This window comes from Listeria rocourtiae subsp. hofi (assembly GCF_963575615.1).
GTDB lineage: Bacteria > Bacillota > Bacilli > Lactobacillales > Listeriaceae > Listeria_A > Listeria_A hofi.
On record NZ_CAUYTL010000006.1, the window covers coordinates 1 to 57,671 of the forward strand.

The following is a 57,671-nucleotide window of genomic DNA, read 5'->3' on the forward strand; positions in this document are numbered from 1 at the left end:
CTATTGAACCGCCGTATACCGAACGGTACGTACGGTGGTGTGAGAGGTCGGAGCCTAACGGCTCCTCCTACTCGATTGGGGATTTCGGACTCTTTTTCTAGCACGAATGAGCTCAGGTAAGGCACCAGATCCTAGTATGACACCAATGATAATTAGAATAAAGCCAAGAATTTGCATTAAACGGATTTGTTCATTTAGAAATAAGGCCGCGCCGATGAGCGAGAAAAATGGATTGAGATTCATAAAAATAGCTGTTTGGGATGGGCCGATTTGTCCGACTGCAAAGTTATAAATTAAGTTTCCAAATGCTGTTGCAAGTAAAGCTGAGGTGAGGAATAGTAGCCACATAGATGGTGAATGACCGCTCATTTGGGCGAGGCCGCCTGGTTCTTCAATAAGACTTGTGAAAAATAGTAAAATGGAGCCGATTAGTAGCATATACGCGGTCATTAGACGTGGGTCGAGCGAGCCGGAGATGCGTTTGATTATGATGAAGCTAAAACATTGGGATAGGATTGCGATGAAGACGTAGATGTCTCCTAATGAGGCACCTGAGAGTCCTTGCCCACCAGTCAGCACGATGAGCGAAACGCCGAAAAGTCCAGATACAAGGCCGATTAGTTGTGGCATAGAAATGGCTTCACGTAAAAAAATAACGGCTAATATAGCGGTTAGAATTGGACCGATTCCTAAGATAAGGCCGCCATTTGTCCCTGTAGTCATGGTTAGACCTGATGCTAGGAAGTAGTGATGTAGAAAAATATTGAACAGACTTCCTGCAAATATGTATAAAAATTCGCGATGTGTCGGGAGTCTGAATTTTCCGATGGCCAATAAAAAAAGGAAGACAGCGATTGCGGCTGTAAATATTCGAAAGGATGTCATTGTGATAGGCGGGAAATGGGAGACTAGAATTTTAGTTGCGGTTACGTTTAGTCCCCAGCTTGCCATGACGAGAACTAGTAGTAGGTAGAGGGTTGTTTGTTTTTTTCCGCTTTGCATGTTGGTATGAGCCTTCTTTCTTGGTTACTGTATAACAGGTAGTATAGCATAATAAAACCAAGCAGAGAATACCTACCTACTTGGTTTTATTGGTTATTCGACTTTTTTGCGGTCGCGCCAGTTTTTTCCTCGGACGATGATAACGTCACATGGTGCATGAGAGGCGATATAGGATGATACGCTACCCATGATAAACTCTTCGGTTGGCGTTAATCCGGTAGATCCGACAAGTACTAAATCGGGTTCGAATTTGCTGATAAATTTTTTCACAAAAGTTGTTTTTGGCGTTCCAAATTTGACGAATGTTTCTACATTTTCGACGCCGAGTTTTTCTGCTTCGGTTTTATAGATTTCGACAAGACCTTTGCCGTATTCTTTGGCTTTTTTTGCGTATGTTTGCTCGTAATCGATAAGTGGCGCGATTCGACGAACATCTGCGACAAAGCCGATTCCGAGTACTGCTCCGTCTCTTTTTGCAATTTGAATACCTCGTTTTAGAGCTTCTTCCGCTTCATTGGAGCCGTCCACACCTACTAAAATCCTATGATAGATTGTCATTTGACTTCCCATCCTCTCTACGTTGGTTTCCCCTTAGTACCTCCATACCCATTTTTTCGGTGGATAACGCGTATTTTTTGGAGAATCGGATTTATTTATGGTACACTTGTGGTGAAAAACGAATAGTTGGAGACTGGGGTGCGACACAAGATAGAGCGATATTTTGTCCTTTTTAGTTGGATGAAAATTATGCTTTGTAAATCGAGCGAAAGCGAACGCTTGCCGCCGATTTACCCTGTGTAGCAACCAATCTCTTATACTGGGGGAGTCTTACTTAAGACCGAGATATGAATATTAATTCATGGACCCTTTGAACCTGTTGAGTTAGCACTCGCGTAGGGAAGTATTGGGAACTTGATGTAAATATCATGACGCCTTTTCTTGCGCTATTGCTAGTGCCGGGGAAGGCGTTTTTTTGTATGAAAAAAGGAGGAGATGGAATGATGCGGTTTTCGGAAGTATTGCGTGCGGAGAATCAGGAAGTATGGCAAAAGAGTAAGGATCATCCATTTGTGAGGCAGTTGGTGGATGGGAGTTTGGATAAGGCGGCGTTTCGTTACTATTTATTGCAGGATCATTATTATTTGACGCATTATGTGAAGGTGATTGCGCTGGGGGTTGCTTATGCGGATGATTACGTAGCGATGATGGAGCTTAGCAAGTCGCTTGCGTCTTTGGAGAAGTCGGAGCTTGTGATGCGGGAAAAATTTTATCCTTATGTGGGTATTGGGACGGCGGATTTGATTGAGGTTGTGGCGAGCCCGGCGGCTTATCATTATACATCACATATGTATCGGTTGGCAGGATCGCACTCATTGGGCCGTATTTTAGCGGGAATTTTGCCGTGTTATTGGTTGTACTGGGAAATTGGTGAGCAGTACGCGGATTACGTTAGCCCGGAGCCGTTGTATCAGTCTTGGATGGAGATTTATCAGGATGCGGGCTATGCGGAAGGCTTGCAGCGACAGATGGATTTGCTGGACAGGATTGCGACTGGGTTGACGGATGATGATTTGGTGGAGTTGCGGGAGGCTTTTCGGATTAGTAGTTACGCGGAATTGGCGTTTTGGGATATGGCATACAAGCAGAAAACGTGGGATGGGAGAGGTGATTTGGATGGCGAATTGGCATCTTATTGAGGAGGTACGGACGCGAAATCCGTTGGTGCATACGATTACGAATTTTGTGGTGGCGAATGACTCAGCGAATGGTTTGCTGGCGATAGGGGCGTCTCCGATTATGGCGGTGGCTATTGAAGAAATGGCTGAACTTGGCGGAATGGCAGATGCAGTCGTAATTAATATTGGCACGCTGGATAGAGGATTGGTGGCGTCGATGTTGGCTGTTGGAAAAGCGGCAAATCTGGCTGGAAAACCGGTTGTTCTGGACCCAGTAGGTGTTGGTGCGACTTCATTTAGGCAAGAGACGGCGCAGTTATTATTAAAGGAGATACAGTTTGCTGTGATTCGTGGGAATTTGGGAGAGCTGGCGAGTATTGCTGGTATTTCGTGGCAGGCGAAAGGTGTTGATGCGGGGTTTGGAGATGCTTCGCAAGCGGCGGAGATTGCTTTAAAAGTGGCACGCGAATACCGGGCTATTGTGGCGATTAGTGGCGCTGTGGATACTATTTCGGATGGCAAGCGTGTGATAACGATTGAAAATGGAGATGAACTTTTACCGAAAATTACGGGTTCGGGTTGTTTATTGAGTTGTGTGATTGGTGCTTTTGTTGGTGTCACAGATGATTATTTGGATGCGGTTGTTGTGGCATCAGCGAGTTATGCTATTGCTTCGGAGTATGCTGTGAAAAGATTAGAGCGGAGATTGCCAGCTTCTTTCCGCGTTGCATTTATCGATGAGTTGGCAGTATGGGACGGACATAATCAGGAAAAAGTGGCACAGATAGAGGAGGTTCCGCAATGATATTTCCACAAGCAGTTACGATTGCAGGGTCTGATAGTGGCGGTGGGGCTGGGATTCAAGCGGATATTAAGACATTTCAGGAGCGCCGTGTCTTTGGGATGTCGGCAATTACGGCGATTACTGCACAAAACACGCTAGGCGTTCGTGCGATTCATCCAATTCCAGTTGATATTCTGGCGTCACAGATGGAGGCGCTAAATGATGATTTCTCGATTACAGCTGTCAAAACGGGCATGTTGGTGGATGAGGCGACGATTGATACTGTTGTTTCTAGATTACGGCGCTTCAATTGGGGTCCGCTAATCGTTGACCCTGTTATGATAGCTAAAGGGGGCGCATCGCTCGTGAATGATGATGCGATTAAGTCTATTCGCCAAAATTTGCTGCCACTCGCATCGATTGTAACGCCGAACATTCCCGAAGCAGAAGCGCTGACAGGTATGAGGATAAGAAGTATAGAACAAATCGAAAAAGCCGCGAAACAAATTCAAAAATTAGGCGTTGAGACGGTTATCATCAAAGGTGGGCATAGTGAGAATAAGCAAGAATCACGAGATTATGTTTTAGATGAGAATGCAGCATTTTGGCTAGAGGCGAAAAGAATAGACACGGAGCACACACATGGAACGGGCTGTACTTTTTCAGCATGTATAACGGCTGAACTTGCAAAAGGTGCAACGACGGAATACGCGGTTCGTACAGCAAAAGCATTTATCACGCGTGCTATTTCGGATCCGATTTATATTGGCCATGGACATGGGCCGACTAATCATTGGGCGCATCGGAAGGAGAATACGTGACATGTTAAAAATCTATTTTATCGCTGGGACGCAAGATGTTCCTAGGGACAAGCTACTACCAATTTTGGAAACATCGCTGCAATCAGGTATTACCTGCTATCAATTTCGTGAAAAAGAGCTTGCGAATCCTGATGAAATCGAACTGCTTGCTAAATCATGTCAGAAACTTTGTCGCAAGTATAGCGTTCCTTTTTTTATCAATGATGATGTGTCGCTGGCACTAAAGATTGGAGCGGATGGTATTCATGTGGGGCAGGATGATATGGCGATTTCGGATGTAATTGCAAGCTGTGCTGGAAAAATGAAAATTGGGCTTTCTGTCAATACGCTAGAACAAGCAAAGAACGCAACAAAGTATGAGCAATTGGACTACATTGGTGTTGGACCAATTTTTGAGACGAGTTCGAAAGTTGATGCAAAACCGACGACTGGTTTGGAATTGCTACGCGATATTCGCCAGTCTGGAATTACTTTGCCAATGGTTGCAATCGGCGGAATTACATCAGGACAAATGAAAGAGATTAGGAAGGCTGGAGCACAAGGCGTGGCAGTTATCTCGGCAATTACTCGTTCGGAAAATATAGCGCAAACAGTTGCCAATTTTAAATGAGAATAAGCGACTTTTCTTGAAAACGGAGAAAAGTCGCTCATGTTTATTCTACTGATTTTAAAGCTTCAATCATGTCTACACGTTTTAATTTGATGTGCATAACAATCATGACGAGCGTTGAGAATAGCAGCGTTAATATCGCGGCGTAAACGTAACTCATCGCGTGAATAGTCGGGCTGAACATCAGGATGTCAACTTCTGCTGTTGAGGTGACGAAACGATGCAGGAAAGTACCAAGAACAAAGCCGACGACAATGCCCATCATGGTTAAAATGAGATTTTCACGATAGACGTACATCGTGACTTCTTTTGGATAAAAACCGAGTACTTTGATGGTTGAAAGTTCGCGAATTCGCTCGGAAACATTAATGTTAGTCAGGTTGTAAAGAACGATAAAGGCGAGCGCTGCGGCTGAAATAATTAGGACAACAATCACGACGTCAAGGCTATCCATTGTACTTCCAAATGCGTTGCTTGCAGTATTTGTATATGTGACAGCGAGCACGGCTGGATTTTTAAGTAGCTTCTCTGCAAAGTTATCCTGCCACTTTTGATTTGTATTGTTAAGCAGAAGAAGCTGTGTGTTATATTCCGGCTGGCTATTGAAAATTTGGTTGTAATACGTCGGCGTCATGTAGATATAGTGCATGGCGTAGGTTTCTGTGATGCCCGTGACCTTGATTTTGTAACTATTATTGTCGCCGTCTTTGATAGTTAGTGAGTCGCCTGGTTTGACGCCATACAACTTAGCGAGTTTTTCTGATAAAACTGCACCATCATTGGTTAGTGGAACGGTTTTATGTGTTTTACGATCGCGTAGCACGACATAGTTGCTAAAATTGTCTAGTGTTTTTGGTGTAATGAGCGTGGCGCCTTGATTTGCCACGCCTTTTTCGATTGCCGTCATATTTTTTTGAGAAACATCAAGTGCACTTTTGATATTTGGTGTGTTATCGATAATCGTGTTGTAATCCTGAAGAGGCGTTTTTGTTGCATTACTATCTAATACGACAACCGCGTCATACTTCATAATTTGGTCGTATTGTAGTGGAACGATATCACCAATTGAGTTTTTGAGACCGAATCCAGTGAGCAGAAGCGCTGTACAGCCAGCCACACCAAGAATTGTCATCAGCATCCGTTGCTTATAGCGGAAAATATTTCGGGCCGTCACTTTACTCGTAAAATTCATTCGTTTCCAAATGAAAGGTACCCGTTCCAGCAAAATTCGTTTCCCGTTTTTCGGCGCTTTTGGACGCATCAGGGAAGCCGCGTTTTCTCGTAATTCGGCGCGACATGATACGAAAGCCGTCAAAGTGGTGCAAAACAGCGCCACGGCAAGTGAAATCAGGCTGTAACTCCAATACCAAGAAATATCAAGCGCCGGTAAATTATAAAGTGAGCCGTAAGCCACAAAGATGATTTGTGGAAATACTTGAAACCCAATTATGAGCCCAATCATAGTTCCCGTAAGGCTGGCAAGCGACCCGTATACGAGGAATTTAGCGATAATATCAACGTTGCTATAACCAAGCGCTTTTAACGTACCAGTCTGTGTTCGTTGCTCTTCAATCATTCGCGTCATCGTTGTCAAACAAACAAGTGCTGCAATCAAAAAGAAGAAAACAGGAAAGGCGGTGGAAAGCGATGCAATCCGATCTGCATTATCTTTATATTCCGTATAACCTGGATTATCCGTCCTGTCACTAATAAAATACTTCGGTAAGTCTAGCGCGTCCAGTTTTTCCTGCGCAATTTGGAGGTCTTTTTTCGATGTAGCAATTTCCGAAAGAGCCTTCTTTTTCCCTGCTGCAAAAGTTGCTAAATTTGCCGCATAGGTCGCTTCCCCAGCGTCTAGTTCGGCTTTTGCGTCCGCAAGTTTAGCGTCACCAGCTACTTTTGCATTGGCAAGCTTCTGTTTCCCAACATTTAGTTGTGCCATACCATCTGCGTAATCCTTTTTGCCTTGAGCTAATCTATCCTTCGCTTCATTAAGTTCGCGTTTTTTAATAGCTAGTTCCCGTTGTTTGTCAGCGAGTAGCTGGCGATTTTGGTTAATTTCTTTTTGTGCATCTGCGACTTCTTTATTAGCCATCGCAAGTTGATTCGAGGCCTCATTTTTCAGGCGATTTAGTTGTGCTTCTGAAAGTGTGCCATCAAAATAGGATTGGATATATCCACCAAGTTCGGGATCAAACGCGTTCGCATTATCAATAATTTCCTGTTGTGTTTCCTTATCTAAATCAGCAATCGGAATATCGCCAATGGTGTAGTCTTTCACTACATCATATAAGCGTTGAACCATTGCGAGTTGTTCCTTGTTTTCATCAAGTGTCATTTGCCCATCTTCAAGTTCTGATTGCGCCTCGTTCAACTGCAATTCTGCGTCTTCAATCTGCGCCTCACCATCTGCAATTTTGCGTTCCGCTGTTGCAATATCTTTCTTAGCCTGCGCGAGTTTGGCGGTATTTCTATCAATTTCTGCTTGAGCGTCTGCAAGTTTGGATTCAAGCTCACGCTTTCCGTTGTAATACTCCGCCCAGCCCTGATCTAACTTCGCGCGCGCCTCATTTAATTTCTGCTGGTTCTTCTCGATTTCAGCAAGGCCATCCGCGATTTTTTGACGTCCCTCATCGATTTTCACCTGACCATCTTCTTGAATCGCGTTTAAGCGCGCGGCTGGCTGTCCTGCAAGTGCCTTTTTTACGAGTGACTTATTCTTTTCAATCGTCGAGTCATATTCATCGCTATAAGCTTCTGACTTCGCCGTATTATCGAACGTCATAAGTGCGGTCGAGTAATATTTTGAATCGAAATCCACCTCAGGAACAACTGCAAAAATATCCGCGCGTCCATTTCCAATCTTGGAAGTACCGCGAGTTCCTTCCTCGATATAAGCCGCCGAAGAAACCATCCCAACAACTGTAAATGTAGTTTTATGGAACTGGCCCTTCATAGCGCTGCCATCACTATTCACAAACGTAACCTTATCACCAATTTTATAGTAATCGTTGGCTTTCTTGATGGAATCAATCGCAATTTCACCACTTTTTCGCGGTAACCGGCCTTTCTCGACCGTATACTTATTAATCAGATTATTTTGCGATAAAGAATACACCTTCGTAATAAGTAGCGAATCTTGCAACATCACATCTGCTGTATAACCAGGCTGGACCTGTCGAACGCCAGGGATTCCATTTAAGATAGCGATGTCATCTTGATTTATGCCGTACGTGGACTGTACTTGTAAATCCATCAAATTCTGTGAGTCATAATATTTATCAGCTGTGTGAATCATATCAGGACCAGTTGCTTTCAGGCCTACAAAAAAGGCAACACCGAGCGCGATTAGTAGGAAAATCGAGATAAATCTGCCTTTAGATTTTGCGATTTCTCGCCATATGTCTTTCCATAATGCTTTTTTCATCGGATTCTCCTTACCATTCAATGCTGTCAATCGAAACTGGATTTGCCTGAATTTTGACATCACGAACTTTGGCGTTATTAATCTCAATAATACGGTCAGCAATGGGTGTAATAGCGGTATTATGCGTTATAACAATCACTGTCGTACCAGTATTTCGACACGTATCTTGTAACAATTTTAAAACTGATTTCCCGGTGTTATAATCAAGCGCACCAGTTGGCTCATCACAAAGCAATAATTTCGGTTGTTTAGCAAGGGCACGCGCAATGGCAACTCGTTGCTGCTCCCCGCCTGAGAGCTGGGCAGGGAAATTATCCATGCGTTCTTCCAAGCCAACCTGCTTCAAAACAACCTCGGCGTCTATCGCGTTCGGCGAAATTTGCGTCGCGAGTTCTACATTTTCCTTCGCAGTCAAACTTGGCACTAAATTATAAAATTGGAACACAAACCCAACATCTTTTCTTCGATATCCTGTCAATTGTTTGGCATTAAAAGCTGCAATGTCTGTCCCGTCAATATAAACATGCCCCTCATCGCTCATATCCATTCCACCCAAAATATTGAGCACAGTGGACTTTCCAGCGCCAGAAGGACCAACAATAATCACAAATTCACCTTGTTCAATTTGAAATGTAATACCATCATTTGCCGTTACTATTTTCTCGCCTAGTTGATAGCGCTTATATATCTGATCTATTTCGACAAAAGCCATTTTAGCATCCCCATCCACGTGTTAATTTTCGAACATTAATATTTTCATTATAGCACAAAATTTTCAAAAAAACTCCCAAATTTAAAAATAATAAACCGCTTCATTCCAGCTATACAGCCAAATTGAAAACACATCTAGAACAAGTGTTCGTTTTTTCCTTGACTTCGGATTCAGCGGGGTTTATAGTAAGGTTACTCCTTAAAAAATGGGACAAGGGAGAGATAAACATGAACAAAAAAAGGCAGAGAGAAATCAACGTTCTATTCTCGCGGCTGGTTGATTTTCACAACGAACAAGACGTTTCATTTTACCAATGTAAAGGCACATGTTTTGTATGTCGTAAAATCAGAAATCTGAGAAAAGAACAGAAGAAATTAGAGAATAATGATGAGGAAGCAAGTGAAATCCGCACACAAGTATCTCTCATCAGCTACTTTTCAACTTACTCGAAGAAGCAATTAGCAACTTGGGACGATAAGGAAAGGCGGCACCTATATGAATCAATTTTAACCAAAATAAAGCAGTCTTAGGGGGAACATAATGAATGAGCAAATGCAAAGAAGCCGAGCGATTATTGTTCAAGTACAACACATTACTACTAAGCCTACCAAAACGAAGCATGCCAAGACGAACGGAACAAAACGAATTGAGACTAACCAAAAAAATCTCCGAAGAACCAGCATATATCGAAATTAAGCGAATAGCAGAAGCGATAAATAAGCTAAACAGTGATCAACGGGAAGTCCTTTTAGCGAAATACATGTCGCGACGCAAGCTGACTAATATTGAGGTGTACATGAGTATAGGGTGGAGTGAGTCTCATTACTATCGATTAAAGAAAGCAGCATTAGAAGGATTTTTAATGGCATATGAAGCCGAGCAATTAGTATTTATATAAGTTAAGGAGAATCATACTTGAAGGGGAGGTATGATGGAGATGGAGAAGAAAAACTACTATAGTTTGGAAGTGATTATTACGGGACTAGAGAATTTAGTGGCGAACGCAACCGAAATCACATTTGGTATCCTTTTTATAGCCTTGTTAGTATGGATGATGCGCAAAAATGACGAACGGGAAGAGCGTTACCAAAGGACAATTGATAATTTGAGTGAATTAGCTAGCGAGATTAAAATCATCGAACAAGCAGTCAACGAGATGCGAGCAGATGTAATAGAGCTGAAAGTAAAATAGATACGAACAGCCTCGATGCTTCATCATGAGCACCAAGGCTGTACATATAGTTTATTTATGAATGTCTCGTGGTTCTAAGCCTCTGCGGAAGACATCGCCAAGAACATTAAATGACAAGATAGTTAGTAAAATCAAGGCACCAGGGAATAACGCTAAATAAGTAGCGTCACCGATGTAGCCTTGCGCGTTGTTCAACATGCTGCCCCAAGAGGAATTAGGTTGTTGAACACCTAATCCTAAGAAGCTTAGCGCTGATTCGGTAAGGATGGCGGCGGCAATATTCAAAGAAGCCGCTACAACAATCGAAGGCATTGCGTTAGGGATAATATGGCGAACAATGATATGCCAAACTCCTGCGCCACTCGATTTGGAGTATAGTATGAATTCGCGCTCCTTTAGTGACAGAGTTTCTGCACGGACAATTCGGGCGACATCCATCCAAGATAGCAGCCCGATAATCAAGATAATATTTCCGATGCCCGGTTTTAAATAAGCATTCAAAATCATTAACAAGAAGAATGATGGAATAGACATGAAAATATCTAAGAACCGCATTAACAGACTGTCGACAATACCACCGAAGAAACCACTGATTGTTCCAGCTATCGTTCCCACAACAAGGGCAATTAACATAGCAAGGAAGCCAACAGTTAATGATACACGACCTCCATAGAGCACACGCGTGAAGTAATCGCGACCATGATCATCTGTTCCAAACCAATGCGAGCTGCTTGGTGGAAGTAGCTTGTCTTGAATAGATAGAGCATTTGGATCATATGGTGATAAGAATGCTAGACTACAAGCAAGCGCTAAAAAGACTAGTATTCCAATTGATATAAGTCCGCGTTTTTCACTTAATAAGAAATGCCAAAATGTACGTTCACGCGGTAGCTGTGCTTTTTCAGGAGGTCGGGCATTTTTAGGTTTTGTGAATTTACTTAAATCTGCTTTCATCATGTTAGCTAACCTCCCTTATACGTGGGTCAATGATAGTATAGGCCACATCGGCAAGTAAGTTACCAATAATTAGTAACAAGGCAGAGAACATTGTGATGGCCATAATCATTGGATAATCGAGTTGGAAAATAGCGTTGATTCCAAGAGACCCCATACCGGGCCAAGAAAAAACGCTTTCTGTGATAAAGGCTCCAGTGATGATTTGTGGCAAGTACATACCGAGAAGCGTGATAACTGGAAGCAATGAATTTTTAAGGACATGATCACGCATAATTTGTGCTTTAGAAAGTCCTTTTGCATAGCCAAACAAAACATATTCTTCTTTCAACTGATTGATCGTGTTGGATCTGACGTAGCGGTAATAGGATGCGCAACCTTGGAAAGTAAGCGCGGTGACTGGCAGGATTGCATGCTTTGCTATATCCCAGAATGATTCAACGCCAATTGTTCGCATTCCTAAACTTGGAAGCCAATGAAGGCGAATTGCAAAGACATCAATTAAAATCATAGCAAACCAAAAAATAGGAATCGAGATACCCACATAAGAAATAGCATTTAAAACTCGATCTAGTTTTGTATCTTCATAGGCTGCAGCTAGAAGACCAAGTGGAATGGATAAAAGCAACGTAAAAAACAGAGCAGTTCCCATCAAGCCAATTGTTGCAGGGAGGCGCTCGATAATTTGGCCGAGAACGGGTTGGTTATTGATTAAAGAGTAACCAAAATTTCCTTGAAGCACATTTCCTAGCCATTTGAAGTACTGTACGTAAATCGGTTGATCGAGACCTAGGCTTTGCCGTATCCGTTCGACATCTTCAGGATTCATATTTGGCGTGACAAAAGAGGAGATTGGATCTCCAGGCGCCAATTGAACTAATGCGAAGGATACTAGCGAGATAACGAATAGCATCGGTATAATTTGTAATACACGTTTGAAGATAGTTTGTATCATGAAGAAAAGCCCCTTACCCAAAAAATATAGTGAAACAACGTAAAGCCCTCACTGAACGGGAAAATTGGAGCTTAGCTTTCCCGTCAGTTTGGGGCTTCATTATACACATTTAGTTATTATAGCATGCAAGAGGCTACTTTTACTTAATATAAAGCTTGGATAGATCGCGGAACATTGTTACAGGTTGCGGTGTTGCTTCTTTTGTGCCTTGATATTTTTTGTCAATTGCAAGTACGGCATTATCATAGGAGATTGGATAAATCACAGCATCATCGGCAATTGTCGTTTGAATTTGTTCGTAGATGTTCTGGCGTTTTGTTTCGTCAGCCGTTACAGCGCCTTCGTTCCATAGTTTATCTACCGCAGGATTACTGTAATTCGAGTAGTTGTATGGTTCGCCTGTCATGTATAGTGTTTTATACGGATCAGGGTCATTACCCATGATGTAGCCACCAAGCATTAAGGAGTAAGCATCACTTTTACGGTCAAGTGTGATGTTATTCATCGCTGTTGGATCGGTTGGTTTTAGTTCTAGGGAAACACCGATGGATTTCAATTGTTCTTGGATGTAGAGCGCGATACTTTCTTGTGCTTTGCTGTTGTTTAGATAAATGATGTTGAGTTTATCAGAAGATTTATAGCCACTCTTCGCTAAAAGTTCTTTAGCTTTAGCTATATCTTGGCTATATGTTTCTACTTTATCGGTGAAGAATTTCGTGTTTTCAGTTAAGAAAGAGCTTGCAGGTTGTGCATATTCTTGTGAACCATAAGCTGCATCAATTAAATCTTTACGATCTAATGTAAGTGAAATAGCTTGGCGTAAGTCTTTGGATTTGAGAGCTGTGACATTTTGGTTAAATGCAACATAACTTAAGCGATTTTCTGGATAAGTTATAATATTGACGTCACTAGCTTTTTCAACTTTATTGCGTTCAGCAGGTTGAATAGATTTCAAGTTGATTTCGCCATTTTGTAAAGCAAGGTTAGCTGCATTTTGATCTTTAGTAATGCGATATGTTACTTTATCAAGTTTTGGTTTACCGTCAAAGTAATCGTCGAACTTCTCTAACGAGTAATATTCACCTGATTTATAGTTTACGAATTTATACGGACCAGATCCGACGGGCTTATTGTTTTTATCACTCTTACCGATATCGGCAACACCTTCAAAAATGTGTTTTGGAATCGGGAAGAATGTATTTAGTGTGTTTTCAAAGGCTGGTGCTACTTGAGGGAGTGTGAATTTAACAGTTGTTGCGTTCTCAGCGACTGCTTTCACAGGTTTATTATCAAATACCCAGCTTCCACGGAAAGGGCTGTTCTGTTTTTCATCAAGGATAGCGTTGACACTAAATACTACGTCATCGGCAGTGAGTGGTTTCCCATCATGCCATTTAAGACCGTCTTTTAGCGTGACTGTATACGTCAAATTATCAGCAGAAACATCTAGTTTATCCGCGAGTGCAGGTTTGCCGTCGTACTCCCAAAATAGTGGTGCGTAAAGAGCCTGTTGGATAGTAAGTGTAACCCGGTCGCTTGAATAAAGTGGATTAACAACTTCAGGGTCGCCTGGAACCCCAATAATGATAGAATTATTGTCTTTGGAGCCACTAGCACTGTCAGAAGAACTACCAGATCCTCCGCAAGCTGCTAATACCAATATTAAAGTTAATGTGAAAACGAATAAAATACCTTTTTTCATACTTTCTCCCCTTTTCTTAAGCGTTGACTTTTTAATTCTTACTCTATAAGTAGGAATTGGTTATACTTAAAATACCTTGATTCGGATTTAAAGTCAAGCTATTGTGACTAGATGATAAAACTATTTTTGGTGGCGTTGTTTTTGATATAATGATGGAGATATAGAAATGGGAGTAGTGATGCGAGTGATGGATTATAAAGCTGCTGTGGAAACACCTGCATATGATTTTCTAAGGAAGAATAAAGATTTGAATGGGATTGCTTATTTGGTGGCCAGTGGATCTCATGGTTATGGGACGAATACTAAAGCGAGTGATTTGGATTTGCGCGGTTTTTTAATAGAGGATGAGCGATATTTATACGGACTGCATAAGTTTGAGCAGTTTGAGGAGAAAGAGACGGACACAGTTATTTTCGGTGCGCAGAAGTTTATTAAACTATGTGCACAGGGGAATCCTAATATGCTGGAATTGCTAGGTGTTGAGGATGAGGAAATAGTTGTGTGTTCAAAGATTGGTAGAATGGTCAGGAATCATGCAGATTTATTTTTAACAAAGCGGGTTGAGCAGACGTTTGGAAATTACGCGAATGCACAGTTGAAACGCTTGCAAAATGCTTTAGTCCGTAATGAGGCATCAGAGGCAATACAAGAGCAACATATTTTAGAGACGTTACAGAGGCAGATAGGACATTTTGATAAGAAGTATGCGAAATTGGAGGAAGGTGGATTAGAGTTAAGGATCGAGAATGGGCAAATTGTTATGGATGCATCTTTACGTGGGTACCCGTTGCGTGATTTTGCAGGTATTTATGGTGAGATGCAAGGGACGATACGAACGTATAACAAATTAGGAAGAACGCCTCATCTAAAAGATTCACCACGACTTTATAAACACGCGATGCATTTGGTGCGAATGTTAGTTACTGGGAGGGATATTTTAGAGGGAAAAGGAATTATTACGAAACGGCGAGCGGAGAACGGTTTATTGATGATGATTCGGAATGAGGAATTGTCTTTTGAGGAAATTTTTGAGAAGGTTTCAGTTTTGCAAGAAGAGTTTGAGCAAGCGGCTAAGGAGTCGGAGCTTCCAGAGCAGGTGGACATGGATAAAGTAGAGGAACTGTTAATTTCGTTGTATAAATGAAAATCCCAGCATAGGAGCACTATGCTAGGACAGAGAGGTTATTTTAGTCGTCCTTTTTGCTAAACCAGCCTTTTTTAGCGCTTTTTTTGGCATCGTCCTCTGCTTGTTGGGCTTGATTTATTTCGCGAGCAACAAGATTTGCATCCATACGAATGACGCGACCGCCTAATTTGTTATTTACTAATTCGTTAATGTATTCATTGTGTTCTTCTTCTGCGATTAGGATAACACCAGTTTGATCCTCGGGTATTGTTTCCAATGTTTTTTCGAAAACGTTCATAGCGTCACGTATTTCTTTGGCATCTTGAGAGGAACCAATGATTGCGCCGGTCATCCAGCCTAACAGAACGCCTAGCGGGCCACCGAGGATACCTACTAGCATACCAATTAGACTGCCTTTCATGTTTTTATCGCCGCCTGTGAAATCTAGAAAGTCCTTGGCGTTTATTTTATGATTGTGATCGTGTTCTACGACCGCCATTTGCTCACCGTGAATTTTTCTTTCCGCGTGCATCGTTTTGATTTCTGAGAATGCTTGGTAGGACTTGCTTTCTGTTTCGAAGTTCATGATGAGTACTGTTTTATTTGTTTGTTTACTCATATTGAATAGCCTCCTAAAATTTTCTATGGAATATCGGCAATATACGCCTTGCTTTTAGTATACTCGTTCTATGTGTTAAAACAAAATGTTAACTATTTTTAGTTTTGTATGATGTGACTAGGGAAATGATTAATTAGGAAATGAAAGGTGGAGGAATATCATGATAGAAGGTTTCGAGGGAATTAATATCGCTGTAAATGATCCAAAAACGTTTGTCCTTTTTTACAAAGATCAGTTAGGTGTGCCTTTGGTGTTTGAAGGACATGGCAATTATGTCGGTGCCAAATTGGCTTTTTCTAGGAATGATCCGGGAATTATTGTTTGGGATAAAGCGAGTGGGGATGTGGCGGTACATGATCTTACGGAATTTGTTTTCCGCTCAGCAGATTTAGATAAAACGTATGAAACATTGAAGTTCAACGGTGTGGATATTCAGCCTCCTTTTTTAGCGGAATGGGGCGGAAAAGAGTTGCGTTGTGCTGATCCTGAGGGAAATAGCATTTTAATCTTAGAAGAGGCGTATTAATTGGATTTATTTGTTGATAGCTAGTTTAACGACTGGCTATTTTTTTTTGCCTAAAAATCAATTATTAATAGCTATTATATCATAATTATGATATAATAATGATAATATTATGATAAGAGGAGGGCAAGGAGATGCCTGAAATTAGACCCGTTTCTGACTTGAGAAATAATTTTACTGATATTTCCAAAATTGTCCACGAACGCAGTGAACCTATTTTTTTAACAAAGAATGGGCATGGAGATATGGTAGTGATGAGTATCGAAACATATGAAGAAATGTGCCAATATGAGACACGCACACTTACGAAATAAATAGGAAAATGGTGAGATATTTGGAGAGAAAGAGAAATTATCATGTGAAGTTTTTGACGGAGAAAGATGTTGCTTTAGCTGAGGAAGTTTGTGTGAGATGTGAAGACTATTTTTTGATGGAACAAGGCGTGGCAGCGAATACAGAGAACGCGCGTACCATTATTACAGAGATACCAAAGGGTAAAACCAAGCTTGATAAGTTCGTAATGGCGGTTCTTGATGAGGCGGATAAACCAATTGGCTTGATTGACGTAGTGGCTGATTTTCCGCGGAAAGGGCAGTGGATTATCGGTTTATTAATGTTGATACCCGAGGAACGAGGCAGTGGATTTGGAAAAGTGCTGTATCAAGTAATTAAAGACTGGGCATCGGATGGTAGCGCAGATTCGTTACGAATTGGTGTTCTTGAGGAGAATGAAGAGGCGCTTGGTTTTTGGTCACACCTAGGTTTTGAAAAGCAGGAAGAAAAGCGACAAACTTATGGCGGTAAAGAGCATACTGTCCATGTGATGGTTCAGAATATATAAGTTTGCAAGGGATACTTTGATTGTTGAAGTATCTTTTTGTATGCTGAAAATGGAGGTAACGTCGAGCATACAAGTGTGTTTTGTAAATACATCATTTTGTACGACTATTATCAAGGCTAGTATAAAAAAATATGGAAGGCGTAGGTCGTATGAGACGCTGCGCCTTCCATATTTTTAATGTGACTTGAGAGATTGTATGGATGCTCCGTTTATCAGTTTTGTTTCGATAATCATTTTTTGGCTGTTTTTTTCGTTGTTTTGAATTAATTTGAAAAGTAACTCGGTAGCAGCTTTTCCTAAACGTTTGGTGGGAATATCAATGGCTGTTAATGGTGGTGATAGGAAAGTCGACACGACACGATCATTGTAGCCAACGATGGAAAGATCTTCTGGTATTTGCAAGTTATGCTCAGCTGCTACTTTGTAAATACTAAGTACTTTTAAATCATCTGTGGCAAAAATGGCAGTGGGCCGATTTGGATGTGAAAGTAATTGATTTGCTGCGTTGTAAGCATCTTCGGCGGTATATCCGCTATCTAAAATCCAGTCGCGACGAATATCCAAGTTGTGATCAAATAGGCAACTACGATAGCCGGCGAGTCGATCAATAGAAACGTGATGATTCAGCGGTGCATGTAAGCAAGCGATATTTTTATGGCCATTTTTTATGAGCAGACTCGTGAGTTCATAGGAATCTTTGAAATTATCGGTATCCACTGAGTAGACGTTTTTATAGGTGCCATCGATTTTTCCAGTCACGACGATAGGAATATTGAATGGATCTAGTTTCTCGAAAAAAGTTTCATCGGCAGGAGAGCTTAACATGATAATGCCTTTAATCATTTTTTCTTTTATTTTGGCAATGCATTTATCGAGCTCATCATCGGTATTTCGAGATGTTTGCAGGATTAAATCGAAGTTCTGATCTTCCGCAATAGCCGAGATGGAGTGAATGATTTCTGAGAAAAAAGGATTTCCTGCTGTAGTCTTGGTTGGCCGATTTGAAATGACCATGATAGCGTCGAATCCAGAATTGGTTAGCGCTCGTGCTAGTTTGCTCGGTTTATATTGTAGTTCTTCGATTGCTGTTAGGACACGTTTTTTGGAGTCGGCAGAAATATTGGTTTGGTTATTTAGCACGCGTGAAACTGTTGATTTCGAGACTCCGGCGTGACGAGCAATATCATAAATTGTGGCTCCCATTAGTTGTTCCTCCTTGTTCTATCTTGATGAGACCGTTCCCATCGTTTTATATATCATGAATTCTATTCTACTCAATTGTGGTAAAGATGTCCAATGGTAAAGAAATTGCTATACATAAGGGTATAAAAACTTTTTGTATATGATATGTAAAAAATATCATTGACAGAAAGCGCTTTCTGTAATATACTCTTTTTGTGGGAGCGGTACCATAAAAGGAGGCAAAAAATGAATATTATTTTGAGGAGACTAGAAAGTATATATGGGACTGAAAGCGCTATATCAATGGAACAAGCGATTAGAGAGCGAATTCAAGAGGCCCAATTGAAAAAATTAAAGCAACGTAAGTCAGGCTGGGACCAAGAAGATGTGGTGATGATTACATATGGTGACCAATTTTGGGAGAAGGATCGGGCTACGTTAACGACATTCAAAAAGATGTATGATACTTACTTGAATGAGATGTTTGAGGTCGTTCATATTTTGCCATTTTATCCGTACTCTTCGGATGATGGATTCTCGGTGATTGATTACAAAAAAGTGAATCCGAAGCTTGGTGATTGGCAGGATGTTACCGATTTGACGAAATCAACGCGACTCATGTTTGATTATGTTTGTAATCATATATCTGCAAAAAGTGATTGGTTTCAAGGTTTTTTAAAGCAGGATAAACAGTATGATGAGTTCTTCGTGTCATTGCCACCGGAAACAGATTTGTCGGCAGTAACTAGGCCACGTGCAACGCCAGTTTTGACGGAGTTTGAGATGGCAAATGGTGAGAAGGAACATATTTGGACGACTTTTAGCGCGGATCAGATCGACCTTAATTTCGAGAATCCTAACGTGTTGTTAAAAATGATTGATGTTTTGGCGTTTTATTTAGAGGAAGGTGCGGAGTATATTAGGTTGGATGCAGTTGGGTTTATGTGGAAAGAGCCTGGGACGACGTGCATTCACTTGGAAAAAACGCATGAGATTGTAAAACTGTTCCGCGATATCTTGGAGGAAATTGCTCCGGGAACAGTGATGATAACGGAGACGAATGTGCCGCATAAAGATAACATTACCTATTTTGGAAATGGACAGGATGAGGCGCATATGGTGTATCAATTCCCATTGCCGCCGCTTGTGTTACAGGCGATACATACCGGTGATGGTGCTGCATTATCAGGTTGGGCGCGTGATTTGGAATTACCTGGTGAAGATGCTACGTTTTTCAACTTCCTCGCTTCGCATGATGGTATTGGTTTGAATCCGATTCGGGGAATTTTGCCGGAAGCTGATATTTTGGCATTGGTAGCGGATTTGGAGGATGAGGGCGCACTTGTCTCTTACAAACAAAATCCAGATGGAACACAGAGCCCGTATGAGATTAACGTGACGTATATGGATGCGCTAAATCGATTGGCAGATAATGATGATACAAGATTACAGCGATTCTTGCTTGCTCATTCGATTTTACTAACAATACCGGGTGTTCCAGCGGTTTACGTACAAAGTATTTTAGGTGCGCGAAACGATTTGGATGGCGTTGCAGAAACGGGGCATAATCGTTCTATCAACCGCAAAAAATACCCACTTTCAGAGATTGAGGTAGGGCTTGCAGATGAGAAAACATTGATGCACCGCACTTTTGAGGGAATTAAAGAATTGATCCAAGTTCGGAAAGGACAGACGTTATTCCACCCAAACGTACCGATGGAAGTTGTGGATTTAGGCAAAGAAATTTTTGCAATTAAGCGTGTAGGTGCTTCGGGGGACAGTATTCTTGTAGTTCATAACTTGTCCAATCAATCTGTATCGTGTGATGTTGTTGCAAATTGGGATATTTTAAAAGGTCAGCCGATTTCTGGGAGCGCTCCAATCGTGCTTGCTCCGTATGAATTCCGTTGGTTAACAAACAAAAACTAGGAGGGTTTAAGGTGAAAAAGAGAGGTTCGATTTTACTTGTTGTTGTGTTAATGTTAAGTGCAATTTTGGCGGCGTGTGGCGGTTCATCAGGAAGCGCTGATGATAAAGAAGTGACGATTGAGTTTATGCATTCTTCCGTTGAAAAGGAACGTCTTGATGTAATCAAAGAATTAGTAGCGAAATTTGAAAAAGAAAATCCAAACATTAAAGTGAAGCAAGTGCCGGTAGAAGAAGATGCGTTCAATACAAAAGTAGTGACATTGGCGCGTTCGGGCAAGTTACCGGCAGTTTTGGAGGTAAGTCAAGATTTTGCGAAAGTAATGGATAAAGATAAATTAATCGATCAAGCAGCAGTTAAAGATGTAATCAAAGAAGTTGGCGAAGATAGCTATTACGAAGGTGCGCTAAATCTTGTGCGTTCTGAGGATGGCAAAAGTTACATTGGTGTTCCGCTTACGGGCTGGGTGCAAGGTATTTGGTACGATAAGAAGGCTTTAGCTGCAGCGAATTTTGAGGAGCCAAAGAATTGGAACGACATTTTAACAATTGCGAAGCACTTTACGAATAAAGCGAACAAGAAATACGGTATTGCGATTCCAACAGCGGAAGGCGCGATGGCAGAGCAAGCATTTTCACAATTTGCACTTTCCAATAAGGCGAACGTGCTAGACGCGAAAGGCAATATTACAATCGATACGAAAGAAATGAAACAAGCATTGACGTTTTATCAAGAATTATCGAAATATACGATGCCTGGATCGAATGATGTAACGGAAATTAAGGATGCATTTATGAATGGAACGGCCCCAATGGCGATGTATTCAACGTATATTTTACCAGCAGTATTCACAGATGGTGACCCAAGCAATGTTGGATTTATCATCCCAGAAGAAAAAGAAAAAGCAGTATACGGAACCGTTTCAGCGTTAGCACTTTCAGACGGCCTAGATGACGCTCAAAAATCAGCAGGTAAAAAATTCGTGGAGTTCTTGTCACAACCTGAGAACCAAACGAAATGGGTATTAATGTCTCCAGGTGGGGCACAACCAGTAAATAAAGGCGTTATTGAAAACGAAACATATAAAAATAATGAAGTCGTGAAATCATTTGGTGCGTTATCAGAAGAAATCGCGAAATCGTTTGATGACATTCAAATTTTTGGTTTAGTTGACGGTAAAAACTTCACGAAGATGGGTGACATCACAAGCTCAGGAGTTATTGCGAAAATGGTTAATAACGTGACGGTTGGCGGTAAAGATGTCCAATCAGAGCTTGAAAAAGCGCAAAGCACGGCCGAATCCAATAACTAAGAATAAGGAGGCACTATGAAAACAAAAGCATATAAACGATCGGATGCCAAAATGGCGTTGGCACTGCTGTCGCCTAGTATCCTCTTATTACTTGTGTTAGTGGCGTATCCGATGATTTCTAACATTCAAATTAGCTTTTTAGAGTTACCGCTTAATCCGAATTTAGACTCTACTTTTATTGGGTTGCAAAACTATATTGATATTTTAACAGATGCCGAATTCTATAAATCATTGGCGTTAACGTTTGGTTATACAATTTTGGTAGTTATTGGTAGTACAGGAATGGGGCTTCTGGTTGCGATTTTCTTCAACCGGGAGTTCAGATTCCGGAAAACGGCGCGTTCACTTATTATCTTGTCATACGTAACGCCGTCGATTTCATTGATTTTTGCTTGGAAATACATGTTCAACAATAGTTACGGCGTGATTAATTTCGTAGGCGGCGATATTTTGCATCTATGGAAAGATGCACCACTATGGTTTGATAATCCCGTTTCAAGTTTCATCCTAGTCGTACTATTCGCGATTTGGCGCTACTTCCCATATGCCTTCATTTCATTCCTAGCTATTCTACAAACAGTGGATAAATCGCTTTATGAAGCGGCTGACATGGACGGAGCAAGCGTTTGGGACAAATTCAAAATTGTAACATTACCTGCAATCATGCCAGTTTTGGCGACAGTTGTGACATTGCGTGCCATTTGGATGTTCTACATGTTTACCGATGTATACTTACTGACAAACAAGGTCAATATTCTTGGGGTTTACTTGTATCAAACAGCCTTTGCATTCAATGACTTAGGTAAAGCATCAGCAATTTCAGTAGTTCTATTTGTCATCATCTTTGTGGTCATCATGGTTACAAGAAAGCGAGTGAATTTAAATGGCAGTAAGTAGTAAAAAAGCAAAACGGACAAAGAAAATAGTCTTTTATGTGAGTTTAGTGTTATTTCTCTTGTTCACGCTGTTTCCATTCTTGATTATGATGATGACATCGTTTAAGAGTCCAAAAGAGGCAATTTCCACAACGCCAACTTTTTTCCCTAAAGAATGGACGTTCCAGCATTATTTAGATATCTTTAATCCAGATATCTTCCCATTCTTAACGTATTTCAAAAATAGTTTCATTGTAGCTCTAATTGCTGCAGGAGTCGCAGTTGTCTTAGGGATTTTAGGCGCATATGCCCTATCAAAATTACGTTTTAGGGCACGTACAACGATCAATGCGAGTTTCTATACAGTCTATATGTTCTCAGGAATTCTGTTAATCGTTCCATTGTTTAAAATTATTTCTAGTGTTGGCTTGTATGACACAAGAACAGCGCTTATTATTACAATGGTTGTGCAGACATTACCAACAGCAATCTTTATGTTAATCAGTTATTTCGATACAATCCCAGTCGATATCGAAGAAGCAGCAATGATGGATGGTTTGAATCGAATGCAAATTATTTTGCGAATAATTGTACCACTTGCGATTTCAGGAATTGTCTCTGTATTTGTGTACTGTTTCATGGTAGCTTGGAATGACTATCTGTTTGCATCGATTTTCCTATCGGACTCAGAACTATTTACACTACCTATTGGTCTGAACACACTGTTTAGTACACCAGATTACATTTGGGGTCGCATGATGGCAGCATCTCTTGTGACGGCATTGCCAGTCGTTATCATGTACGCTTTGTCAGAACGATTCATTAAGGGGAATCTCACCGACGGCGGCGTCAAAGGCTAGGTCAGAGCGACGAGAAGCGTTCATCTTCGTCGTTAAAAGTTCCGTTCCAGTGCTCACGTACGCAAGTACGCTCCGCGGCTGGTACTCACTTTTGCCTAGAAGCTAAAAGCTTCTCGTCGCTCTGACGGCATGTTTGGAGGCACGGAAGTGCCCGTTTGGTGAAGAGATTAGTGCGTTCTGTGTCTGGTATTCACTTTTGCCTAGAAGCTAAAAGCTTCTCGTCGCTCTGACGGCGTGTTTGGAGGCACGGAAGTGCCAGGTGTTGGAAGTGCCCGTTTGGTGAAGAAATTAGTGCGTTCTGTGTCTGGTATTCACTTTTGTCACTCTGATGGCGTGTTTAGGCGTTAGGGTGGGTCACTTAATTGAGAAAAAGAGGATATATTTGGAAGTCGGAAAGGAAGTTTAGTTTGATGAAGAAATTAATTGCTACGGAGCCGCGGGTTGCGGATTTGGTGGAATATGAGGATCGTGCGTTGGCGAAGGATGAGGCGCGGATTAAAGTGAAGTTTGCGTCGCCTAAGCATGGTACGGAGGTTGTTGATTTTCGTGGTGTGAGTCCGTTTATTGATGAGGAGTTTAATGAGGAGTGGAACATGTTTATGCCGCGTGCGGAGGGTTCGGCGCGTGGGATTGTGTTCGGCGAGTTTCAGCTTGGGAATATGGTCGTCGGTGAGATTGTCGAAATTGGTTCTGATGTGACGGAGTATGCGATTGGTGACATGGTTTGCTCGTATGGGCCGATTATGGAGACGGTTATTGTGAAGGCTGTCGATAATTATAAACTTCGGAAAATGCCGGCGGGTGCTAGTTGGAAAAATGCGGTTTGTTATGATCCGGCGCAGTTCGCAATGAGTGGTGTGCGTGAGGCGCATGTGCGAGCGGGTGATTATGTCGTGGTTGTTGGCCTAGGTGCAATTGGGCAAATCGCGATTCAGCTGGCGAAGAAGGCTGGGGCGAGTATCGTGATTGGTGTCGATCCTCTGGAACATCGTCGTGAAATTGCAATGCGTCATGGCGCTGATGCTTGTTTTAATCCTATTGGAACGGATGTCGGGTTTGAGGTGAAGAAATTGACTGGCAAACTTGGCGCGGATTCAATCATTGAAACAAGTGGGAATTCACAGGCGCTTGAGGCGGCGCTCCGCGGGATTGCGTACGGTGGAACTATTTCATATGTGGCGTTTGCAAAGCCGTTTCCGGATGGATTTAATTTGGGACGTGAAGCACATTTTAATAATGCCAAAATTGTTTTTGCACGTGCGTCTAGTGAGCCGAATCCGGATTATCCGCGTTGGAATCGGAAGCGTATTGAGGAGACGTGTTGGGAACTTTTGATGAACGGATATCTTGATTGTGAGGATTTGATTGATCCAATTGTGAGCTTGGATGAAAGTGCGCAGGCGTATATGAAGTATGTGGATCAAAATCCAGATTTGAGTATTAAGATGGGAATCGAATTTTAAAGGAGACGGAAACAGTTATGAAGATTGGGACGCAGAATCAGGCATTTTTTCCAGAGGGCATTATGGAGAAGTTCGAATATGTGAAGGAAATGGGATTTGAAGGGTTCGAAATTGATGGAAAACTGCTGGTCGAAAATGTAGCGGAAGTCAAAGCGGCAATTGCAGCGACAGGGATTCCGGTTTCGACAGCGTGTGGTGGCTATGATGGCTGGATTGGTGATTTCATCGAAGAACGTCGCTTGCGTGGTTTGCAGGAAATCAAATTAATTTTAGAGGCGTTGCAAGAAGTTGGCGGAAAGGGGATTGTAGTACCGGCTGCTTGGGGAATGTTCACGTATCGTTTGCCACCAATGGTTTCGCCGCGTTCGGAAGCTGGCGATTTTAAAGCGGTTAGTGATTCGCTAGTTTATTTGGACAGTGTTGCAGCAGAGACTGGTACGACGATTTTCTTGGAGCCGCTGAATCGTTATCAGGATCACATGATTAATTTGCTGGGCGATGCGCGTCGCTATATTGAGAAAAATGACTTGAAACATGTGAAAATTATCGCGGACTTTTATCATATGAACATTGAAGAGGACGGGATTTCTGAGGCGCTTCATGCAAATCGTGATTTAGTGGAGCATGTGCATGTGGCGGATAATCATCGTTATCAGCCAGGCAGTGGATCACTTGATTTTAAAAAGCATTTCGATCAGTTGAAGGCGGATGGATATGACGGGTTCTTGACGTTTGAATGCCGTGTTCGTGCGGAAAATCCAGAAAAAGCGTATCGAGATGCATTGGAACATTTAAAAAAATGTAGATAAATAGTGTGCTGCCTCTGAATTTAATTTAGGGGCAGTGTTTAAAGGGGGACTAGGGTGTGAAGAAAGTTGCGATTATTGGCGCGGGGCAAGTGGCCGAGAAGGTGCATGCGGCATACTATAAAACGCGAACACAGGAATTAGAGTTAGTCGCGGTTGTGGACCCAGATGCTGAGCGTGCGCGGGGTTTTGCGGAACAGAATGGGTTTGCGCGAAGTTACACAGATGCAACAACAATGTTTGAAGTTGAGAAGCCTGATATGGTGAGTATTTGTACGCCGAATCGGTTTCATTTTGATAATGTGATGTTAGCTTTGTCGCACGGTGTTGCGGTTATGTGTGAGAAACCGCCTGCGATGACGGCAAATGAGGCAAAAGAAATGCGTGATTTGGCGGTGGAGAAGCATCTTGTTTTGGCGTATGATTTCCATCATCGGTTTGCGACAGATATGCGTGAAGTGAAGCAGGCGTATGCAGATGGCGTGCTGGGCGAAGTTTATATGACGAAAGCAAAAGCGTTACGTCGTTCTGGCGTTCCAGGTTGGGGATCGTTTACGAATAAGGCGTTGCAAGGTGGTGGGCCATTGATTGACATTGGGATTCATATGTTAGACGCGGCGATGTACGTGCTTGATTTCCCACAAGTTAAGAAAGTGACTGCTAAAATGTTTCAAAAAATTGGGACAAAGAAGTCGGAAGGTACATTTGGAACTTGGGATCCGACAAAATATGATGTCGAGGACGCAGTTTTTGCGTTTATTGAATTTGAAAATGGTGGCTTGCTACAGTTGGAGACTTCGTTTGTATTGCAGATGAAAGACAAAGCTGTGTTGAATGTCGAATTTTTTGGTGATGAGGCTGGGGCGACGCTGTTTCCGGCAGAGATTTACACGGATCGGGCTGGCGAGTTGGTTACGATTTTGAAGAAGGAGACGGCGGATGAGGAACGACATGCAAAAAGTATGCAAGCATTTGTAGATCGGGTACTTGGTGCGGATGTAATGGTGGCTGATGCGGAACAGGGTTATCAAGTTCAGCGTTTGATTGAGGCGATTTACGAATCGGCGGAAAAAGGTGAGAGTGTATATTTATGAGTAGAGTTAGTGTGTTAAGGGAAAATAAAGTAAACCCGCATTACTTTGATACTTATGCGAGTTTGATGACAACGGGAAACGGCTATATGGGCGTCCGTGCTGGATTTGAAGAGGATTATCCTGAGCAAACGCGTGGTATGTTTGTGGCGGGAGTTTATAATAAAGCGCAAGGGCAAGTGAGCTCAGATTTGGTTAATTTGCCTGATGTGACGCGGTTTGAGCTCGAGATTGAGAATGTGAATTTTTCGATGCATCGTGGGAAGGTTCTAGATTTTCAGCGGGTATTTGATTTGGAAACGGGTGAGATAAACCGTGAATTGATTTGGGAGCATCCGAATGGGAAACGTTTCGGACTTTGTTTTAAGCGCTTTGTAAGTAAGAAGGAATTACATAGAGTGTATGCGAAGGTAGAGATTACGAGCCTTTCTGGGGACGCAGATGTGCGAATTCGGACGGGGATTGATGGGCAGCAGACGAATTTTGGAACGCAGCATTTGGTAGAGCGCTCGCTTCGGGTATTTAGTGAGACGTGGATGCAGGGCGATTATGTGACAACGCAAAGTGGACATGATGTAGCGGTGACATCGATGATTAGTGCGCCGGGAAGTTTTACAGCGAAGAATCGGCAGTTGCTTGTGACGGTGAATCAAAAGTTGGCGGAAAATGAGCCGTTTATATTGGAAAAGGTAAGCGTTATCGCCACGAGTTTAGAGACGGAAAATCCGGCTGAATTTGGACTTGGTGACATACGTGAGGCGAAGGGATATGAGGAAGCTCTAGCGGAGTCACGCGATGTTTGGCAGGAGTTTTGGCGGGATTACCGCGTTGAGGTGACATCGGAAAGCGCATTTGACCAGTTAGCGCTTGATTTTTCGGCGTATCATTTGGAAGCGATGACACCGTCTCATGATGAACGTTTTAGCGTTGGTGCAAAAGGTTTGACTGGTGAAGGCTACAAGGGGCATGTGTTCTGGGATACAGAGATTTTTATTGCACCGTTTCATTTGTATAATCACCCGGAAAAAGTACGGAAATTGCTGCGTTATCGCTACCTTCATTTGGAACAGGCGCGTGAAAAGGCTGAGAAAAACGGCTATCAAGGGGCTTTGTTTCCTTGGGAGAGCGCATTTAGTGGCGAGGAAGAGACGCCTGAATTTGCAGCGATTAACGTCCGTACTGGGAAGCGTCAAAAAGTGGCATCAGCTCTTGCTGAACATCATATTGTGGCGGATGTAGCTCATGCTGTGGTTAATTACTACGAGGCGAGTCAAGATGAAATGTTTATGGAGCATGATGGCTTACAAATGTTGCAGGAAACGGCGCGCTTTTGGTTGAGTAGAGCTGTGTTAAAAAACGGGAAATATGTTATATTAGATGTAATCGGTCCCGACGAATATACGGAGCATGTGGATAATAATGCTTACACGAATTATTTGGCGCATGAAAACGTGTATCAGACGTTGCGCTTTATGGCGAAATATGGTCAGAAGCATACAGCGTTTTATGATTTATGCGAGGCGTTTTTACGAAAAATTTATTTGCCGCAACCGGACGCATCGAAGTTGATTCCTCAAGATGATACGTTTTTGGGTAAACCAGAAATTGATTTGTCGGAATATAAGGCGCGGCAAGGCTCACAGGCGATTCTGCTAGATTATTCGCGGGCAGAAGTGAATGAGATGCAGATTTTGAAGCAGGCGGATGTGGTGATGTTGTTGTATTTACTGCCGAATCTGTTTTCAGAGGACATTGTGGCGCGGAATTTGGACTATTATGAGGAGCACACGATTCATGATTCTTCGCTGAGTAAGGCGATTCATGCGATTGTGGCGAATCGAGTTGGTCAGCAGGAAAAGGCGTATCGTTTCTTTGAAGAGGCGTGCCGAATTGACCTTGAGGCAGCTCCGGGCGGCTCGGACGAAGGTTTACATGCGGCGTCGCTTGGTGCGATTTGGTTGTCCACGATATTTGGCTTTGGTGGTGTCGCAATCTCGGATGGTGCACTGCATTTGAATCCACGGTTACCAGCTGGATGGAAGCGCTTGGCATTTTCATTTGTATGGCACGGGGAGCGTTTAGAAATAGTATTGGAACAGGATGCCATTCGCGTAACGAAACAAACGTCAGCACCAATTGAGATACATGTTTTTGGTGAAAAGCACCGTATGACGACAGGACTAGAAATCTAAATTTGGAAGGAAGAGCATTCATGAAAATAGTCATTGCCCCAGATTCATATAAGGAAAGTTTAACGGCGCAGGAGGTTGCCGAAGCGATTCGAGTGGGATTCGCGGATGTATTTCCGGACGCGGAGTATCAGCTTTTGCCGGTGGGCGATGGCGGAGAAGGAACGATTGCAATTCTTGCAGATGCCTCTGATGGTGTGATGGAGGAAGTGCGTGTGACTGGGCCACTTGGCGAATTGGTAACAGCGAAAATGGCATTTAGTGCGGATCGGACACGGGCGTTTATTGAGATGGCGGAGGCGTGTGGGCTACATTTGGTGCCGCTTGCAAAACGTGATCCGTTAGCGGTGAGTACGGCGGGTGTTGGTGAATTGATTCGGCATGCGCTTGACGTGGGAGTTCGGGAAATCATAATTGGGGTTGGCGGAAGTGCTTCCCATGATGGCGGGATTGGCATGGCTTCGGCACTTGGCGCGCGCTTTTATAATTTGCGAGGCGAGGCGGTGACTCCGACTGGCGCTAACTTAAGCGCGATCAGTTCAGTTTCGCTGACGGATTTGGATTCTCGTCTTGATGACACGGTGATTCGGATTGCGGCTGATGTGGAAAATCCGCTATGTGGTGACAATGGTGCGGCTGCTATTTTCGGGCCGCAAAAAGGATTGGCACAAGACGCAATTCCGAGTATTGATAACGCGATGCAAGGTTTTTATTCGATTTTTGAGAAGGATGTGCGCAAGTTGCCAGGAAGCGGTGCTGGTGGTGGAATGGGCGCTGGCTTGATGTTATTTACTGGCGCTGAATTTGAGCCGGGCATTGAACTTGTTTTGCGGGAATTAAAGATGAAGGAAGTTTGCGCAGATGCGGATGTTATTCTGGTTGGCGAAGGTCGAATGGATGGTCAGACGATTTTTGGGAAAGCGCCGATTGGTGTTGCAAATTGTGCGCCTGAGAATGCGGTAGTGATTGGCATTTGTGGTAGCATTGGAGATGGGATTGAAGCGGTTTATTCAAAAATAGATGCGGTTTTCCCAACGATTGCGACGGCTGGAACGCTTGCTGAAATTTTGCCTAAAACGCGTGAAAATATTGAGCGGACGGCACGTAATGTGGCAGTCTTGCTGAAGGGGAGAATACGGTGAAACAGTTAGAAGCAGTTATTTTTGATTTGGATGGTGTGATTACAGATAGCGCGCATTTTCATTATTTAGCGTGGAAACAGTTGGCGGCTGATGTTGATATTGAAATCGATGAAGCATTCAATGAGACGCTAAAAGGGATTAGTCGGATGGACTCGCTTGATTTGATTCTGGCAAAAGGTGGTCGCGAAAATGACTTTACATTGGAGCAAAAAGAGGAGCTGGCGGCTAAGAAAAACGCACATTATGTGGAGCTATTGAAAGATTTATCTCCCGCGGATATTTTACCGGGAATTGAGTCTTTGCTAGAAGCGATTCGTTCGGCAGGCCTTAAAATTGCCCTGGCATCCGTTTCGAAAAATGCACCAATGGTTCTTTCGGCGCTTGGTTTGACGGATAATTTCGATTACCTAGCTGATGCTGCGAAAATTACGCATTCCAAACCTGATCCGGAAATATTCCTTGTAGCTGCGGCTGGACTCGATGTAGAGCCAGCGAATGCGGTTGGAATTGAGGATGCACAGGCTGGTGTTGAGGCTATTAAATCCGCTGGTATGAAAGCGATTGGCGTTGGAACTGGGCTTGTCGGAACGGATGAATTAGTGAGTGATACGTCCAAATTGTCACTCGCATTGATTCAAAAAGTATTTCAAATTTAAAAGTAGCGTGAAATTCGGTGCAACTCAAAACCGAATTTCACGCTACTTTTCTGTTTAGCTTGGATAATAGATAATCATACTTAGCCGGCAAATTTCTTCGCTTGCGTTCGTGTATACGTGCTCTTGATCCGCCTTGAAACGAATCGAGTCACCATCTTTAGCTCTCAACGCTTCTCCGTTTGTCGTAATAACAAGTTCCCCTGAAAATACATTAATAAATTCTTCTGTCCCATCTGGATGAGGCGTTGATTCAAGACGTCCATCCGGGTCAATCTCCAAATAGTATGTCTCAAAGCGACGTTCGCTATCAAAAGTAAACATCGGATAATTACGGCATTTCCCATCATCAGCAATGAGCGGTTCACGAGTTTTACGGTCAATTACTTCATAATCTATTTTTGGTTTCGTTACTAGTTCTGTAAAAGAAACTTTCAAGCCATTCGCGATTTTCCATAAAGTTGATATCGTCGGGTTAACGTCTCCGCGTTCGATTTGTCCAAGCATACTCTTACTGACACCAGTTAGTTTCGCGAGTTCATCGAGGCTGAGGCGTTTTTTTTGTCGAGCTAATTTCAAATTTTCTGAGACTACAGCACTAATATTATCCACTATTTTGTCCTTCTTTCACATTGACAATATAACGCACGTAATGTATTGTATACTGTATAAACGTTATAATATCCTTTTTGTGTATTATATCATCCGGAGAAAGGAAGGTAAAGAATATGTTTAATATTGCGGCGTTTTTATCTTATATATTTTTGACAGCTTATACACCAGGGCCTAATAACATTATGGCGATGTCAAATGCGAGTAATGATGGTTTTAAAAAGAGTTTTAGGTTCTGTTTGGGAGTTTTGGCTGGTTTTTTTGTTATTGTGTTAGCTTCAGCTATTTTTAGCGCGGCTTTATATGATTTTATACCGACAATCGAGCCATTTATGCGTTTAATTGGAGCTGCGTACATTTTATGGTTGGCTTGGACGATTTTGCGAGATAAACCAAAGAGTTCTAATACCAAAAAAGTGTGCTTGGAACCGAATTGTTTCTTTACGGGTATGGTCATGCAATTTGTGAACGTAAAGGTGATTTTATATGGAGTTACAACTTTTTCAACGCTTGTTTTGCCTTATTTCAGTGGTTTTTGGCAAATCTCTCTGTTTATTTTGATTTTGACGGTTGTCGGTTTTTCTGGGACGTGTTGTTGGGCGATGTTTGGTTCAATTTTTAGCAGGATATTTGTTGAGCATAAGCGAGGACTAAACATTGTGATGGCACTCTTGCTCGCATATTGTGCAACCTCGATTTTGATATAACATGTGTGTTGTTTTTTGGTGCTTGTCGTAGTAAAATGAATAGGATATGCAGAATTCAAAAACTTCAAGAAAAGGGAGAAAAGGGCATGCTATTCAGTACGACGACATTTTTATTTGTATTTTTACCACTTGTTTTAGCTATCTATCTAATCACGCCCAAAAAATTAAAAAATATTATGCTGCTATTAGCCAGCTTATTTTTTTATGCGTGGGGTGAGCCGAAATTTATTTATGTGATGTTACTTTCTATTTTACTCAATTACGTGTTCGGACTACTCGCGGACAAGGCGAAGAGGGAAGGGAAGCATGGAAAGTTAGTCATCACATTGATGATTATCGGGAATTTAGTGATTTTAGGAATTTTCAAATATGCAAACTTTGTTGTATTCAATATTGAGACGTTTTTCGGATCGAATTTTGAATGGACAGCGATTGCATTACCACTTGGGATTTCATTCTATACGTTCCAAGGGATAAGTTACGTGATGGATGTTTACCGTGGCGATGGACGCGTACAGAAGAATCCGCTGAATATTGCGCTATACATATCATTATTCCCACAACTTGTGGCTGGACCTATTGTGCGCTATCAGACGGTTGCTGATCAGATTGAGAATCGAAAGGTTGACATCAATTTGTTTGCAAGCGGAGTCAAGCGCTTTATTATCGGGTTGGCGAAGAAGATGTTTATCGCAAATAACTGTGGGCTTGTCGCAGATCAGATTTTTCAAAGTCAGGGTGGCGGTTTGTCGGTTGGAACCGCTTGGATTGGTCTTATTTTTTACTCGCTTCAAATTTTCTTTGATTTCTCGGGTTATTCCGATATGGCGATTGGTCTTGGTCGGATGTTTGGCTTTAAATTCCTCGAAAACTTTAACTACCCATATATAGCAAAATCAGTATCCGAATTTTGGCGCAGATGGCATATCTCGCTTGGGACATGGTTTAAAGATTATCTTTACATTCCGCTAGGTGGAAATCGTGTTTCTCCTATTAAAGTCTATCGAAATTTGGCGATTGTTTGGCTGGCAACAGGGATTTGGCATGGTGCGAGTTGGAACTTCCTGCTTTGGGGTGCTTATTATGGACTGTTCATTATGCTCGAAAAAGCATTTTTAGGCAAAGCTTTGCTGAAAGTTCCGGCAGCGCTACAACACGTGTATGCTTTAATTGTCATCATCTTTGGCTGGCTCTTATTCCGAATCGACAACGTGAGTGATATTTGGAGTTACCTCGGCTCGATGTTCGGTTCCGGTGTATTCTGGGATGCACGCGCAACGTACTATATGCATGAATATGCCATTGTTTTAATTGTTGCGATCATTGCATGTACGCCACTCGTGAAAAACTTTTTTGCGAGTGAGAAATTATTAACGTTTATGCAAAGTCATCGCGTACTTCATATGACAAAAGACGTGGCAACACTTGCTGTTATGGCTTTCATATTCATCTACTCTGTGGCGCTCGTTGTCGGCTCGACTTTCAATCCATTCATTTATTTCAGATTTTAAAACGTTAGGAGAATAACTGTGAATAAAAAACTATTTAATCTTTTACTATCGGCTGGATTTCTACTCTTTATTTTCGGAGTCTTTTTCTTCTATCTGTTTGCTGGGAAAAACCAAGTATCAATTTTGGAGAGTCGTAATTTAGCACAGGAGCCTGAATTCAGTGCAGAAGTAGTGCAAAGCGGTCAATATATGCGAAGTTGGGATGTCTTCTTCAATGATCAGTTCCCGCGTCGTGATGCGTTTACAGAGCTCAATATGCGCGTTAATCAAATGGCACTTGGGCAAGATGTATATAAAGATGTATATGTGGCACCAGATGGCTATTTACTGACAAAAGTAGAACAATACACGAAAGCTGATGCAGACAAAATTGCGGCGCGTGTGAATAACGTTGGGAAGTTGTTGCAAAAGCAAGGAGTTACAACAAGCTTGGTACTTGTTCCGAATAAGTCAACGGTGTTTGAGGACAAATTCCCGACATATTATCCAAGCTTTGGACGTGAAGGCTACGAGGGTTTGATGCCGCTTATTGATAAGCAATACGTGCAAAATATCGATGTTTCAAAAATACTTTATAAGAATAAGAACGAAAAAAACATGTTTTTCTATACGGATCACCATTGGCAGGCTAAGGCGGCATTCTTAGCTTCGGAAAAAGTCACAAAAGCGATGAATCCTGATGTGAAGCAATTGACGATAGATGACTGGACTTGGAAATTGGAGGGTTTGCCATTTTACGGGTCTGATGCTCGGAAAACAACGTCCTCTCTTGTGTCTAAGTCGGATCAGGTAATGGTTGCAGAACAGAAGAATTTGAGTGCACCGTATAAGTTAGATGTTATTAAGGAAAAGCGTGATTCACTATACGTGATGAGTCGATTGACAGACCCAGCAGTGTACGCGAATCGTTATACGGCTTATATTGGAACGGATTATCCAGAACTTCATATCAAGACACCCAACCCGCTGACGCAGAAAAATCTACTAATTTTTAAGGATTCTTATGCAAATGCGTTTATCCAATTTATTGCCCCGTATTATGCCAATGTATATGTGCTCGATTTGCGCTATTACAAGAATCTAGATATACAAGCATACGTGAAAAAATACGATATTAATCAGGCGTTGTTGTTTTTCAATAATAATTCGATTTATGCAACACCGCAACTGACAACGTTCGAATAGGAGAGGAAGCTTTTGTTAACACAGGAAACTATTATGCAAGTTGCGACAAGTGAAGAAAATGCTGGGGATTTCCCAAAGGTTGTACAAGGATTTAAAGATGCTGGCGTTGTAAAATATGATTATCTAGTGAAAACAGGTATGTATGTTTTCTGGGACGAAGAGGGAACGAAAGTCGAAGCACAATTAAACGGTGTGCCAAAAAATATTGCTTCGGAATCTTCAATAACTGCAATAAAAGAAGCCGTAAAGCAAGCCCAATCAGGAAAAATTGACTTCGAGCAATTTTGTGAGTTGGCAGGTTTGGCAGGCGTTTCGGTTTGGCATTCAGATTTAGCTGAAATGGTGGTAACGTATCGAGATAGCGCGGGAACTGTTTTGTTGCAGGAACCGATACCGACTGCGCAATAAAATATATATTTCTTAGTTAAAGCAGGATTCATGGGTTTCCGTGATTTCCTGCTTGTTTTGTAAGTAAACGATAAAATAGTGATTTAAGTGATAATTCAAATTGGTAACCAAAAGACTTTACATCAATAAATAAAGCAAAAATAACTAATTTGTACTCATTTTAAAATAGGATATATTCCAATTAACTCTTGACATTCATCTAAAAAAATATGATAATTCTAAGTGTGGTAATTCACATATAAAAATCCAAGGAGGTACATAAAATGTCATTAATCGGGAAAGAAATTGAGGAATTTGCAGCGAAAGCGTTCCATCAAGGTAACTTTATTGACGTTTCATCGGACAATTTTAAAGGAAAATGGAGTGTTGTTTGCTTTTATCCAGCCGATTTCACATTCGTTTGTCCGACTGAATTAGAGGATTTGCAAGATCAATATAAAACACTACAAGACTTAGGTGTTGAGGTTTATTCCGTTTCAACAGACACACATTTCACACATAAAGCATGGCATGATGCGTCAGACGCAATTGGTAAAATTGAATATATTATGATTGGTGATCCATCACACAATATTTCGCGTGCTTTTGACGTTTTAGATGAAGTGGAAGGGCTAGCTAATCGTGGAACTTTTATTCTTGATCCAGATGGTGTTGTTCAAATGGTTGAAATTAATGCTGATGGTATTGGTCGCGACGCTAGTACTTTAGTCGATAAAATACGTGCTGCGCAATACGTGCGTAACAATCCAGGTGAAGTTTGTCCTGCAAAATGGAAAGAAGGCGCAGACACACTGAAGCCAAGCCTAGATTTAGTAGGTAAGATTTAAAAATGGCATTAGATCAAGGAATCAAGGAACAGCTTGCTGGCTATCTGGAATTGCTTGAACAAAATATTGTTCTAAGAGTGAGTGTCGCAACAGATGAGAGCTCGCAAAAGTTACTTGAGTTTGTAGAAGAAATTGCAGCTATGTCACCAAAAATTCGTTTAGAGCACGGTTCACTTGCGAAAACACCAAGTTTTAGTGTGGAACGTGAAAATGAAGATTGTGGTATTGTTTTTGCCGGTATTCCGCTCGGTGAGGAGTTTACATCATTCATTTTAGCTTTACTGCAAGTGAGTGGTCGAGCACCGAAGATTGATGATAAGGTTGTTACCAAGATTAAGAATATCAGTCAGTCGCTACAATTTGAGTCATATATCAGTTTGACGTGTCATAATTGTCCAGACGTTGTACAAGCGCTTAACATCATGAGTGTGCTGAATCCTAATATTTCGCATACGATGATTGAAGGCGGAAGTTTCAAGGATGAAATTGAAGCGCGAAATATTATGGCAGTTCCAACAGTTTTTGTGAATGGTGAACTGTTTGGTAGTGGCCGGATGACGATTGATGAAATCATTGAGAAAATTGTTGGGGCAGCAGATGCTTCGGAATTTGAAAATAAAGATCCATTCGATGTTCTTGTTATTGGAGCAGGGCCCGCGGGTGCTAGTGCAGCGATTTATGCAGCGAGAAAAGGTGTTCGGACTGGGGTTGTTGCGGATACTTTCGGAGGACAAGTTTTAGAGACTTTAAGTATTGAAAACGTCATTGGGACAAAGTATACAGAAGGTCCGAAACTTGTAGCACAAATTGAAGAACATGTGCATGAATATAATGTTGATGTGATGAAGCAAGTTCGCGCGAAAAGCATTGAAAAGAAAGAAAATGTGGAAGTAACACTTGAAAATGGTGCAGTTTTAACGACTAAAACCGCGATTATTTCAACCGGAGCAAGATGGCGAAATGTTGGCGTTCCAGGTGAGCAAGAATTTAAGAACAAAGGTGTAGCGTATTGTCCGCACTGTGATGGCCCGCTTTTTGAAGGGAAGAACGTGGCGGTTATTGGCGGCGGGAACTCCGGTATTGAGGCGGCGATTGACCTTGCGGGGACAACAAAGCACGTGACTGTACTCGAGTTTATGCCTGAATTAAAAGCAGATCAAGTTTTGCAAGAGCGTTTGTATTCATTGCCGAATGTTACCGTACTTAAAAATGTGCAGACAAAAGAAATTACGGGGCAAGATAAAGTGAATGGCATTACATATGTGAATCGCGATACGGCAGAAGAGGTTCATATTGATGTAGAAGGCGTGTTCATTTTAATCGGCTTAGTTCCGAATACAGAATTTCTTGAAGGTACTTTAGAGCGCAACAAAATGGGCGAAATTCTAATTAATAAGCACGGTGAGACAAGTGTCCCAGGTGTATTCGCAGCTGGAGATTGCACAGATAGCGCTTATAAGCAAATCATTATTTCGATGGGATCAGGTGCCACTGCGGCTCTTGGTGCATTCGACTACATGATACGTAATTAAAAAATCGGCGAGAAGTGCTCGATTATAAGCAAGATTCACATCCTACTCGAAAAACAGGATTCGTGATATCTTGCTTATTTTTGTTACTCTGTTGTTTCAAAAAGAAGACAGCTCAAGTAAGCGAACAATAAGCCATCTGTTTTTCGAAGGGAGAGGTTTGTTAATTCTTGAAATTTGTCGATGCGGTATTGAATCGTGTTTCGGTGCATGAATAAAGCTTTTGCGGTCATGCTCAAATTGCCCTGATTCTCCCAGAGCGCTTTGATGAGTGGCTTCCACGTCTCATCTTTCTCAAAAAGCCGACTGATTTCCTGAGCTAATAAACTGCTGGTCAACTGTGCTGCTATCATTGGTAAGCAATTGGATTCGACGGTTTGGACGAGTTGGTTAGAACTTTGACGGAATAGGCGTTGTTCTTCAGCGAATAGGTCGCGAAGTAAGGCATTTTTTTCGTGGAATAAGCCCATAAAAAAGTGTACTTGGATATAAAAATCACTTTCTAGCGTTGTTGCGATAGCGTCAAGCTCATCTTCGCCAAGTAGAGAACCGGCTATTTTCTCAATCAAGATGCCATAATCTTCGGTGAGCATAATTAGCTCTGTGTCTTGTGCGAAAAAGCTAACCAGTGCCTTTTGCCATTCGAGTAGTATTTTTTTTGAGAGTGATGTGGACTGAATTTGGAATTGAATGATGCGGAAAGAATGGTTTTCTGGATGGATTATGATATTTTCTTGTGTGAATAATAAAGTGTGCCATTCTGTTAATTGTTCGTTTTTGAAAATCGGAGCGGGTGCTTGGAAAAGACTTTGCAATAAGGCTTGCTCTTCTGGTGTTAGCGTTTTCTTAGGAATCGCGAAATAGTAAGGATTTTCATAAAAGAAGAGGTGTGTTGTATTTATTTTTAACGGTTTTTCGGAATATGTAAGGTCGGGATAGCGCTCTTTTAGTTTTTTTATCAACATTATGTTAACCTCGCTTTCTACTCTATTTATTGTGTCAAAACTGCTTGATAAAGTCAAATTTGATTGCGGGACGTGTCTTTATTCGCTATAATGAGTATAGTTGATGTCGCAACCATTTAAAGGTTAGAGAAGAGGCGAATGATGGCAAAAAAATATGAAATTATCGCAAAATCGATGTCCATTGTGAATCGATGTGGAAATACATTTAAATTAAATCGATTGAAGGAATATGGCTTAGGAGTTGGGCAATTACGTTACATTACAACGCTTTATCATCATGACGGTTTGTCGCAGGATGAGATTGTGAAGCGTTTTATGGTTGATAAGGCGAATGTGGCAAGACATATTCAGCGCTTGGAGGAGCTGGGCATGATTCGCCGGGAAGTGAACCAGCAAGATAAACGAAAACATCGGGTTTACTTGACGGAAAAAGGGAAGGCGGTGCAGCCTTTTATTGAGGAAACAATGATGGATTGGTCTGGGATTTTGACAAAGGGTTTTTCAGAAGAGGAGCGGGAGAAGTTATTGCAGTTGTTACTTCGAATGGCGGACAATGCGCAAAATTATGAGAAGGCGGATGAGTAGATGAAGGAGCAAAGTAAACGGCTAGGTGAAGATAAAATTGGTTCTTTGATGTGGCGCTTGTCAGTTCCTGCATTTATCGGAATGTTCGTGATGGGCATGTATAACATTGTCGATACGATTTTCGTAGCACGAGGCGTTGGATCACTCGGGGTTGCGGCGCTTTCGATCGCATTTCCAGTGCAGATGATTATGATGGCGATGGCAGCAATGTTCGGAATCGGGGGCGCATCGATTATTTCGCGAGCTCTTGGTGCTGGAAAGGGCGAAGAAGCAAATCGTGTGTATCATCAGGTCATTTGGTTGGTCGTCATTTCGAGTTTTGTGCTGGCGATTATCACGTTTATTTTCCTTGATCCGCTTGTGACAATGTTTGGTGCAACGCCAGAAATCCATCAGTATGCGAAAGATTTCTTGCAAATTTTGTTGCTAGGTTCAGTTTTCCAAACGTTTGCGATGGCGATGAATAACATTGTTCGTTCAGAGGGAAATGCTAAAATTGCGATGCTGACAATGATTATTTCAGCAGTTTTAAATATGATTTTGAATCCGATTTTTATTATGGGTCTAGACATGGGAATTCGTGGTTCCGCTTTTGCAACGTTGATAGCGCAGGCAGTTGGCGCGGTTTGGCTGCTTATCTACTTCCTATCAGGGAAAAGTTCACTAACGTTAAAAGGATTTCGATTCCATATCGATTGGAAGCTATCGGGAAGTATTATGGCGATTGGATTTCCATCGTTTATTATGATGTCGGCGGGAAGTATTGTATCGATATCTGTGAACTGGATGCTCAATATACACGGTGGGACGATGGCGATTGCGGCTTATGGCGTGGCAAATAGAATCGCATCATTCATGATTATGCCGATTAATGGTGTGACACAGGGGATGCAGCCAATTGTGGGCTTCAACTACGGCGCGCGGGAATATAAGCGTGTGATAAAAGCGGTGAAGCTATCGATTGTTGCAGCAACCGTGATGTCTGTCGTTGCTTTTGCTGTTGTCGAGTTATTTCCCGATTTGTTGGTCAGCGTCTTTACGGATGATAAACAATTACTAAAAGATGGAGCTCATGCAGTACAAGTTGTCTTGTTAGCAGCTCCGACGATTGGTTTTCAGATTGTTTGTGGCGGATTGTACCAAGCGCTTGGAAGGGCACGGATTTCATTTGTGATTTCGCTAATGCGGCAGATTATCTGCTTAATTCCGTTACTCCTCGTTTTGCCTAGTTTCTGGGGCTTGGATGGGGTTTGGTATGCCTTCCCACTTGCAGATGTTGGTGCGTTTACAGTATGTTTGATTATTATGCTACGAACGTGGCGCGGATTGTTTAAAAATCCAGAAATGGTTTAAAAAGAAGGGGCCTTGCTTTTAGTGGGCTCCTTTTCTATTTGGATGAAAGCGCTTGACAAAGATGGGATGTTGCACTAATATGGTGTTTATATAGTTTGTTTGTAAAACTAACCAACTTGAGGAGGAAGAAAAATATGAGCTATTTTCCAAATGTGAATAAAATTGAATTTGAAGGTGCAGCATCGGATAATCCGTTCGCTTTTAGACATTATAATGCAGATGAGGTTGTTTTAGGGAAGCCGATGAAGGAGCATTTGCGTTTTGCAGTTGCTTATTGGCATACGTTGACGCAGGATGGCTCTGATCCGTTTGGTATGGAAACGAACAAGCGGACATGGTTGACGAATGACCCTTTGGAGACGGCAAAAAACCGAGTGGAAGCTGGGTTTGAGTTCTTCACGAAGCTTGGCGTACCTTTTTACTGTTTTCACGATGTGGATATTGCGCCTGAAGGGAAGAGCTTGGCTGAGTCGTTTAAGAATCAAGATGTGATTGTGAAATTATTGAAGGAGCAACAAGAGGCAACAGGTGTGAAATTGCTTTGGAACACGGCGAATATGTTTTCGAATCCTCGTTATGTGCATGGTGCGGCGTCAACGAGTAATGCGGATGTGTTTGCTTATGCTGCGGCGCAAGTGAAGAAAGCGCTTGAAGTTGGAAAGGAACTCGGTGGAGAAAACTATGTGTTCTGGGGCGGACGTGAGGGCTACGAGTCGTTACTTAATACGGATATGGGCTTGGAGCAAGACAATATTGCGCGTTTCTTCCACATGGCGAAAGATTATGCACGTGAAATTGGCTTTGATGCACAGTTTTTGATTGAGCCAAAACCGAAAGAGCCTTCGAAGCATCAGTATGATTTTGATGCAGCGACAACGATGGCTTTCTTGCAAAAATATGATTTAGCGAAGGATTTCAAGCTGAATTTGGAAGCGAATCATGCAACGCTTGCGGGACATACGTTTGATCATGAGCTAAATGTGGCGCGTTGTTACGGGGCTCTGGGGTCGATTGACGCGAATCAAGGCGATTTGTTGCTTGGTTGGGATACAGATGAGTTCCCTACGGATTTATACGCGGTGACGCTTGCAATGCATCAGATTTTGGAAAATGGCGGAATTGGTCGTGGTGGCGTGAATTTTGACGCAAAAGTGCGACGGGCTTCGTTTGAGATGGATGATTTGTTCTTGGCGCATATTGCTGGGATGGATACGTTTGCGCGAGGTTTGAAAGCGGCGGCTCGTATGAAGGAGGCTGGCTTCTTGGATAATTTGGTGGCGGATCGTTATGCTAGTTTTAAAACGGGCGTAGGCGCGGATATTGTGGCTGGCAAAATGGATTTTCATTCGCTTAGCAAGTATGCGATGGAGAACGATCAAATTACAAATACTTCAACGCGTTTGGAATTTGTGAAATCGCGCTTGAACGACTTTTTATTCTAAGAAGGTGGGCATGAAAAATGAAATATGTGCTTGGTGTTGATTTAGGTACGAGTGCGCTAAAGGCGGTGCTTTTTGCGGAAAATGGTGAAAAAGTTGCGGAGGCTTCTGCAGAGTATCCGATTTTTGCGGATCAGACTGGTTTTAGTGAGCAGAATCCGAGCGATTGGTTTGATGCATTCGTTTTCGCGGCTACGGAGATAGGGAAGCATCCGGAGAGCCGGGAGATTGCGGGAATCAGTTTTTCGGGTCAGATGCATAGTCTGGTGTTGCTAGATGCGGAGGCAGAAGTTTTACGGCGCGCGATTTTGTGGAATGATGTGCGGACGACGAGACAGTGTGAGGCGATTACGGAAAAGTTGGGCGAGTCACAGTTGTTGAATATCACGAAAAATAAGGCGTTGGAAGGTTTCACATTGCCTAAACTGTTATGGGTGAAGGAGCATGAGCCGGAGATTTGGACGCGAGTTTCGAAGTTTTTATTGCCGAAAGATTATCTTGGATTCCGATTGACGGGGACGATGCATATGGATTATTCAGATGCGGCGGGAACATTGTTGTTAGATTTGGCACAGGGGACTTGGAGCTCGGAGGTTCTGGATGCGTTCGGGATTTCTGAAGGGGTTTGTCCGGATTTAGTTGCTTCGACGGATCAGATTGGAACATTGTTGCCGGAGATAGCGGATATGATTGGCTTGCCGAGTGGGATTCCAGTTTTCGCTGGTGGCGCGGATAATGCGTGTGCAGCGGTCGGAACAGGAATTTTGGAGGAAGGCAAAGCAATGCTTAGTATCGGGACTTCGGGTGTGTTTTTGACGTATGAGTCGGATGCGGATAAGGATTACCAAGGTGATTTGCATTTATTCCACCATGCAAGTCCAGATGGATATTATTTGATGGGCGTGACGCTTGCAGCAGGTTATAGTTTGAGCTGGTTCAAGGAGCAGTTTGCACCCGGCGAGAGTTATGCGGAGTTGCTGGATGGGATTAAGGATATTCCAGTTGGTGCCGATGGTTTGCTATTTACGCCGTACATTGTCGGGGAAAGAACGCCGTATGCGGATAGCAAAATTCGAGGTAGTTTTATTGGCATCGATGCGCGTCATACGCGAACTCATTTTGCAAAAGCGGTGCTTGAAGGAATCACGTTTTCGCTACGGGATTCGATGCATTTAATGGAGACGCGTGCGCAAAAGCATTTTACAGCTGTTATTTCAACCGGTGGCGGAGCGCAGAACGAGGACTGGCTTCAAATGCAGGCGGATATTTTAGGTGTTACAATCGAGACGTTGGCAAGCGAACAAGGCCCAGCATTAGGCGCGGCGATGATTGCTGCTGTTGGAAGTGGCATATTCTCTGACTTATCGAGTGCAGTTCCAGCTTTTATTAAGAAAAAAGCGACGTTTGAGCCAAACATGGCGAATCATGCCAAATATGACGATTTTTATGCGACGTATCAAGCGATTTACCCAGCTACAAAACCGATTTGCGAACGATTAAATTAGATGTTAAAGCCAAGTCCAATTTTATGCGACTTGGCTTTTTATTATGTATTATTGGTTTTGGAGAAAAAACAGAATATGTTATACTATTTGCAGAAATAGGAAGAGGGGATGTTTGTGTTGATTGAATCATATTGGGAAACGTTTGCTAAAAAGAATGGATTGAATTCGGCGTGTCCAGAAGCATGGGCGTTTGGTGATGGAGCTGAAATGGCGGACAACTTAGGCGCGCTTGTTGTGAATGGCGTTAAAACCGCTACATGTGCGGCACATCGCATTCATGAAATAGAGGGAGAGGCAATTCCGCAAGTTGGTGAATACAATATCGTTTTGGATGGCAAAAATGAACCATTGGCGATTATCCGATATACCGAAGTCGAATTGGTGAAAATGAATGAAGTGACGCGGGACTTTGCAAGAGAAGAGGGAGAAGGCGATTTGAGTTATGAGTACTGGTATGACGGGCACGTGAGGTTTTTTACGTGGGAATTAGGGCAGTACGGAATTGCGTTCACACCGGATTTATTGCTGGTTTGCCAGAGGTTTGAAGTGATGGATGTTTATTGATATAATGTCGTATTTTTAAAACGCGTACCTATTTTGTGGAAGGGACGCGTCTTTATATATTAATTTTTTAGTTCAAACGTTGGTATTTCTAAAAAGTTGGAAATGGTCACAACGGAAGCTCCGAATAAAATGGCTTCTTCACCAAGGCTAACCTTCTTTATTTCGATATTTTGTGCAGTTAAACGCGGTAATTGTTGTTTTATTTTCTCTGGGAAATCGGGAATTAGACGGCTAATTTCGCTGTGAATGGCGATTACTTTCGGGTTATAGAGCGTGATGATATTGTGAACAGCGATGCTAAGATAGTCAACCATACTTGCAATTAGCTTTACCGCAGTTGGATCATTCGTAGCATAGGCTTGATATAAATCAGGTACGATTGCTTTTGGTTTTTTTGAAAGCTCGCGATATGTGTCTAAAATTACTTTTTCAGAGCTATAAGTTTCAAGGCAACCTTTTCCGCCGCATGTGCAAGGGTTTCCGTTTGCTTGGACAATCATGTGACCAATCTCGCCGCTCAGGCCGTTTTCGCCCGTATAAAGGGTATCGTTCATCATAATGCCAGCACCAACACCAGCATGAATACTGATGCAGACAAGATTACTATCTTGCCTGTTTTTGGCGTGTTCACTTAGTGCCAGTAAGTTTGCCTCATTCTCCAAGAAAACAGGATAATCTACATGTTCTTGGAGTTCTTCTACTAATGGAAAATCAGTGAAATCATAGGCAGGCGTGAAGATAATCTGGTTGTTATGGATGACACCGTGAATTGCGATGGTCAGACCGACGATACCAAAAGGTGATTTTGGTAGTTTGGCGGTGATTTCCTGGATGATGTTGACTAATTCAGTGATGATTGTTGCTTTTTGGATGGTGCGAAAAGGCAGCAATTTTCGATTTCGGATTGTGCCATCTAAATAGTGAACCATTGTATCTATGTAATCGTAGCCGATATCCATGCTAATTCCAAAACCCGCAGCTTTATTCAGCTCAAGCATAATCGGTTTGCGGCCACCTTGCACAGTACTTTCACCGATACCGGTTTCTTTAATTAAGTTCTGTTCGATTAGTTTCTTGACGATTGCGGAAACGCTGGCTTTATTCAAGCCGATTTTTTCGGAAAGGTTCGCGCGTGAAAGAGGACCGTCGTTAACGATGACACTCAAAACCGTGCGTTCATTGGATTCTCTAATTCCTGTTCGATTTGCAAACATGGCGGTACCTCCTTATTCTCCTATCTATTGTAGCTGTAAAATAGGGGTTTGTCTAATAAGAAAGCGCTTGACAAAATGTTATATACGTATTATTATAATGTTAGTTAGTTTATTATGCTAACAAACCTGGTGGGGAGGTATAAGAAATGAAGTTTACAGATGGGATTTGGCTTGTAAAAGAGGGCTTTGAAATTCAGAATCCGAAAGAAGTTTTTGATTATAATTTGAAAGCGGATACAGCGACGATTTTTGCTCCTTTCAAAAAAATTAAATCGCGTGGAGATACGCTGAATCTGGGGTTGGTGACAACAGAAATCAGTTCGCCACGGAAGGATGTTTTGACGGTTCGTTTGAAACATCATGATGGTGGAGAGTGCAAGTCGCCGGCGTTTGGGATTATGGATCAGCAAGTTCCGTTGCAAACGATAGATAACGAGAAAGCGATTACAATTCAGTCCGGTAATTTAAAAGTGATAATTGATAAGGAAAATTATGCGTTAGCTTTTTATGGTGATGGGCAGCTTTTGACGAAATCGGATGTGAATGGACAAGGTTATATTACGTCTGCAGAACAAAATTACATACGTGAACGACTAGATTTGGGCGTGGGTGAGAATATTTATGGTTTAGGTGAGCGTTTTACGAACTTCGTGAAAAATGGGCAAACAGTGGATATTTGGAATAAGGATGGCGGAACAAGCAGTGACCAATCGTACAAAAATATCCCATTTTTTGTGAGTAATAAAGGATATGGAGTTTTCGTGAATCATCCAGAGCATGTTTCGTTTGAGGTAGGCTCAGAGCATGTATCGAAAAATCAGTTTAGTGTTATGGGTGAGGCGTTGGAATACATGATTATTTATGGTCCAACAATGGAGGAAATTTTGCGAAAGTATACAGATTTGACGGGAAAGCCTGCATTGCCGCCTGCTTGGTCTTTTGGTTTGTGGCTCAGTACTTCGTTTTGTACGGATTATGACGAGGCGACGGTGAATGCGTTTATTGATGGGATGAAGGAGCGCGATATACCGCTGGATGTGTTCCACTTTGATTGTTTTTGGATGAAGGACTTTGAATGGTGTAATTTTGAATGGGATCGTCGTGTTTTTCCAGAACCGGAGAAGATGCTGGCGAAATTGAAGGCTAAGGGTTTGAAAATCTGTGTTTGGATTAATCCGTATATTGCACAGAAATCGGCGCTTTTTGTGGAAGGTAAGAAGAACGGATATTTCATTAAAAATAGGGACGGTTCTGTGTGGCAGTGGGATTTGTGGCAAGGCGGACAGGCGATTGTTGATTTTACGAATCCGGAGGCGTGTGCGTGGTATCGTGAGAAGTTGAGTGATTTGATGGATATGGGTGTAGATGCATTTAAGACCGATTTTGGTGAGCGAATTCCGACAGATGTGCAGTATTTCGACGGCTCTGACCCTGAAAAAATGCATAATTATTACGCGTATATTTATAATGAAGTCGTTTTTGATTTGTTGAAGGAGAAGCGTGGTGAGCAAGATGCGGTGCTATTCGCAAGATCAGCAACGGTTGGATCGCAAAAATTCCCGGTTCACTGGGGCGGTGACTGCCTTTCTACGTATAGTTCGATGGCAGAATCGTTGCGTGGCGGGTTGTCGTTCATGCTGTCTGGATTTGGATTTTGGAGCCATGATATTGGCGGTTTTGAGGAGGGCGCGACGCCGGACATTTACAAACGCTGGACACAGTTCGGATTATTGTCATCGCATAGCCGATATCATGGAAATGTGGAGTATAGGGTGCCCTGGATTTTCGATGAAGAAGCGGTGGACGTGACGCGGAAATTTACGAAACTGAAAATGCGTTTGATGCCGTACTTGTTCAAGCAAGCGGTGATGGCACACAACGATGGCGTCCCGATGATGCGTCCGATGGTGCTTTCATACATGGATGATCCAGCTGCTGCAACGCTTGAACGTCAGTATATGCTGGGCGAGAATTTACTCGTAGCTCCGATTTTTAACGAGGAAGGTCGCGGCGAGTTTTATCTACCAAGAGGGAAATGGACGAATATTTTGACGGACGTGGTGTATGACGGAGGCACATGGGTTAGCGAGCATCACGATTACATGAGTTTTCCGCTTTTAGCAAAGGAAAATAGCATTATCGCATGTGGTTCGCGGGATGATCATGCAGAATATGATTATACGGAAAATCCGACGATTCATATATACGGTTTTGAAAAAGCAGATGTGAGCATGGAAACGGTAATTTACCAAGCAAACGGCACGCAAAAAGCAACGATTCGCGTGGAGAATAACAATTCCGAAATAACAGTTCACACAGAAGGTTTGTCGAACTACGAAGTCATCTGGCATAAACAATATGAATCAGGGACGAAAGCATACGAAACATCTGAAAAAATAATCAAACTATCATAAAAAAATCGAGCCCGTCTCCGCATCGAGATGGGTGACTACTAAAAAAGGTGGAGATGTAATGGAAGCGACAGGAAGAATATCGACGGAACAACCATTGAAAGCGATGGTGCCTTGGAAAGAACGAATTAGTTACGGTTTAAGCGACACTGCATGTAATCTAGCATTTCAAGTTATTTCGACCTATTTAATGTTTTTCTATACAGATGTTTACGGATTGAGCGCAGCTGCGGTTGGAACTCTATTTCTAGTCGCGCGCGTGATTGATGCCTTTGACGGACCGATTATCGGGATTTTCATCGATCGCACCAACACACGCTGGGGCAAAAGTCGACCATTCTTCCTCTGGTTCGCGATTCCATTTGGCCTCATGTGCGTGTTAACCTTTACGACACCAGGCTTTGATGACGCTGGAAAATTGGCATGGGCTTATATCACATATATTTTAGTAGGTATTTTATATTCTTGCGTGAACCTGCCAATCACATCGATTTTGCCAAGTTTGACGAATAATCCGCAAGAAAGGACGGTTTTGGGGACGATACGCCAATTTGGTGGCACTTTAGGACAAATCATTGTAACCGTATTCACGTTGCCAATCGTAGCGGCACTCGGAAAAGGAGATGACCAAAAAGGCTTTTTCCTTACAATTTTGATTTTTGCCATCGTTGCTGTGGTATTATTACTGAACACTTTTTTCAACACGAAAGAACGAATTGAAAATGTGCAAAAAGTGGTACGCGTGAAGGACAGTATTCAGGCGATTAAGCGCAATTGGCCATGGGCGATTATGATTTTGATGAATTTTATTTATTGGATGGCTATGACGATGAAAAATCAGACGACCATTTACTTTTTCAAGTATAACTTGGGACGTGAAGATTTGGTGCCGATGATTATGGCGCTGGCGTTCGGGTCGCTGTTGACGTTGCTGTTGACCCCGGCAGTTGCTGGGAGATTAGGTAAGCGGAACACAATGGTTGGCGGGCTTGTTTTGGCAATCATCGGACAAGTGATTATGGGCGTTGGTGCATACAGTTTGAGCGTGCCGATTATCATTTTCGGTGTTGTGATTAATGCGTTTGGGACTGGTTTTATTTCGGGCTTACTATCGGTTATGCTTGCCGATACTGTCGATTATGGCGAATGGAAAAGTGGCGTAAGAGCGCAAGGTTTGCTGACTTCGGCGTCTAGTTTCGGCGCGAAATTCGGGATGGGAATTGGTGGCGCGATGACAGCGGGAATTCTAGCGGCGGGCGGATACCAAGCGAATAAAGTCCAATCCACGAGCGCGCTACATGCGATTGAGTTTAACTTTATTTGGATACCGATTGTCGGCTTTGCGATTGCAGCGATTGCGTTGCTGTTTTATAAAGCGGATAAGCAGGAGAAGATGTATCTTGTGGAGTTGGCAGAGCGGAATAGGAAGTTGAAGGATGAGGGGTAAGTGAAATAGACAAGCGCTAGCGGGCGGGCTAATCTTTTCTCCTAAGATAGAGAATCCTTTCACGTCAGAGCTAGAGTATCAAGAAGATAAAAATGCTGAGTTTTGGGAGGATGCTACACAGAAGGATTTGAACAATGGACTCTAAGCCAAGTCAGGGAGATATTTTATGGCTAAATTTTTCTCCGTCAGTAGGAAAAGAAATGCGAGGAACCCATCCAGCAGTCGTTGTGTCATCAGATGCTTACAACCGGAAAACGAATTATATCATTGTTTGTTTGATAACTATGGGTGGAAATAATTTTCAAGGGTATGTCGATTTGGAAGACTATAAAATTAAAGGCCGTATCAATGCCACTCAAGTCCATAGTTTTGATACGCAAAGAATCAAGAGCAAGACGTTTGCGGATAAGCTACGAGGCGAAGATTTTATTCTTGTAAAACAAACTTTGGATTATGCTTTAGCGTTAGATTTTTAATAGGGTGAAGACGTTGTTCTAATAAATTAGCGAACAGCGTCTTTTATTTTCCTGTTTTTTGGTAAATGCTAACAGGTGAGAGCCCCGAGTGAAATACAGTATCGTTGAGTGTCTATCTACTAGTTTTCAGCTGTCCTTTTTGGGGAAATAACTAATAAATAAAATCATGACGTTAGCAAGGGAGGAGCGACATTGAAAAATTTTTATTTGTTTGGTGTTACGTTGATGTTCATCGTATTATGTTTCATTTCCTTAGGTAATTCCGTAGGCGCAAAGTCAGCTAGCATTGTCGACCTTAAGCCACTCATTGAAAAGACAGGCAGCGGCAAACTCATTTTAAAAAGTAAAAAAGAAGTGACCTACGTTGTGAATGAACCGATTAAGAATGTGAAGTGTAGTATCCAAGGCGCACCAGAAGGTTCCTCTATCAAAGCGAACTTCAAAGGATACGGAAATGCAACGACGCCATCCTTGCTCCACTATCAGTCAGGTATCAACAACATTACCATCAAGAACGTTACTTTCGATTTGGCATTGGTTGGGAGAGGTGCTGTGAACTTTTATCAAAATACTAATATCATCGTGGAAAACTGTTTTTTCACAGGTTACTCTAAAACATATGGCTGGCGAGCGGTAGATAGTTCTATTTGCTTCACGGATAGCAAGAATATAACCATTCGCAATAACCGCTTTATTAATAATGGCTACCAATATGGCAGAGTTCTAAACGAGCTAAATCGCTGCATTACCATCCAAGGAAACTTCGGCGACAACTACACAATTTCCAACAATGAATTTACAAAAGTAAACCAAGCAATCGTTGTAAATGGCAATAGAATAAGCAAATTCAACGTCTACAATAACGCGTTCAATGCTGTCGTTGATAATAGTCTATATCTGCTAAATATCCCCATTGCGAATATTTACAATAATGACTTCAACAAGACAAGGACTACAAATTCTCCCGATGAAGGCATTGTTCTCTCCGGTGGGAACTTCAAAATTACGAATAACCGCGCATATAATGTTCTAAACAAATTCATTGCAATCAATGGCTCAACGAAAAGCGTGGAAGTAACGCATAATACCATCAAAAATGAAAAAACAAAGTTACGGCCAGTGGTTATTGCATGGCGTAACAATACCGCTTATACTGTGCAACAACTCAACTTTTCAAACAATAAAATAGACACAGATACTGCACCTGCCAACTACGATACAATACCGATTGGGAGAGTGAATCGGCTGACCATCCAAGGAAATCAATTCGTTCTAAAAGGCCTCTCTAATTATCAAAATTTGTTTAGTTTGCAAGGCAGGGCGACGATTGGCTTTGTACAAATTACCAGAAATACGGTGAAACCTCGTGCCGGTAGCACCATCTCTAAAAAGGCTTTTTTTCTACGTGAAAAAGCTCCCGTGATTCCTAAAATCAATATATTAAAGCTGAACAGTAATCAATTCAGTGGGAAATATCCGGTGATTTTGAAATAAACGGCTAGAAAATGAGAAAGTCGCTTCTTGTTGGAGTGGCTTTTTTAACTGTATATTTTGTGTAACAAGAAAGTAGATATTGATGCGTTTTCAAAAGGAAAAACAGTTGATACAAACAAATTGTGAGAGAAAGAGATGATAGCGGTTGAATTTTGAAATATGTGATATCAGTGTTTTTACCGTGTTATTTGGTCTATATTTTTTTACTAACTGGCATGACATTGAACTCAGTTGGTGATATTCTTGTGAGCGTTAAGTGGGAGTATGGTATTAATTAGAGAAAGAAAGGTACGGAGGTATACGGAAACGTTTGGTAAGGGTTGCCATGCTGTATGAATATTAATTTCTGTAGTAGTCATTACGAATAAATTTTATATACATATGCATATAGGTATGTTATAATGAACGTGGAAAAAGGTATACATGATTTACCCAAAGCGAAGCCCCAGTCTCCTGCCAGAGATTGGGGCTTCTTTTTTGGTTAGCAAACCGTCTACTGCTTTTTTTTCTTGCGTCGAGTCTCTAACCAGTGATTGAAGATTGCAAGGATGCAACCAACAATGACCGGCGCAAGAATGGTGGAAAAAAAGATATACATAATCTACCCCCCTTCCCTAGATGCTGTTCTCGTCTCTAGAGGTAGACGGCTTCTTAATTATAACATGTTGAGCAGGTCTTGGCACTTTCACCACGATTTTTGAAAACGCATAATAAAAAATAGAATGCCCAATCAAACTAGGCATTCCACTCCTCACTTATAATCTTTCCCCATCCGATAATGCCCGCCAATCTTCGGAATTACGAACTCTTCGCCAACCGAATAGAATCCCATTTTTTCATAAAATCCAATCGCAATTACGCGCGCATTACACCAAAGCAAATCGGCATCACGCCGAGCCAATTCCTCCTCAGCAAACACAATCACAGCTTTTCCAAGTCCGCGCAATCGCGCCTTAGAATCACTAGCCATTCCGCGTAATCGATATTGTTTCGCACCTTCAAAATGGCTGTCAGATTCTTCGTAAAAACTCCCAATCGCAACCAACTGCTCGTCGTCATCAAACACCCCAACATGAAACGTTGTCTTATCCTCATCTCCTGGATAGACAAGTGCCTCCACTGGATGATCCGGAATCAGCACGCGGTGGCGCAAATCGTGTGTTTGGGTGGCTTCTATAAACCGTGTTTCCATCTATACCATTCCCTCTCTCAAAAGCAAGTTACTTGGAATGATTGTACCCAATTTTTCGGGATTTAGCAACGATTATTGTGCGGTTTTCGCGAATTCTGCTTCACGCAGAGTCACTCGGCGAACTTTTCCGGAATCGGTTTTTGGTAAGCTTTCGACAAACTCGATACGTCGTGGATATTTATACGGCGCGGTGTGTTCTTTCGTGAAATTCTGCAATTCTTTCACAAGCGCTGTATCGCCAACAAACTCGTCTTTCAAAACGATGAAAGCTTTCACTACCGTACCACGAATCTCATCAGGGCTTGCTACAACAGCAACCTCTTTCACACTCGGATGATTTGTCAATGCATCCTCAACTTCAAATGGACCAATCGTGTAGCCGGAACTAATGATAATATCGTCGTTGCGACCCTGGAACCAGTAATAATCGTCCTCATCACGATACGCGCGGTCGCCGGAAACGAAATAATCGCCACGAATCGCTTTTTCCAAACGCTCTGGTTCTTTGTAGTATTCTTGGAACAGCGCTGGGAAATCTTTGCGCATCGCGATATCGCCAATTTCACCAACGCCAACAGGTTGCCCATTTTCATCAATAATTGCCATGTACTCTGGCATAATCGGCTTGCCCATCGATCCCGGACGAATCGGAAAATCAACAAGCGTACCAATCAGAAGTGTACTCTCGGTTTGACCATAACCATCGCGCACTTTAATGTCAAAATTGTCTTGAAAAACTGTTATCACTTCGCGGTTTAGTGGCTCTCCAGCAGAAACAGCGCTACGCAAATGACTCAAATCATACGTATCCAAATGATCCGCCTTCGCCATCAAACGGTATTCCGTCGGCGTACAGCACAACACATTCACCTTCCTATCTTGCAAAAGTTCCAACTGCTTTGCAGGACGAAAACGCCCATTATAAATGAAGCCCGTCGCGCCTTTGCCTAAAACAGATAAGAACGGCGACCAAACCCATTTTTGCCAGCCAGGCCCCGCTGTTGCCCAAACGGTATCACTCTCACGAATATCCAACCAGTGATCTGCTGCAATTCGAATGTGCGCATAACCCCAGCCATGTACATGCACAACGCCCTTCGGATTTCCCGTCGTGCCTGAGGTAAAGGCCAGCAAACATGGATCATCCTTGCGCGTGGCTACTTTTTCAAATTGCACCTTAGCGGTATCAACCAACTGCTGATAACTCTGCCAACCATCAATCGCGCTATCTCTACCAACAACAATTCGCGTCACAACACTCGGCATGTCCATAATTTTATCAAATTCTGCTGTACAACTCGCATCCGCAATGATTGCCCTCACATCCGCATGATGAATCCGATACTCCAAATCATGCGCCTTCAAAAGCTCTGAAGCTGGAATAATAATCGCACCAGTCAGCCAAATACCCATGTAAACTGCGTACGTCTCGAGCAGCCGTGGCATCATAACGATTACGTGGTCACCTTTTCCAATTCCAGAATCCTTCATCACATTTGCAAAACGATTAGCTGTTTCTAATAATCGATGATACGACCATTCCTTCACTATCCCAGCTTCATTTTCCCAAATCAACGCCGTCTTCTCTGAGTCAAACTGCGCAATCTCATCCGTAATATTATAAAATTCAGGGGCAATTAAATTTTCTGATTTCATTTGGAAACATCTCCTTGGTTTAGGTTTTTTATGACCTGATACTAATATATGGTACTATATCAAACAAGCCAAAGCAAATAAAAGACACAAACCGCATACCTATGCTAAAATAAAGAATAATCAAGAGGGGAGAACAATACATGTCTAAAGAAAGCTATATGCGTGATGCTCTAATCGAAGCCGAAAAAGCACGTGAAAAAGGAGAAGTACCAATCGGCGCGGTTGTCGTGCTTAATGGAGAAATTATCGGGCGAGCGCATAATCTCCGTGAAACAACAAAAAACGCCATCACACACGCCGAAATCCTCGCGATTCAGGATGCCTGTAAAACTCAGGATGCATGGCGACTAGAAGGTGCTGATTTATACGTCACGCTCGAACCTTGTCCAATGTGTAGCGGCGCGATTCTACTTTCCCGCATCGCTAACGTTTATTACGGAGCTGTTGATCCAAAAGCTGGAACCGCAGGGACGCTCATGAATCTGCTCCAAGATTCGCGCTTCAATCATCAATGTGAAGTCGAAGCAGGAATCTTAGCTGATGAATGCGGTGCTATCCTTACTAATTTTTTCCGAGATTTGCGTGCGAGAAAGAAACAGCAAAAAGAGTCTTAATGCCTATTTTAATGCAAGGAACATCCATTATATTATCATTTGTGAATAAATGTGCAATAAACTGATAGTACTTAACTAAGCCGTCTGTCTCATTTTATCCCTCCATGTTTTCCCTTATGAAAATAGAACCAAAAGAACTAAACAAATTTAGGCTGAAATGAGATAGAATAAGAATTAGATAAAATTTATTCTAATTAGACGACTCTTTCATATTTATGTGAGAAAATAGACAAAGTGTGAAAATAGAAATATTTCTTGCGGAATAGGGGATTTTCGCATTTGTTCTTTCTCTGCGTAAACATTTGTGAACTAAAATACAACCGAGCGTAATTGTATTCACTGTTTTTCACAAGTGATTAATGTGTATAGTAAAGAGTCGGCCAATTATAATAACACAAAACAAAAGGGATTAAATGCCCGAATATCACAAAAAGGAGGAAAAAAGGTGGATAAACTTTTCTTAGCTAGACTTCAATTCGGATCAACAACTGTGTTCCATTTCTTATTTGTACCACTTTCTATTGGACTTGTATTTATGGTTGCTCTCATGGAAACGTTGTATGTTGTGAAGAAAAAAGAAGTCTACAAAAAAATGTCGAAGTTCTGGGGGCATTTGTTCTTAATTAACTTCGCTGTTGGGGTTGTAACCGGGATTATTCAGGAGTTCCAATTTGGAATGAACTGGTCAGATTACTCGCGGTTCGTGGGGGATGTATTTGGAGCGCCACTTGCAATTGAAGCGCTACTTGCTTTCTTTATGGAATCAACGTTTATCGGGCTATGGATTTTCGGCTGGGACCGCTTGAATAAGAAATTACATTTAATGTGTATTTGGCTTGTTGCACTGGGCACGGTTTTTTCTGCGTTCTGGATCTTAGCAGCAAACTCGTTCATGCAACATCCAGTAGGGTTCCAAGAAATTAATGGTCGTGCGGAAATGAATGATTTCTGGGCGCTTATTACGAATGGACAGTTACTTGTGGAGTTCCCACACGTTATTTTTGGTGCGTTCGCGACCGGGGCATTCTTTGTGGCTGGGGTCAGCGCATACAAATTACTTAAAAAGCAAGATGTGGACTTTTTCCGTAAGTCGTTCCAAATCGCGCTTGTGCTCGTTATTATTGGTGGTTTTGGTACGGCCTTTAGTGGTCACCAGCAAGCACAATATCTCGTTAAAACACAACCGATGAAAATGGCTGCAACGGAAGGGATTTGGGAAGATACAGCCGATCCGGCACCGTGGACGATGATCGCGGGTATTGATGTTGATAACCAGAAAAATACGTGGGAAGTCAACATTCCCTATGCGCTAAGTTTCCTTTCGTACTCGACGTTCTCTGGCAGTGTGCAAGGTATGAAATCGCTACAAGCAGAGTATCAAGAGAAGTACAAAGATCGTTTCGGGGCGGATATGAACTACATTCCTCCTGTTAAAACGTCATTCTGGAGCTTCCGTATTATGGTGCTTTCTGGTATGTTGATGATTCTATTCGGCTTGTGGGGAGCTTTCCTTGCATGGCGTAAAAAACTAACAACGTCAAAATGGTATCTACGTTTGATGATTCCGATGATTGCTTTCCCATTCATCGCGAACTCAATGGGCTGGATTATGACGGAAGTTGGGCGTCAACCGTGGGTAGTCTTTGGCTACATGTCAACGGCAGACGGGGTTTCACCGAACGTTTCGGCGGGCTCGATATTGTTCTCGCTCATTGCGTTTTCGGCGATTTATTTAGCGCTCGCGATTGTACTCGTGTGGCTATTTGTTCGTGAAATTAAGGCTGGACCTGACGCGCATAATCATGATAAGAAAAAAGGCAAAAAAGCGCCTGCGTCTGTCGATCCATTTGATTTAAAGGGGGCGAATTAAGATGGAATTAAACGAACTGTGGTTCCTTTTAGTTGCTGTGCTTTTCATCGGATTCTTTTTCTTGGAAGGCTTTGATTTCGGTGTTGGGATTTCGACTCGTTTTGTTGCTCGGAATGATTTGGAGCGTCGTGTTTTGATTAATACGATTGGTCCGTTCTGGGATGCGAATGAGGTTTGGTTGCTGACGGCTGGGGGTGCGATTTTTGCGGCGTTTCCTAACTGGTATGCGACGATGTTTAGTGGGTATTATATTCCACTTGTGTTCTTCTTGCTGGCGCTCATTGGTCGCGGTGTTTCGTTTGAATTCCGCGGGAAACATGACACGAAGGCTTGGGTGAAGACGTGGGATTGGGTTATTTTTATCGGTAGTATTTTGCCTCCGTTCTTACTTGGCGTCTTGTTCTCGTCCCTTGTTGCGGGAATGCCGATTAATAGTGAGATGAATATGAATGCAGGATTCTTTGATTACATTACGCCGTTCTCGCTTATGGGTGGGTTGACGGTAACGCTGATTTGTTACTTCCATGGTTTGCTATTTATTACGCTTCGTACGCATGATGATCTTCGTGAGCGCGCGACTCGTATTGCCAAACGGATGTGGTTTGTAACAGTTCCTGTGCTTGCTATTTTTGTGGTGATGGCGTTCTTCTATACAGATATTTTCCAAGTTCGCCCGATTTTGTTACCGATTATGATAGGTGCAACGGTCGTGTTCTACGTAATCTCTGCGCTTGCGCTTTGGAAGGGGCGCGAAGGTTGGGCGTTTGCCTTTAGTGGACTTGGAATTGTTGGGACGATCGGTGCGATTTTTGCAGGATTGTTCCCGCGTGTCATGATTAGTTCAACGAGTTCGTTGTATGATTTGACGATTCATAATGCAGCATCCGGCGATTATTCGCTAAAAGTAATGACAATCGTGGCTCTGACGCTTTTGCCGTTCGTACTAGGTTATCAAATCTGGAGCTATTATGTGTTCCGCAAGCGTGTATCCAGTAAGGAGAAAATGACGTACTAATGGGTAGAGATTTATTGAAATACCAAGGTATAAAACCAATCCTTGCCATGCTAGCCGTCCTGACAATCGTTCAGGGCGCGGCTATCATTGCGATGGCGAAATACTTAGCAACTGCGATTACGACACTGTTTCACGGAGATTCGTGGGCAGACGCGCTGTTCGATTTAGGCCTCTTTGCGGGGGCTTATCTCGTACGGCATTTTTTGAATGTATGGAAACGCAAAATTGTATATGACTATGCCGCAAAAACGGGAACTGCGATGCGTGAGTCTTTGCTTTCTAAACTGTTTCTACTTGGGCCGCGATTTACGAGTGCGGAAGGGACAGGAAAAGTGGTGACGATGGTCATGGAAGGTGTCGCTGATTTCCGTCGTTATTTGGAGTTATTTTTGCCGAAGTTGATGAACATGTCGATTATTCCGGCGATGATTTTAATCTACGTATTTATGGAAGATACGACATCGGGCGTGATTCTAATTTTGACGTTACCGATTTTGATTCTATTTTTGGTGATGATTGGGCTGGCAACGAGGGCTCAAGCGGATCGCCAGTTTGAGACGCACCGGGTTTTGTCGAATCATTTTGTGGATTCATTAAAAGGACTTGAAACGCTCAAGTATCTCGGGATTAGTCGCTCGCATGAGGGGA

At 42.3% G+C, this 57,671-nt stretch carries 55 protein-coding genes and 1 riboswitch (1 of these 56 running past the window's edge); of the genes, 40 read left to right on the forward strand and 15 right to left on the reverse strand.

Annotated elements, in window-relative coordinates:
• Positions 1–54: 54 nt before the first annotated feature.
• Complete coding sequence (locus tag R8925_RS04485; protein ID WP_430534715.1) at positions 55–1,002, reverse strand: DMT family transporter; 948 nt, start codon at positions 1,000–1,002, stop codon at positions 55–57.
• A 93-nt stretch (positions 1,003–1,095) separates the two neighbouring features.
• Entirely contained in the window at positions 1,096–1,560 is a 465-nt protein-coding gene (locus R8925_RS04490; RefSeq protein ID WP_430534716.1) for a universal stress protein, read from the reverse strand.
• 251 nt (positions 1,561–1,811) lie between these two features.
• A riboswitch (TPP riboswitch) is annotated at positions 1,812–1,919 on the forward strand.
• Between the two features lie 81 nt (positions 1,920–2,000).
• Between R8925_RS04490 and tenA the strand changes: the two genes are divergently transcribed.
• Genes tenA through thiE form a run of 4 tightly spaced genes read left to right on the forward strand, consistent with a single transcriptional unit; the run spans position 2,001 to position 4,893 of the window.
• The gene (gene tenA, locus R8925_RS04495) at positions 2,001–2,699 is read left to right on the forward strand and encodes a thiaminase II (protein ID WP_430534717.1); all 699 of its coding nucleotides are present in this window, start codon (positions 2,001–2,003) and stop codon (positions 2,697–2,699) included.
• On the forward strand, positions 2,677–3,483 hold the full coding sequence (gene thiM / locus R8925_RS04500) for a hydroxyethylthiazole kinase (RefSeq protein ID WP_430534718.1): 807 nt from the start codon (positions 2,677–2,679) through the stop codon (positions 3,481–3,483). Before tenA ends, thiM begins: the two co-directional genes overlap by 23 nt.
• Positions 3,480–4,283, forward strand: a complete 804-nt coding sequence (gene thiD, locus R8925_RS04505) for a bifunctional hydroxymethylpyrimidine kinase/phosphomethylpyrimidine kinase (protein WP_430534719.1) — start codon at positions 3,480–3,482, stop codon at positions 4,281–4,283. Before thiM ends, thiD begins: the two co-directional genes overlap by 4 nt.
• Positions 4,276–4,893, forward strand: a complete 618-nt coding sequence (gene thiE, locus R8925_RS04510; protein ID WP_430534807.1) for a thiamine phosphate synthase — start codon at positions 4,276–4,278, stop codon at positions 4,891–4,893. The genes thiD and thiE overlap by 8 nt, the downstream gene beginning before the upstream one ends.
• 43 nt (positions 4,894–4,936) lie before the next feature.
• Here thiE and R8925_RS04515 read toward each other — a convergent pair whose 3' ends face one another.
• Both R8925_RS04515 and R8925_RS04520 read right to left on the reverse strand, forming a co-directional pair.
• The gene (locus tag R8925_RS04515; protein ID WP_430534720.1) at positions 4,937–8,320 is read right to left on the reverse strand and encodes an FtsX-like permease family protein; all 3,384 of its coding nucleotides are present in this window, start codon (positions 8,318–8,320) and stop codon (positions 4,937–4,939) included.
• Between the two features lie 10 nt (positions 8,321–8,330).
• Positions 8,331–9,032, reverse strand: coding sequence for an ABC transporter ATP-binding protein (locus tag R8925_RS04520; RefSeq protein WP_430534721.1), 702 nt, complete (start codon positions 9,030–9,032; stop codon positions 8,331–8,333).
• A gap of 227 nt (positions 9,033–9,259) precedes the next feature.
• Here R8925_RS04520 and R8925_RS04525 point away from each other — a divergent pair, with 227 nt between their 5' ends.
• The 3 genes from R8925_RS04525 to R8925_RS04535 are packed head-to-tail and all read left to right on the forward strand — an operon-like array spanning position 9,260 to position 10,224.
• A complete protein-coding gene (locus R8925_RS04525; RefSeq protein ID WP_430534722.1) occupies positions 9,260–9,562 on the forward strand; it encodes a hypothetical protein in 303 nt (100 codons plus the stop codon).
• A gap of 14 nt (positions 9,563–9,576) precedes the next feature.
• Complete coding sequence (locus R8925_RS04530) at positions 9,577–9,930, forward strand: ArpU family phage packaging/lysis transcriptional regulator (RefSeq protein WP_430534723.1); 354 nt, start codon at positions 9,577–9,579, stop codon at positions 9,928–9,930.
• Positions 9,931–9,969: 39 nt separating this feature from the next.
• Positions 9,970–10,224: a BhlA/UviB family holin-like peptide gene (locus tag R8925_RS04535; RefSeq protein WP_051994189.1), complete on the forward strand. Its 255-nt coding sequence runs from the start codon at positions 9,970–9,972 to the stop codon at positions 10,222–10,224.
• A 51-nt stretch (positions 10,225–10,275) separates the two neighbouring features.
• On the opposite strand, the gene R8925_RS04540 is transcribed toward R8925_RS04535, so the two are convergent.
• The 3 genes from R8925_RS04540 to R8925_RS04550 all read right to left on the reverse strand — a co-directional run bounded on the left by R8925_RS04540 (position 10,276) and on the right by R8925_RS04550 (position 13,835).
• Complete coding sequence (locus tag R8925_RS04540) at positions 10,276–11,178, reverse strand: ABC transporter permease (RefSeq protein ID WP_430539406.1); 903 nt, start codon at positions 11,176–11,178, stop codon at positions 10,276–10,278.
• A gap of 4 nt (positions 11,179–11,182) precedes the next feature.
• Positions 11,183–12,133 carry an ABC transporter permease gene (locus R8925_RS04545; RefSeq protein WP_430534725.1) on the reverse strand — a complete coding sequence of 317 codons (951 nt, stop codon included), beginning with the start codon at positions 12,131–12,133 and terminating at the stop codon, positions 11,183–11,185.
• A gap of 139 nt (positions 12,134–12,272) precedes the next feature.
• Positions 12,273–13,835, reverse strand: a complete 1,563-nt coding sequence (locus R8925_RS04550) for an ABC transporter substrate-binding protein (protein WP_430534726.1) — start codon at positions 13,833–13,835, stop codon at positions 12,273–12,275.
• A 166-nt stretch (positions 13,836–14,001) separates the two neighbouring features.
• Between R8925_RS04550 and R8925_RS04555 the strand changes: the two genes are divergently transcribed.
• Positions 14,002–14,979 (forward strand): DNA polymerase beta superfamily protein, encoded by a 978-nt coding sequence (locus R8925_RS04555; protein WP_430534727.1) that lies wholly within the window; start codon positions 14,002–14,004, stop codon positions 14,977–14,979.
• A gap of 43 nt (positions 14,980–15,022) precedes the next feature.
• Here the strand turns inward: R8925_RS04555 and R8925_RS04560 are convergent, their stop codons facing one another.
• On the reverse strand, positions 15,023–15,580 hold the full coding sequence (locus R8925_RS04560; RefSeq protein WP_430534728.1) for a DUF1269 domain-containing protein: 558 nt from the start codon (positions 15,578–15,580) through the stop codon (positions 15,023–15,025).
• Between the two features lie 160 nt (positions 15,581–15,740).
• Between R8925_RS04560 and R8925_RS04565 the strand changes: the two genes are divergently transcribed.
• From R8925_RS04565 to R8925_RS04575, 3 genes are all read left to right on the forward strand, one after another.
• Positions 15,741–16,106, forward strand: coding sequence for a VOC family protein (locus R8925_RS04565; RefSeq protein WP_430534729.1), 366 nt, complete (start codon positions 15,741–15,743; stop codon positions 16,104–16,106).
• 131 nt (positions 16,107–16,237) lie between these two features.
• A complete protein-coding gene (locus R8925_RS04570; RefSeq protein ID WP_077913321.1) occupies positions 16,238–16,417 on the forward strand; it encodes a type II toxin-antitoxin system Phd/YefM family antitoxin in 180 nt (59 codons plus the stop codon).
• An 8-nt stretch (positions 16,418–16,425) separates the two neighbouring features.
• On the forward strand, positions 16,426–16,944 hold the full coding sequence (locus R8925_RS04575; RefSeq protein ID WP_430534730.1) for a GNAT family N-acetyltransferase: 519 nt from the start codon (positions 16,426–16,428) through the stop codon (positions 16,942–16,944).
• Between the two features lie 174 nt (positions 16,945–17,118).
• Here the strand turns inward: R8925_RS04575 and R8925_RS04580 are convergent, their stop codons facing one another.
• Entirely contained in the window at positions 17,119–18,147 is a 1,029-nt protein-coding gene (locus R8925_RS04580; RefSeq protein WP_430534731.1) for a LacI family DNA-binding transcriptional regulator, read from the reverse strand.
• A 225-nt stretch (positions 18,148–18,372) separates the two neighbouring features.
• Between R8925_RS04580 and R8925_RS04585 the strand changes: the two genes are divergently transcribed.
• The 10 genes from R8925_RS04585 to pgmB all read left to right on the forward strand — a co-directional run bounded on the left by R8925_RS04585 (position 18,373) and on the right by pgmB (position 30,447).
• Positions 18,373–20,055, forward strand: a complete 1,683-nt coding sequence (locus tag R8925_RS04585; protein ID WP_430534732.1) for an alpha-amylase family glycosyl hydrolase — start codon at positions 18,373–18,375, stop codon at positions 20,053–20,055.
• A gap of 50 nt (positions 20,056–20,105) precedes the next feature.
• Positions 20,106–21,365 (forward strand): ABC transporter substrate-binding protein, encoded by a 1,260-nt coding sequence (locus R8925_RS04590; protein ID WP_430539407.1) that lies wholly within the window; start codon positions 20,106–20,108, stop codon positions 21,363–21,365.
• Positions 21,366–21,380: 15 nt separating this feature from the next.
• Complete coding sequence (locus tag R8925_RS04595) at positions 21,381–22,262, forward strand: carbohydrate ABC transporter permease (protein WP_036068959.1); 882 nt, start codon at positions 21,381–21,383, stop codon at positions 22,260–22,262.
• Positions 22,249–23,100, forward strand: a complete 852-nt coding sequence (locus R8925_RS04600) for a carbohydrate ABC transporter permease (protein WP_430534734.1) — start codon at positions 22,249–22,251, stop codon at positions 23,098–23,100. The genes R8925_RS04595 and R8925_RS04600 overlap by 14 nt, the downstream gene beginning before the upstream one ends.
• Positions 23,101–23,510: 410 nt before the next feature.
• Positions 23,511–24,563, forward strand: a complete 1,053-nt coding sequence (locus R8925_RS04605) for a zinc-dependent alcohol dehydrogenase (RefSeq protein WP_430534735.1) — start codon at positions 23,511–23,513, stop codon at positions 24,561–24,563.
• Positions 24,564–24,580: 17 nt separating this feature from the next.
• Positions 24,581–25,372 (forward strand): sugar phosphate isomerase/epimerase family protein, encoded by a 792-nt coding sequence (locus tag R8925_RS04610; RefSeq protein WP_430534736.1) that lies wholly within the window; start codon positions 24,581–24,583, stop codon positions 25,370–25,372.
• A gap of 56 nt (positions 25,373–25,428) precedes the next feature.
• The gene (locus R8925_RS04615; protein ID WP_430534737.1) at positions 25,429–26,463 is read left to right on the forward strand and encodes a Gfo/Idh/MocA family protein; all 1,035 of its coding nucleotides are present in this window, start codon (positions 25,429–25,431) and stop codon (positions 26,461–26,463) included.
• Positions 26,460–28,652 (forward strand): glycoside hydrolase family 65 protein, encoded by a 2,193-nt coding sequence (locus R8925_RS04620; RefSeq protein WP_430534738.1) that lies wholly within the window; start codon positions 26,460–26,462, stop codon positions 28,650–28,652. The genes R8925_RS04615 and R8925_RS04620 overlap by 4 nt, the downstream gene beginning before the upstream one ends.
• A gap of 20 nt (positions 28,653–28,672) precedes the next feature.
• On the forward strand, positions 28,673–29,791 hold the full coding sequence (locus R8925_RS04625; RefSeq protein WP_430534739.1) for a glycerate kinase: 1,119 nt from the start codon (positions 28,673–28,675) through the stop codon (positions 29,789–29,791).
• On the forward strand, positions 29,788–30,447 hold the full coding sequence (gene pgmB / locus R8925_RS04630; protein ID WP_430534740.1) for a beta-phosphoglucomutase: 660 nt from the start codon (positions 29,788–29,790) through the stop codon (positions 30,445–30,447). Before R8925_RS04625 ends, pgmB begins: the two co-directional genes overlap by 4 nt.
• Positions 30,448–30,501: 54 nt before the next feature.
• Here pgmB and R8925_RS04635 read toward each other — a convergent pair whose 3' ends face one another.
• Positions 30,502–31,056 carry a helix-turn-helix domain-containing protein gene (locus R8925_RS04635; RefSeq protein ID WP_430534741.1) on the reverse strand — a complete coding sequence of 185 codons (555 nt, stop codon included), beginning with the start codon at positions 31,054–31,056 and terminating at the stop codon, positions 30,502–30,504.
• Between the two features lie 116 nt (positions 31,057–31,172).
• On the opposite strand from R8925_RS04635, the gene R8925_RS04640 reads away from it, so the two are divergent.
• The 6 genes from R8925_RS04640 (at position 31,173) to ahpF (ending at position 37,226) form a co-directional block, all read left to right on the forward strand.
• Positions 31,173–31,763, forward strand: a complete 591-nt coding sequence (locus R8925_RS04640) for a LysE family transporter (RefSeq protein WP_430534742.1) — start codon at positions 31,173–31,175, stop codon at positions 31,761–31,763.
• An 86-nt stretch (positions 31,764–31,849) separates the two neighbouring features.
• The gene (locus R8925_RS04645) at positions 31,850–33,274 is read left to right on the forward strand and encodes an MBOAT family O-acyltransferase (protein WP_430534743.1); all 1,425 of its coding nucleotides are present in this window, start codon (positions 31,850–31,852) and stop codon (positions 33,272–33,274) included.
• Positions 33,275–33,292: 18 nt separating this feature from the next.
• Positions 33,293–34,459: a DHHW family protein gene (locus R8925_RS04650; protein ID WP_430534744.1), complete on the forward strand. Its 1,167-nt coding sequence runs from the start codon at positions 33,293–33,295 to the stop codon at positions 34,457–34,459.
• Positions 34,460–34,471: 12 nt separating this feature from the next.
• On the forward strand, positions 34,472–34,867 hold the full coding sequence (locus tag R8925_RS04655) for a DUF1398 domain-containing protein (RefSeq protein ID WP_430534745.1): 396 nt from the start codon (positions 34,472–34,474) through the stop codon (positions 34,865–34,867).
• Positions 34,868–35,130: 263 nt separating this feature from the next.
• Entirely contained in the window at positions 35,131–35,694 is a 564-nt protein-coding gene (ahpC, locus tag R8925_RS04660; protein WP_430534746.1) for an alkyl hydroperoxide reductase subunit C, read from the forward strand.
• A 2-nt stretch (positions 35,695–35,696) separates the two neighbouring features.
• Positions 35,697–37,226, forward strand: coding sequence for an alkyl hydroperoxide reductase subunit F (ahpF, locus tag R8925_RS04665; protein WP_430534747.1), 1,530 nt, complete (start codon positions 35,697–35,699; stop codon positions 37,224–37,226).
• 83 nt (positions 37,227–37,309) lie between these two features.
• Here the strand turns inward: ahpF and R8925_RS04670 are convergent, their stop codons facing one another.
• Complete coding sequence (locus tag R8925_RS04670; protein WP_430534748.1) at positions 37,310–38,188, reverse strand: helix-turn-helix domain-containing protein; 879 nt, start codon at positions 38,186–38,188, stop codon at positions 37,310–37,312.
• 141 nt (positions 38,189–38,329) lie between these two features.
• Here R8925_RS04670 and R8925_RS04675 point away from each other — a divergent pair, with 141 nt between their 5' ends.
• The 5 genes from R8925_RS04675 to R8925_RS04695 all read left to right on the forward strand — a co-directional run bounded on the left by R8925_RS04675 (position 38,330) and on the right by R8925_RS04695 (position 43,634).
• A complete protein-coding gene (locus R8925_RS04675; RefSeq protein ID WP_430534749.1) occupies positions 38,330–38,773 on the forward strand; it encodes a MarR family winged helix-turn-helix transcriptional regulator in 444 nt (147 codons plus the stop codon).
• Positions 38,774–40,126 carry an MATE family efflux transporter gene (locus tag R8925_RS04680; protein ID WP_430534750.1) on the forward strand — a complete coding sequence of 451 codons (1,353 nt, stop codon included), beginning with the start codon at positions 38,774–38,776 and terminating at the stop codon, positions 40,124–40,126.
• Positions 40,127–40,260: 134 nt separating this feature from the next.
• On the forward strand, positions 40,261–41,568 hold the full coding sequence (gene xylA / locus R8925_RS04685) for a xylose isomerase (RefSeq protein ID WP_430534751.1): 1,308 nt from the start codon (positions 40,261–40,263) through the stop codon (positions 41,566–41,568).
• A 17-nt stretch (positions 41,569–41,585) separates the two neighbouring features.
• Positions 41,586–43,070: a xylulokinase gene (gene xylB, locus R8925_RS04690; protein ID WP_430534752.1), complete on the forward strand. Its 1,485-nt coding sequence runs from the start codon at positions 41,586–41,588 to the stop codon at positions 43,068–43,070.
• A 108-nt stretch (positions 43,071–43,178) separates the two neighbouring features.
• On the forward strand, positions 43,179–43,634 hold the full coding sequence (locus R8925_RS04695; protein ID WP_430534753.1) for an ASCH domain-containing protein: 456 nt from the start codon (positions 43,179–43,181) through the stop codon (positions 43,632–43,634).
• 59 nt (positions 43,635–43,693) lie between these two features.
• Here R8925_RS04695 and R8925_RS04700 read toward each other — a convergent pair whose 3' ends face one another.
• Entirely contained in the window at positions 43,694–44,848 is a 1,155-nt protein-coding gene (locus R8925_RS04700; protein ID WP_430534754.1) for an ROK family protein, read from the reverse strand.
• A gap of 146 nt (positions 44,849–44,994) precedes the next feature.
• Between R8925_RS04700 and yicI the strand changes: the two genes are divergently transcribed.
• The 4 genes from yicI to R8925_RS04720 all read left to right on the forward strand — a co-directional run bounded on the left by yicI (position 44,995) and on the right by R8925_RS04720 (position 50,676).
• The gene (gene yicI, locus R8925_RS04705) at positions 44,995–47,262 is read left to right on the forward strand and encodes an alpha-xylosidase (RefSeq protein ID WP_430534755.1); all 2,268 of its coding nucleotides are present in this window, start codon (positions 44,995–44,997) and stop codon (positions 47,260–47,262) included.
• Positions 47,263–47,320: 58 nt separating this feature from the next.
• Positions 47,321–48,706 carry a glycoside-pentoside-hexuronide (GPH):cation symporter gene (locus tag R8925_RS04710; RefSeq protein WP_430534756.1) on the forward strand — a complete coding sequence of 462 codons (1,386 nt, stop codon included), beginning with the start codon at positions 47,321–47,323 and terminating at the stop codon, positions 48,704–48,706.
• A gap of 134 nt (positions 48,707–48,840) precedes the next feature.
• Positions 48,841–49,182, forward strand: a complete 342-nt coding sequence (locus R8925_RS04715; protein ID WP_430534757.1) for a type II toxin-antitoxin system PemK/MazF family toxin — start codon at positions 48,841–48,843, stop codon at positions 49,180–49,182.
• A gap of 192 nt (positions 49,183–49,374) precedes the next feature.
• Positions 49,375–50,676: a right-handed parallel beta-helix repeat-containing protein gene (locus R8925_RS04720; RefSeq protein ID WP_430534758.1), complete on the forward strand. Its 1,302-nt coding sequence runs from the start codon at positions 49,375–49,377 to the stop codon at positions 50,674–50,676.
• Positions 50,677–51,169: 493 nt separating this feature from the next.
• Here R8925_RS04720 and R8925_RS04725 read toward each other — a convergent pair whose 3' ends face one another.
• The 3 genes from R8925_RS04725 to R8925_RS04735 all read right to left on the reverse strand — a co-directional run bounded on the left by R8925_RS04725 (position 51,170) and on the right by R8925_RS04735 (position 53,524).
• On the reverse strand, positions 51,170–51,274 hold the full coding sequence (locus R8925_RS04725; protein ID WP_430534759.1) for a type I toxin-antitoxin system Fst family toxin: 105 nt from the start codon (positions 51,272–51,274) through the stop codon (positions 51,170–51,172).
• Positions 51,275–51,427: 153 nt separating this feature from the next.
• Entirely contained in the window at positions 51,428–51,868 is a 441-nt protein-coding gene (locus tag R8925_RS04730; RefSeq protein WP_430534760.1) for a GNAT family N-acetyltransferase, read from the reverse strand.
• Positions 51,869–51,940: 72 nt separating this feature from the next.
• Positions 51,941–53,524, reverse strand: coding sequence for an acetate--CoA ligase (locus R8925_RS04735; protein WP_430534761.1), 1,584 nt, complete (start codon positions 53,522–53,524; stop codon positions 51,941–51,943).
• A gap of 140 nt (positions 53,525–53,664) precedes the next feature.
• Here R8925_RS04735 and tadA point away from each other — a divergent pair, with 140 nt between their 5' ends.
• The 4 genes from tadA to cydD form a co-directional block, all read left to right on the forward strand.
• Positions 53,665–54,138 carry a tRNA adenosine(34) deaminase TadA gene (gene tadA, locus R8925_RS04740; protein WP_430534762.1) on the forward strand — a complete coding sequence of 158 codons (474 nt, stop codon included), beginning with the start codon at positions 53,665–53,667 and terminating at the stop codon, positions 54,136–54,138.
• Positions 54,139–54,583: 445 nt separating this feature from the next.
• Positions 54,584–56,008, forward strand: a complete 1,425-nt coding sequence (locus tag R8925_RS04745; RefSeq protein ID WP_430534763.1) for a cytochrome ubiquinol oxidase subunit I — start codon at positions 54,584–54,586, stop codon at positions 56,006–56,008.
• A gap of 1 nt (position 56,009) precedes the next feature.
• Positions 56,010–57,023, forward strand: a complete 1,014-nt coding sequence (cydB, locus tag R8925_RS04750; protein ID WP_430534764.1) for a cytochrome d ubiquinol oxidase subunit II — start codon at positions 56,010–56,012, stop codon at positions 57,021–57,023.
• Positions 57,023–57,671 carry the beginning of a thiol reductant ABC exporter subunit CydD gene (gene cydD / locus R8925_RS04755; RefSeq protein ID WP_430534765.1) on the forward strand. The gene runs 1,067 nt beyond the window's last position, so 649 of the gene's 1,716 nt are visible here — the first part of the coding sequence; its start codon is at positions 57,023–57,025; its stop codon lies beyond the right edge, outside the window. The genes cydB and cydD overlap by 1 nt, the downstream gene beginning before the upstream one ends.

Bases quoted from the DNA above. Each gene is read 5' to 3' on its own strand.
- R8925_RS04620 (WP_430534738.1), top strand. From the start codon at position 26,460: ATGAGTAGAGTTAGTGTGTTAAGGGAAAATAAAGTAAACCCGCATTAC.
- R8925_RS04595 (WP_036068959.1), top strand. From the start codon at position 21,381: ATGAAAACAAAAGCATATAAACGATCGGATGCCAAAATGGCGTTGGCA.
- R8925_RS04485 (WP_430534715.1), bottom strand. From the start codon at position 1,002: ATGCAAAGCGGAAAAAAACAAACAACCCTCTACCTACTACTAGTTCTC.
- R8925_RS04565 (WP_430534729.1), top strand. From the start codon at position 15,741: ATGATAGAAGGTTTCGAGGGAATTAATATCGCTGTAAATGATCCAAAA.
- R8925_RS04610 (WP_430534736.1), top strand. From the start codon at position 24,581: ATGAAGATTGGGACGCAGAATCAGGCATTTTTTCCAGAGGGCATTATG.
- tenA (WP_430534717.1), top strand. From the start codon at position 2,001: ATGATGCGGTTTTCGGAAGTATTGCGTGCGGAGAATCAGGAAGTATGG.
- R8925_RS04545 (WP_430534725.1), bottom strand. From the start codon at position 12,133: ATGATACAAACTATCTTCAAACGTGTATTACAAATTATACCGATGCTA.
- R8925_RS04640 (WP_430534742.1), top strand. From the start codon at position 31,173: ATGTTTAATATTGCGGCGTTTTTATCTTATATATTTTTGACAGCTTAT.
- R8925_RS04645 (WP_430534743.1), top strand. From the start codon at position 31,850: ATGCTATTCAGTACGACGACATTTTTATTTGTATTTTTACCACTTGTT.
- R8925_RS04710 (WP_430534756.1), top strand. From the start codon at position 47,321: ATGGAAGCGACAGGAAGAATATCGACGGAACAACCATTGAAAGCGATG.
- R8925_RS04605 (WP_430534735.1), top strand. From the start codon at position 23,511: ATGAAGAAATTAATTGCTACGGAGCCGCGGGTTGCGGATTTGGTGGAA.
- R8925_RS04715 (WP_430534757.1), top strand. From the start codon at position 48,841: ATGGACTCTAAGCCAAGTCAGGGAGATATTTTATGGCTAAATTTTTCT.
- R8925_RS04600 (WP_430534734.1), top strand. From the start codon at position 22,249: ATGGCAGTAAGTAGTAAAAAAGCAAAACGGACAAAGAAAATAGTCTTT.
- R8925_RS04680 (WP_430534750.1), top strand. From the start codon at position 38,774: ATGAAGGAGCAAAGTAAACGGCTAGGTGAAGATAAAATTGGTTCTTTG.
- thiM (WP_430534718.1), top strand. From the start codon at position 2,677: ATGGCGAATTGGCATCTTATTGAGGAGGTACGGACGCGAAATCCGTTG.
- R8925_RS04535 (WP_051994189.1), top strand. From the start codon at position 9,970: ATGGAGAAGAAAAACTACTATAGTTTGGAAGTGATTATTACGGGACTA.
- R8925_RS04700 (WP_430534754.1), bottom strand. From the start codon at position 44,848: ATGTTTGCAAATCGAACAGGAATTAGAGAATCCAATGAACGCACGGTT.
- R8925_RS04735 (WP_430534761.1), bottom strand. From the start codon at position 53,524: ATGAAATCAGAAAATTTAATTGCCCCTGAATTTTATAATATTACGGAT.
- R8925_RS04580 (WP_430534731.1), bottom strand. From the start codon at position 18,147: ATGGGAGCCACAATTTATGATATTGCTCGTCACGCCGGAGTCTCGAAA.
- tadA (WP_430534762.1), top strand. From the start codon at position 53,665: ATGTCTAAAGAAAGCTATATGCGTGATGCTCTAATCGAAGCCGAAAAA.
- ahpC (WP_430534746.1), top strand. From the start codon at position 35,131: ATGTCATTAATCGGGAAAGAAATTGAGGAATTTGCAGCGAAAGCGTTC.
- R8925_RS04555 (WP_430534727.1), top strand. From the start codon at position 14,002: ATGGGAGTAGTGATGCGAGTGATGGATTATAAAGCTGCTGTGGAAACA.
- R8925_RS04525 (WP_430534722.1), top strand. From the start codon at position 9,260: ATGAACAAAAAAAGGCAGAGAGAAATCAACGTTCTATTCTCGCGGCTG.
- R8925_RS04675 (WP_430534749.1), top strand. From the start codon at position 38,330: ATGGCAAAAAAATATGAAATTATCGCAAAATCGATGTCCATTGTGAAT.
- cydB (WP_430534764.1), top strand. From the start codon at position 56,010: ATGGAATTAAACGAACTGTGGTTCCTTTTAGTTGCTGTGCTTTTCATC.
- ahpF (WP_430534747.1), top strand. From the start codon at position 35,697: ATGGCATTAGATCAAGGAATCAAGGAACAGCTTGCTGGCTATCTGGAA.
- R8925_RS04725 (WP_430534759.1), bottom strand. From the start codon at position 51,274: ATGTATATCTTTTTTTCCACCATTCTTGCGCCGGTCATTGTTGGTTGC.
- R8925_RS04490 (WP_430534716.1), bottom strand. From the start codon at position 1,560: ATGACAATCTATCATAGGATTTTAGTAGGTGTGGACGGCTCCAATGAA.
- xylB (WP_430534752.1), top strand. From the start codon at position 41,586: ATGAAATATGTGCTTGGTGTTGATTTAGGTACGAGTGCGCTAAAGGCG.
- R8925_RS04540 (WP_430539406.1), bottom strand. From the start codon at position 11,178: ATGAAAGCAGATTTAAGTAAATTCACAAAACCTAAAAATGCCCGACCT.
- R8925_RS04575 (WP_430534730.1), top strand. From the start codon at position 16,426: ATGGTGAGATATTTGGAGAGAAAGAGAAATTATCATGTGAAGTTTTTG.
- R8925_RS04730 (WP_430534760.1), bottom strand. From the start codon at position 51,868: ATGGAAACACGGTTTATAGAAGCCACCCAAACACACGATTTGCGCCAC.
- thiD (WP_430534719.1), top strand. From the start codon at position 3,480: ATGATATTTCCACAAGCAGTTACGATTGCAGGGTCTGATAGTGGCGGT.
- R8925_RS04695 (WP_430534753.1), top strand. From the start codon at position 43,179: ATGTTTGTGTTGATTGAATCATATTGGGAAACGTTTGCTAAAAAGAAT.
- R8925_RS04520 (WP_430534721.1), bottom strand. From the start codon at position 9,032: ATGGCTTTTGTCGAAATAGATCAGATATATAAGCGCTATCAACTAGGC.
- R8925_RS04585 (WP_430534732.1), top strand. From the start codon at position 18,373: ATGAATATTATTTTGAGGAGACTAGAAAGTATATATGGGACTGAAAGC.
- R8925_RS04590 (WP_430539407.1), top strand. From the start codon at position 20,106: ATGTTAAGTGCAATTTTGGCGGCGTGTGGCGGTTCATCAGGAAGCGCT.
- R8925_RS04670 (WP_430534748.1), bottom strand. From the start codon at position 38,188: ATGTTGATAAAAAAACTAAAAGAGCGCTATCCCGACCTTACATATTCC.
- xylA (WP_430534751.1), top strand. From the start codon at position 40,261: ATGAGCTATTTTCCAAATGTGAATAAAATTGAATTTGAAGGTGCAGCA.
- R8925_RS04515 (WP_430534720.1), bottom strand. From the start codon at position 8,320: ATGAAAAAAGCATTATGGAAAGACATATGGCGAGAAATCGCAAAATCT.
- R8925_RS04625 (WP_430534739.1), top strand. From the start codon at position 28,673: ATGAAAATAGTCATTGCCCCAGATTCATATAAGGAAAGTTTAACGGCG.
- R8925_RS04570 (WP_077913321.1), top strand. From the start codon at position 16,238: ATGCCTGAAATTAGACCCGTTTCTGACTTGAGAAATAATTTTACTGAT.
- R8925_RS04530 (WP_430534723.1), top strand. From the start codon at position 9,577: ATGAGCAAATGCAAAGAAGCCGAGCGATTATTGTTCAAGTACAACACA.
- R8925_RS04550 (WP_430534726.1), bottom strand. From the start codon at position 13,835: ATGAAAAAAGGTATTTTATTCGTTTTCACATTAACTTTAATATTGGTA.
- yicI (WP_430534755.1), top strand. From the start codon at position 44,995: ATGAAGTTTACAGATGGGATTTGGCTTGTAAAAGAGGGCTTTGAAATT.
- R8925_RS04560 (WP_430534728.1), bottom strand. From the start codon at position 15,580: ATGAGTAAACAAACAAATAAAACAGTACTCATCATGAACTTCGAAACA.